Origin of the sequence: Nostoc sp., assembly GCF_036916575.1 — a bacterium.
Lineage (GTDB): Bacteria > Cyanobacteriota > Cyanobacteriia > Cyanobacteriales > Nostocaceae > Nostoc.
The window spans coordinates 230,686-288,356 of sequence record NZ_JBALGC010000004.1 but is presented as its reverse complement, the minus strand read 5'-3'; the positions used below and the strand labels follow the sequence as shown (position 1 = coordinate 288,356).

Below are 57,671 nucleotides of genomic sequence, written 5' to 3'. Positions count from 1 at the left end.
ACCTGGTAATCTTACCATTATATCCCCAGTTTTCTATCAGTACCAGTGGTTCCAGCTTCCGGCTTTTAGAAAAGCTTTGGCAAGAAGACCCAAAACTTCAACGCATTGATTACACCGTCATTCCTTCTTGGTACAAACAACCAGGCTACCTTCAAGCAATGGCTGAACTTGTAGCTCAAGAACTCGATCAGTTTCCTAATCCAGACGAAGTTCATATTTTTTTTAGCGCTCACGGCGTTCCTAAAAGCTACGTTGAAGAGGCTGGCGACCCCTACCAGCAAGAAATTGAGGAATGTACAGCCCTGATTATGGAGACCCTCAATCGGCCCAATGTCCACACCTTAGCTTATCAAAGTCGCGTCGGCCCAGTAGAATGGCTCCAACCCTATACTGAGGATGCCCTCAAAAAACTAGGTGCAGAAGGCGTGAAAGATTTGGTTGTCGTACCTATCAGTTTTGTCTCCGAGCATATTGAGACACTACAAGAAATTGATATTGAGTATCGCGAAGTAGCCGAAGAATCAGGAATTCATAATTTCCGTCGCGTTCCTGCTCCCAATACCCATCCGGTATTTATTAATGCACTGGCAGACCTAGTGATTGATGCGCTGAAAAACCCCAGTTTTAAGCTTTCGCAAGCTGCTCAAATGAAAAAAAGGGTGAAAATGTATCCCCAAGAGCGTTGGGAATGGGGTATGACTACTAGTGCTGAAGTATGGAATGGTCGGATTGCCATGTTGGGCTTCATTGCCTTAATCATCGAGCTGATTACTGGTCACGGCTTCTTGCATATGATTGGACTTTTGCAGTAAATGAAAGGAGTTAGGAGTTAAGAGTTAAAAGTTGGAGTTAAGCTGTTCCACAAAAACCAAAGTATATATTGGACGCTCGTGTCGCCCACCCCACAAGAAATGTACAATTTCAGATTATGCAAACTAGATGTGGTTTAGCTTAGGAGTTTTAAATTTTTTCCTTAACTCTTTACTCTTAACTTCTATCTTCATTCTTAACTTCTCACTTTTAACTCCTAACTTTTCTGCCAATACCAGTCATACCACTGCTTGGCGCTACCAACTGCAAACCAGAGCAGTATTAAAGCAATTAATCCTCCTTGCCAGGGAGCATCAAAGGCAAAAAGTACTAGAGCAATACATAAGGTATCTTGAAGAAAGACTGCCCACAACGGTAAGCCACGTAATCGATAGAACCAACCAACTTGAACTAGCTGGAGTACCAAAGCTAACAGACCGCCAATTAAGGCAATCAGCCAGTTTGGCGTTGCTGTTACGGTAGCTACTGCTAACCCCATAATTGCTCCCACGCCGGGAGACATTAATAACTGAACTAGTTGTAGCAATCTTTGCCCCCATAACTTTTTTGAGGCTAATAATTCAATTAACGACCAACAGATGAGGCAGCTTAATAATATTGGTGGAGAAATGTGAGATAAAATTGGAACTTGCGACCACAAGTCACTACCCTGCAACAATCCAATGATCAGCAGAGGTGTACCTATTCTTATTCCTGCTGCCGCAGAAGCTGAAAGTGTGGCTAGGATTTCAATCATCAAGGCACTCGAAACACTAATAAATAGGTAGAGATTTGTTATTTATACTACCCAGGGCTGGCAAAAATTCCAGCACCAAACTGACAGTCTTCAGCAATGCAATATTAAATATTTTTGGTATCTTTATATATTCTTTTTTGACAACATTTGCGTATTTGTTGAGTAACAGGTTAGTAGTAAGCGCTTGGGCGCTCACTACAAGCAAATTAATCCTAAATACCCAACCTTTGGTAAACCTCTTCTAAATGTTGGAGATGCTGCTGGGGGTCAAAACATACCTCTAGTTCTGCTGGAGACAACTTTTGGGTAACACGAGAGTCTTTGCTAATTAAGTCGTGAAAATTGCCTTCTGGCTTATTCCAAGCAGCATGAGCGTTTTCTTGAACGATCGCATAAGCCTCCTCGCGCTTGCTTCCCTTGTCTATTAAAGCAAGTAGCACTTTTTGGCTGAACACAACGCCGCCGTAACAGTTGAGATTTCGTTCCATGTTCTCAGGATAGACCAACAGGTTTTTCACCAAATCGGTTATTTCTACCAACATAAAATGCGTCAAAGTACAAGCATCTGGCAAAATTACCCGTTCTACAGAACTATGGGAAATGTCCCTTTCATGCCAAAGAGCAATGTTTTCTAAGGCTGCACCAGCATGACTTCTGACGAGTCGCGCCATTCCCGTCAGCCGTTCCGAACGGATGGGATTGCGCTTGTGTGGCATTGCCGAGGAACCTTTTTGACCTTTGGCGAAGAATTCTTCAACTTCCAGAACGTCTGTTTTTTGCAGATTGCGAATTTCTACAGCAAAACGTTCGATGGATGCCGCTACCAAAGCTAATTGTTGCACATAGTCGGCGTGGCGATCGCGGGAAATAACTTGCGTTGAGGCTGTATCGGGTTTGAGTCCGAGTTTTTGGCAAGCGATCGCTTCTACCCGCGGTTCAACATTCGCATAGGTTCCTACTGCACCAGAAATCTTACCCACGGCAATAGTTTGGTGGAGTATTCTCAAGCGTTCTTGGTGTCGCAACACCTCTGCTAACCAACCAGCTAGCTTGAAACCAAAAGTAATCGGTTCAGCGTGAATACCATGCGATCGACCAGCCATCACTGTATGACGATGTTCCTGTGCTTTTTGGCGAATTACCTGAATCAATTCTTCCAGACGTTGCAATAATATATCCAGGCTGGCAACCAATTGCAGTGCTAAAGCTGTATCCAAAACATCCGAACTAGTTAAACCCAGGTGAATGTAGCGTCCGGCATCACCTACATATTCGTTGACATTTGTCAAGAAAGCGATGACATCGTGGCGGACTACAGCCTCAATCTCTAGTACCCTATCGGGGTCAAAATCTGCCTTGGCCTTAATTTCCTCAACCGCCTGAGATGGAATATAACCCAATTCAGCTTGAGCTTCACAAACAGCAATTTCGACTTGCAGCCAAGTTTTTAGCTTATAGGCTTCACTCCAGAGATTAGCCATTTCGGGCAAAGTATAACGCTCAATCACAATTCGGCACAGAATACAACCGTCATATTTTACAGTCTAATTAATGTAGATCACTTTTTAGTGCTATTTTTTGCTCAGGGACGGAACTAGTTTTTGAATCAAAGGTGATGATACTAATCCTACCGTCAGCCTCTATATATGCAAACTTTACATTTGCTAAAAATTCCACACCTTGCTGACGTAACTTGCTCATCAACTCATCCTCTGTAATTAACTCTCGTTGCAAATGACGCTGAATCATCCGACCATTTTTTACCAATAGCAGCGGTGGCTGATTCATAAAACGTTGGAATTGGGGTATTTTGTAGCCTAACCAGTTCAGCAAGTAACTCCAAAAAATTACAGTTGCTACCAGGATAGCGCCTTCAGTAATCGATGTATAATTACTCGCCATAGCGTTTTGGGCAGCTTCAGCAAATAGCACAACTACGAGTAAATCAGTAATTCCTAAAGTTCCTAGTTGCCGACTAGGAAGGAAGCGTAGCACTGAGAACAGTGCCAAATAGACCAGCGATCCACGGATAATCAACTCAAAGACGCTAATGCTAGGAATAAAGATTGCCTGCCAATTGATAAAAAACCATTTTTCCATTAGCACTGATTTTCTCCCTTTTTCAATAGACATCTGGAAAAAATCCAGTCTAAGGTTATTTATAAACACAGAGTAATTATCTATAATTATATGTGATTTATTTCATGTCAGTGATTTTCATTAGAGGTTAAATACTTTAATCTGTATCATATTTAAAAATATAAACCTCCAACAAGTAGGGATTAAAATCGCTGATTTTTTCTTTTCTATTTTCAGCGCTTTGGCTTTTTAAAAGACTTGAATAAGCGATTAATAAAGCTAGAAGATGGCTTTTTCTTAGTGGATGATCGCCCCGTTGGATTTGTGCCATTATCTTTGGTGTTATCAGACAGAGGTATGGCATCCTTCGTTGGGACTATGCCGCTTCCATATCTTCTGGCATAAACTTGGGTAAACTCTGCACCGAAGAAAAGAATCTGTGCGGCATAGTTAACCCAAGCTAAAAGCACTACCAGTGAACCGGCAGCACCGTAGGTTGAACCAAAACTGCCATTACCTAGATATTGTCCTAATAAAAACCTACCGATAGAGAACAAAAATGAGGTAATAACAGATCCAATAAAAACATCATTCCAAGTAATTTTGACATCTGGTAGAACTTTGAAAATTAACCCAAATAGTGCTGTAGTGATCGAAAAAGATAAAACAAAGTTAACTATTCGCCAGAGGAAATCAACACCGGGTAGGATGTTGCCAAAGTATTTTACTAATGCTGCTAACCCCGTACTAATTACCAGAGAAACTAAAAGTAAAAAGCCAATCCCGATCACCATTGCAAAGGACAAAAAGCGTAGACGAATGATGTTATTTATGCCGCGTCCGGGTTTCGGTTTGACTTCCCAAATCGTGTTGAGGGAATCTTGCAACTCGGTAAATAAACCAGTCGCACCTAATAGCAGAACTACAACACTAATAATGGAAGCCATTACTCCTGTCTGTGGTTTGTTAGCGTTCTGAATGGCTGTTTGGATAAATTGTGCCCCATCTTTACCCACTAAACCTTGAATTTGTCCAACGATTTGACCCCTTGCCGCATCTTCTCCAAATACTGCCCCTGCGATCGCAATTACAATAATCAACAACGGTGCAATGGAAAAAATTGTGTAGTAAGCTAACGCTGCCGCTAACCGTGAAGCTTTATCATCACTCCATTCTTTGAATGTCTCTTGTAATAACTTCCAAATCGCCTGTAAATTCATCCAATCTGTCTCCTTAGGGAATGTTGCTTACTTCCTGATATATTGGATACTTATTTCTTAAGTAACGGCATCCACCTAAGGGAGTTTGTGCAGCGTCCTGGAGGAGGAATTTAGTAGAGTCGATAATTTTATTGACGGCAATATCTATAAATAATTTGCTTTTTGGTAGACAATAGGTAGTGCGATCGCTTTAGTATATAAAATACAGTGAAAGCGCTCACATAATTGCTTGATTGATTAGTCATTAGTAAGAGCGCTTTTGAAGTGTATACCCCCCTTTCATAGGGCAGAAAAACTTTCTTATATCAGACTAATTCAAACTACGTTCAAGAGTGGGCGTGGTATCTCAAAAACTAATGACCAAGGACTAAGCGCAAAGTCGAGCCAGTCGCTTGGGCGGGTTTCCCGACTTGGGCGTTAGCGTAGCGGTAGTGACGCTCCTGCGTCACTGGCGTTGAGCAGAGATTTCCTCCGCTCAGAACTTTGTAAGAATGACTAATGACCCCGTGCAACGGTTTGATTCCCCTAATATCGTTTCGCTAAAATTCGGGATTTCTTCATCGGTTAGCTATTTATTACATCGGATTGAAAATTTATACTTACTCATATAACGGTTCTGATTCAGTAATCGATTCTCCTGCCTGTTCTAAATTATGTAAGGTGTTTAATGATAAAAAACCAAACCCAACTTTAGAGGCAATATCTAGTAGCGTATAACCCATTGTTTCCCCACCTTGACCAAGAGCGTTAAACCCTTCTGGACTAAGAATCCATACAATTGGATAGAGTGTCCACAGTACCAGATGCACAGTCACCAGCTTACGAAATGAAATAGCGATAGGTGTCATTGCATCTACTTTTGCAATGACATCCACATCCAGTGTTAAACAGACCAATGCTAATCCGGCAATACTCGCACCAGTTGCTCTATGTGCTGGAACCGCAGGAGTAGGTTGCGTCTTGGTCGGAGTTGCTGTCATCGGCGGAATCAGTTATTACATTTGGGAATCTTCTAATAACGGGAAACGTATATTTTCTAAAAAAGATGGTTCTATACTTAAAATTGAGGAACCAGAAGATTTTGAAAATGAGGTAATAGTAAATATTTATGGCTCATCAATAACAGCAGTACAGGCAGAAGAAAGATGCAGAAGAGATGTAAGTCTGCATGGGCTTGAATTTGCTTACGTTCGCAAAAAATCAAACGGGACTTTTGAATGTGTAGGTAAATAAGGAGAAAACATAAAATGAGTGAACAACAACTCTTTTCTCACCCCGGCACGCATTTTGTAGAAATGCCATGTCTTGATACTGATTCTCAAGCTAATCTTCGTAGCGAAGTGATAATAATAAGTCCGTTAACTGCACAAGAAGCAGTTAGTAAGTTTTTGAAAAATGAAAAGTACATTGCTCATTATGAACTTGCAACTACTTACACGCTAGGGTATGAAGGACAAGAAAAACATATTTGGGATTTTAGCCATTATGAAGTGTATGAGCCAACAAATAATAGATTACCTTCGATAGTCATTTTAAGGTACCGTCGTAGGCATTTTAAAGAAATATCAGAGCAAGATACAGAGACAGCACTAGCAGTCTGATTTACACAAAATGCCCAGATGCTGCGAACATCCTGGGCGCATCCAAATACTCAATTTGCTTTCCTCTGCGTATTAGAATCAGCTACATCTTCAGCAGCATCCAATTCTTGACGATATTTTTGAATATACTGCCCAACTGCGTCAAAGTCTGGATCATCTTTGAATACCCCGGCAAATTTCATCCAAGGTCTTTGAGATTGCTCAGGCTGGGGTAATTTGATTTCCATTGGCATTACTTCAACTTTCTGGATACGCTCAACCAAAAGCTGCTCTAGCATCAAGAGTGCTTGTTCGCGATTTGCTGCTTCAATATGATACTGTGGAAGTTCCAAAATAGATGCGATCGCACTACCATCTTCTTTAGTCTCCAGCAAAATATTGACTTTCAAATTTGCAGTCTGTGATTCTGCTAAACTATTGATTTCCATAAAGATTGAACTATCACTTATCTATTAAAATCATAGCTTTAGCTTTGCTGACTATTACTGCATTCTATCGATTGTGCGATATTGAATTGCTTCTGCTACATGATTGGTTTTTAGTTCATCTTCTCCTGCTAAATCTGCAATAGTCCGCCCTACTTTGAGAATGCGATCGCTTGCTCTTGCCGATAAACCTAATTTTCTAATTGCTACTTCTAATAAACTGCGACTAGCATCATCTAGCTTGCACCATTTCTGGAGATGACGACTCTGCATATGGGCATTGCAACGCAGATTTGCTTCTCCTTGGAAGCGAGTAATTGCGCGATCGCTTGCTTGTTGAACCCGTTCGCGCACTGATGTTGATGCTTCTCCGGTAGGTTGTTGGGTAATTTCTTCTGGTTTTAAGCGATTCACCGCAACCTGTAAATCAATTCGATCCATCAACGGCCCAGAAAGCTTTGCCCAATATTGCTCGCGTTGGCGGGGAGAACAAGTACATTGTTGGATGGTATCGCCATAATAACCGCAAGGACAGGGATTGGTACTCGCTACTAAAGTAAACTGCGCGGGAAACATTACCGATAGTTTGGTGCGGGAAATTGTGACGTAGCCATCTTCCAAAGGTTGACGCAAAAATTCCAATACCTCTCGCTTAAATTCTGTCAACTCGTCAAGAAAAAGTACACCTCTGTGAGATAATGAGATTTCCCCAGGACGAGGAAAGCTACCGCCACCCACAAGAGAAGGCCCGGATGCTGAGTGGTGGGGGCTGCGAAAAGGGCGATCGCGTACCAACGAACCGCGATTTTTTAATAAACCAGCCACCGAATGGATGCGAGTCACTTCTAAAGATTCGGCAAAACTCAGGGGCGGCAAAATTCCTGGTAAGCGTCGTGCTAACATAGTTTTCCCACTACCAGGCGGCCCGACAAAAATTAAATTATGCCCACCAGCAGCAGCAATTTCTAAAGCACGACGCGCATGAGCTTGTCCTTTAACATCATGCAAATCTGCGCCAGGGTATGATACTGTTGCTATCTCCGTTGTGCTATCGATCTGCACAGGTTTGTAACGCCCCGGATTATTTAAAAAATCCACCACATCAGACAGATGTTTGCAGCCGTAAACAGCCAAGTCTTCAACTACTGCCGCTTCTTGGGCATTATCAGCAGGGATAACTAAACCTGCAATTCCCATTTTTTGGGCAGCTGCTGCGATCGGCAAGACACCAGCCACCGGACGCAAACTGCCATCTAAAGAGACTTCGCCCAAGAATAGATAATCTCCCAATAAATCAGCGCTAACTTGCTCAGAAGCCACCAAAATTCCCACACTAATAGGCAAATCGAAACAGGGGCCTTCTTTTCGTAAATCTGCCGGAGTTAAATTGATTACAATTTTTCGCATGGGAAAGGCAAAACCTGCATTCTTCAGCGTTGCTTTGACTCTTTCTCTGGATTCTTGAATCGCTGAATCTGGCAGTCCCAAAACAACAATTCCCGGTAATCCCCCTGACACATCGACTTCCACGCCTACTTTGACGGCATCGATGCCCACAATTGATGCACTCCAGACTCTGGCAAGCATTTATTATATAACAGTAAACCTTTCAAATCTCTAGCAGATAAGTCGGTAGATTGGCATTAGTGAAACCACAGAGACTGCTATCTGTCTTGCCAACAGATATTTTCCTTATGTTACTGTAAGCGATCGCTCTCACTAAGAGCATCCATCTTCGCTTGGACACTTAAGTATCCAATAAAGTAGGCAGAGCCAAGAACGATGCCTACGGCTGGCTACGCCTACACTCCTACCCAAGAGCATCTATTTTTGCAGTCCTTGAAAAATATTTATTTTACCTGAGTTCGAGGTTAGAAAAAGTTTGAAAACTAGACATAGTAAAGTTTATAGCAACATACGTCCATCTAATTTGATGTCAAGAAGCTTTGATAAATGAGAATATATCTATTGATGCATATTTAGGCTCAGTGGTTCCTTCATCCATTGAGATGTATTGTGTTTTCGTCTGCGATACGTGCAGCGTCAAGCCAGAGGCTTATCGCCCCCCTGCTCGGATATGATTGAGTTGTGGTTGTGTACACCCACAAATCCAAAACTTTGAAAAGAATTTGCAGAATATGAATTCACTCGAACCAAGCATAAGTACTGATGTCCCTGCATCTGATGTTATGCTCCAGATGATTTCTGGCTTTTGGGTGTCACGGGCAATCCACGCTGCTGCTAAACTTGGTATTGCTGACTACCTCAAGGAACAGCCAAAGACAGTAGAGGAACTAGCTGCAATCACTGATACTCACGTGCCATCTTTGTACAGATTACTGCGTGCGCTTGCCAGTGTAGGTATATTTGCTGAAGATGACTATCATCGATTTGGCTTAACACCCTTGGCTGCTACGTTACAAACGGATGTTCCTGGTTCAATGCGTTTTTTTGCCATTTCTGAACTGGGACAAGCGCACTACTTAGGCTGGGATAACCTCCTACATAGCATCAAAACTGGTGAGATTGCGTTTGACCACATCGCTGGAATGAGTGTTTGGGATCATTACCTTAAAAACTCCGAAGCTGGCAAGTTGTTTAATTGTGCCATGACAAGTCTAACAGCTTTTGTTTTGGAAGCAATTATTTGCAGTTATGACTTCTCAGCATTCAACACTGTTGTTGATGTGGGAGGAGGTCAGGGTAGTTTAGTGACTAGCATCCTTAAAACTTATCCGACTGTTAAAGGCATTGTCTTTGATATACCAACGGTGATAGAAGAAGCAAAATCTTGCCTGCAAGCACAAGGTTTTGCAGACCGCTGCACGGTAGTGTCGGGAAACTTCTTTGAGTCAGTAACAGCAGGTGGTGATGCTTACCTTCTCAAGCACATCATTCATGACTGGGATGAGGAAAAAGCGATCGCTATTCTCAAAAACTGTCATCAGGCAATGTCACAGCATGGTACACTCCTGCTGTTTGAGACGATAATTCCTCCTGGGAATGCATCTTCTTTTAGTAAGTTGTTTGACCTGAATATGCTAGTTATGACTGGTGACGCGAACGCACAGAGGAGGAATATCAAGTGCTACTGCTTCATGCTGGCTTCCAACTTACCCAAGTTATTCCAACCCCGTCACCAATTAGCGTTATTGAGGCGCTAAAAATTTAGAGGACAAAGTTTAGCCCAACTTACCCTGGCAGATTTAATCATTCCTAACTAACTGCAACAACAGCACGGTCATTTACTAACTTCCCATCTTCCATGTAGACGATGCGATCAGCAATATCTAGAATGCGATTGTCATGAGTAACTAAGAGAATGGTACAATCCTGTTCTTTAGCTAGTGTTTGCATCAAGTTGACCACATCTCGTCCCGATTTACTGTCTAGGGCGGCGGTGGGTTCATCCGCTAAGACAATTTTAGGATGACTAACTAAAGCACGAGCGATCGCAACTCTTTGTTTTTGTCCCCCAGATAAATCATCAGGATAATAATTGAGGCGCTCTCCTAATCCTACCTCCTCTAACATTAGGGCTGACTGGATTTTCATTTCTGTCGGCGAAATATTATTATGCACTTCCAAGCCCATTCTGACGTTCTGGAGTGCTGTCAGGCTACCGTGCAAATTGTGCGCTTGGAAAATATAACCGTTATTGCGTCGTGCTTGGGTAAGTTGTGCTTTGTTAGCGCCACACAGTTCTTGTTCCAATATCTGCAAACTGCCAGATTGGGCAGAACGCAAGCCGCCGACTAAGGTGAGAAGTGTAGTTTTACCAGAACCAGAAGGCCCAGTCATGATAATAATTTCGCCGGCGTTAATATCCAGGTTGATATCAAAGAGAACTTGCTTGCGGAGTTGACCATGACCGAAGTAGTGATCGAGATTTTTAACAGAGATTAAGGTTTGACTAGTCATAAATAGCTTAATTACTGGTAATATTTGTCATTTTTTCTTTGCAAATGACCAATGACAAATGACAAATTTAAAACATATCTGCGGGGTCGGCGGACTGTAATTTACGGGTGGCGATCGCACCAGAAATTATACACATAATCATCGTCAATGTTAATACCGTCAAAGCCCGTGCTACGGTCATATAAACTGGCAAATTGGTGGCATTACGAGTTAAATGATAAAGTCCTAAAGGTGCGATCGCTCCTGGGATAAACCCCAAGACTGCCAAAATTATCGCCTCTTCAAACACCACACCTAATAAGTAGAGATTGTTATACCCCATTGCTTTGAATGTGGCGTATTCTTTCATGTGGGAATTCACATCTGTAGAAAGAACTTGATAGACGATAATCACGCCCACCAAAAACCCCATTGCTACACCCAGGCTGAAGATAAACCCGATGGCCGTATTTGTTTTCCAGTAATTTATTTCAAATTCGAGAAATTCTGCTTTGGTTAAAACTTTAACATCATTATCTAAATGAGATTGTAAAGCTGCTTTCATCTGTTGTGGGTCATAGCCTGGTTGCAGTTGTACTAAACCAAGACTGACACTGCTTGCTTCTTGTCTGGGAAATAGCCGCAGAAAGTTCTCGTCGCTGGTGATCAAAGTACCATCTGCTATGAAGGAAGCCCCGACTGAAAATAAGCCGCTAATAGTAATTGTCCGCCGTTCTATTTCGGTTGTGACAGTTTTACCTTGTTCAATTTTGGCGATCGCTTCGTTGTAATCTCCTCTGGAGGCGCGATCGAACAGAACGGTATCTGGTAGCTTAATAGCATTTATCTGGCGATTCACATCCGCTAAGTTCAACACTTGCCGATCAGGATTGAACCCCATAACTAATATTGTCGTTTTCTGATGTGTTTGGGGATTTTTCCAATCAACAATGTTGACATACATTCCTTCTGCCGACTTGACACCTGGTACATCCATTGCTTGATACAGCCGCCGCCGCGTAAAGCTAGACATATATGCCAGGTTACGTGCTTGGGGGCTGATGACAAACATATCAGCCTGCATACTGCTATGCAGCATTGTGTTACTTTCAAACAAGGCAGTCTGAAACCCTAGCTGCATGAACATCAGAACATCGGCAAAGGCAATACCTGACAATGCCACCAAAAGACGGCCTTTTTCATGACTCAGTTGCAGCCATCCTAGAGGCGTTCGCCGCCGCAGTTGCTGGATAAATCCAATCACAGTTCAATCACCGCCTTGACTTGCAAATTAGTAAAGTTAGAAGCATTTTGGCTGGATAGTTTATTCAGTTGCACATGGACTTCCACTACTCTGGCATCAATATTGCTAGAGGGGTCTGCGTTGATTAGATTTTGCCGCTTTACCTGCATACCAATCCAATCCACTCTTCCCTCTAATTCATTGCGGAGAGAATCACTACTTACCCGCACATCCTGTCCCGGACGCACTCTCTTGATATCACTTTGGTAGACTTCTACTACTGCATACATCTGGTCGGTTTGACCTAAAGCCACAATTCCTTCATTGCCTACAGTTTCTCCAGCTCGTGTATTAATCTCCAAAATTCGACCGGCTTTAGGAGCCACAACGTATGCTTGTGCCAGTTCTGCTTTAATTTTCTCCACAGTGGCTTGAGCACTGTCTATCTCTGCTTGTGCATTTGCTATGTCTGTGGGACGAACTTCAGTGGTTTGATTTAGGTTAGCTTTTGCTTCGTTAATCTGCTGTTGCAAGCTAGCGAGGGTTTGATTTTGGTTGGCTTTTGCTTCGTTAAGCTGCTGTTGTAGGGTCGCTACAGTTCTTGTCTGAGTGGCTTGACTTTCAATTAAGGCTTGAGTAGAAGTTTCGGCGCTTAGGCGTCTTTTATCAACTTCTTGGCTAGAAATTGCTCCTGCTTTGTATAAAGTCTCGTAGCGCTGCACGTCAGCTTGGGCATTACCTTTCTCGGCTGCGACGCGAGCCACTGTTGCTTGCAAGCTGCGTTGTTGCCCTTGCAGTTCTGCTTCTAGACGATTAATTGTGGCTTGCTGAGTTTTAATGTTTCCTTGTAGTTCTACTTGTACACGATTTACCGTAGCTTGACGCGCTCCAATTTCTCCCTGTTTGGCTCCAGCTTTTACCTGGTTAAGGCGGGATTTGGCAACTTGAACTTGTTTTTGTGCTTCACCCAAAGTAGCTTGTAAGCGATCGCGGTTGTCCATAATCGCAATTACCTGCCCAGCTTTGACGCGATCGCCTTCTTTCACCAATAGTTGCTCCACCCGATTTCCTTCACCATTTGAAGAAGGCGCTGACAGTTTTATTACCTCTCCCTTTGGTTCTAACCGCCCTAATGCTGTTACTGTTTTTACCACAGGCTGAACTGCTACTGGTGCTTTTTGCTTTTCATTAGCCGTCGCCTGAAACTTCATCACTGTATAAACACTGATTCCGCCTATTGCTAGAGATGTAATGATTGCAAGTAGAAGAGGCGATTGCAAAAGATTCTGAGAAGACCTTAAACCCTCTGAATTCCTGTATTGCTCCATACTATTTTCCCCTGACCACCAGTAGCAACTTGTACTAAACTGTACAGTTCAATTTATGCTAAACTAAACGGACTAGTTTAGTCAACATGATATAACTAAACTTGTCAATTAATTTGCAAAGGCATTATGCATCTGAATGTTATTCCCAATTGGGATTGAAAGAAAGTAGAACAGAGGAAAGCGACAATAGAGGCTTTTGGGCTTTATCAAAGGGTAAGTAAGTTGGCACAATTAAACTAAACTATGTGAAGAAAGGTAAACTACACTAAAATCCTCTTTCCTCCTACCTCCTGCCTTATTACAATGACAAATTTTTTCGCCTACCTACTTATGTTTATTTTCGCCATTTTGTACTGGGCATTTTGCAGCATCTATTAATATTGTTTATAAGAAAGGATGATTAATAAATGGTACGCATCAAAGCTGACGAAGTTGATCGAGACAATTCCGTTGATAAAGTTGAGCAAATTCTGCAAGGGGCAATGCAAGAGTTCCTCCAACATGGCTATGCTGGTACAAGTATGGATCGGGTAGCAGTAGCAGCAGGTGTCTCTAAAGCGACAGTCTATAGCCACTTTCAAGATAAAGAAGGACTTTTTAAAGTACTGTTAGAGCAACTGGCAAGTAAAAAGAACAACTCGATTTTTGGCACAGAACCTATTGAGGGAGAATCAGTCACCATACTGCGCCAGTTAGAAACCAAAGCATTAGAGCAGATGGTTAACGACAAAGAACATAGTGCATTTATACGAGTTTTAATCGGGGAATCTGCCCGTTTTCCTGAGTTAGCTCAAATTTGTGTTCGGGCGATGTTTAAGCCAATAGCGGAAACTCTCACTCACTACTTGTCGGCTCCTGAACTAAATATACCTGACCCAGAGGCAACAGCGAGAATTCTCTTGGGAGCATTGGTGCATTTTCATATTACTCAGGATGTGATGCATGGAAAGGACATTGTACCAATGGAAAGCGATCGCTTGATTGATGCCTTGACACACCTAATAACTAAATGCGCCGATTGATTGGTTATATCCCAGTGCTTGTTCGGTGGGAAGGTGAAATTCACCTTGAGTAACAGTTGACCGTTTTTTCCATAGAAGCTACAGTGTTGCCTCCGGTCTTTTTCGTTCCTTGCCGTTGAGTCGAAAATCCCACGGCTTTATGTGAAAACGAGCAATAGCCATGTTTTCACCGCCGTGGGAGTTGTCAAAAGCTGGCACAAATACATCCTCCAGCGATCGCAAGATTAACTAGGCAGGAATGACTTGAACAATTAGTGAGCGTTTATCCAGCGACTGGACTTTACCTACTTGACTGAGATCGTTTGCAATTCGGTCTAGCATCTCTCCTGCTTTGTCACGATATTGATGTTCTCGGCCTCGTAAACGAATGGCGAACTTGACAGAATCGCCTTTACTCAACCACTCACCTGCTTGTTGGATGCGTAAATTGTAATCAGCCACACCCACGTTTAGACCAAACCGAACTTCCTTTACCGTCGGTCTAGCACTCTGGCTCTGACGTTTTTTCTTTTGATACAGAAGTTTGCCATAGTTGAGAATCTTGGCGATTGGAGCGTCTTTGCCTTCGGAGACTACAACTAAGTCAAGCTCTAAGCTTTCGGCTAGCTGTAGCGCCTCATTGGTGTCGATCAGACCACGATTGTTATTCTCATGGTCAATCAAGAAGACGCTAGGTGACTTGATTTGTGAATTAATCAGTTGCTTTTGGATTGCGATAATGAATTTCTCCCAATTGTTCAACACTTTACTTTGTAAACAAGCAAGTAATGCTAATTTAACACAACACTGAATCAGAGCAACTTTAACGACACAATCGACTGCAATCTGTTATAATGCAGAACTGCGGCACTCGCTCTGAGTCTTTGCGCTATTGCCCATCCAGCCTTTCAATGATTTTTTATCCGTCCGCCTAAGACTGACACCGCCATTGGCGACAGTCTAATACACTGTCTTGAAACTTAATAGCAATACCTGAGTCCGACGAAAAAAAAGACTAAAAACTAGACGGATATGTTTATAAAATTTATACCTTAATAGTCATTGTCAGCTACACAAATCCCTTTACATTTAATACCGTTCGTAGCGGTGCGCTGACAATGAGAACATAGAACTTTTTCGTTTTTTGTTTCTTGATTTATCTTTATACTAGTTGAAGGCGTCAGAAAGTCGTTTTCGGTCTGGAGTTTTACAGTCATAAGAATAGAATAATTTCTTGCGGTTTACCATCGAAAAGTAAAAGTTTTCCAATCGTACCAAATCTACCAATATATCAATCATCGCATAAGTGTAACTTCGACCGATTATGATCACATTTTATCGAGTATTAGCTACAACAACTCGGTGATGGAAAATAACCGTTGTCGATCTATTTTCTGAAGCTTGATTTTTTCGGCGTAGAAAGCCTGATAATAAGATTGATAGCGCTCTGGTTCAGTTTGTGGATCGGTTTGTTGCCATAATTCTAAAAAGTGGCGATAGCGTTTTTCAAGCATCACTAGATCCATGCAAGCGATCGCAGCTTGAACCACTTGCGAAGTCCGAAGTATTTCTTTTTGGTTTTTTTCATCCACATGAAACAAATGGGAAATTAACGCCATCTCGCTGCCAAATTCTAAAAACTGGTCTTGCAAGCGGGAAATTAAATCTGGTGGAGACACAAAATTTCTCGTTTCTGCATCACCAGATAAAATTTCCAAAATCTGTTGCCATAAAAATCGGTGGTGGGAAAGACTAAATTGCAAATCTCGCTCCTCTAGTTCGTCAATAATCGCTTGACGCTGTTCAGGACAATGCAAGTAAATCCGCAGTAATAACGCCTCTGCGTGTTCTAAAAGGCTGCGTTCTGTAGGAAGTGGAGAGTGGGAAACTTTGTCACCTCCCCATGCTTTCCTCGCTGACACGGGCTTAGAGTATGTAGCCGCAGGGGGAGCAATTTGAGTTAACAGATTTTCGACTCGTAGGGGGATAAGTCTGGTATCTCCCAAGCTGAGTATTTCTGCACAGTAGGAAACGTAATAATTTCGTGTATCGCTGTTAGCTATATTTTTAAGTAATTTGACTAATTGTTGAGTTACTTGTTGAAAATCAGTAGCCTGTTTTAAGTCGCGGTCTTGAATAATTTGCTGAATCTGCCAGTCTAGCCAAAGTGGTGCATTTGCTAACAGTTCTTGATAATTTTCTGGTGTTTGCTTACGCAAGTATTCATCAGCATCTTTACCATCGGGTAAATTGAGAATTTTTAGCTGAACTTCGCCTTTGTATGCTAGTTCAGCTATTTCACCGATCGCCCGTTCGGCGGCATTAGTTCCGGCTTTATCAGCATCAAAGTTGAGTACTAATTGTTTCGATTCGGTGTAGCGTAATATTAACCGGACTTGTTCTAAGCTTAAGGCAGTACCGAGTGAGGCGACGGCGTTATCAATTCCAGCAGCGTGGAGAGCGATCGCATCAAAATATCCCTCTACCACCACCGCTTGATCGAGTTGAGAAATCCCACCTTTGGCTTGATCGAGGGCAAATAATGTTTTACTTTTATTAAAAAGTTCGGTTTCTGGTGAATTCAGATATTTAGGTTGTACCCCTTCCGGGGAAGCCGCCTTCTGGGCGTCTACATCAGTCAGGGTTCTACCACCAAAGGCAATGACGCGCCCTTGGACATCACGGATGGGAATCATCAAGCGATCGCGAAATACATCATAATAACCGCCCCCGGAAGAGCGTGGCTTAATCAATCCTGCTTTTTCTAGTATTTGTGCGGGCAAACGTTTATCTTCCACTAGATAGCGATGGAGGGTTTCCCAACCTGCGGGGGCATAACCTAAACCAAATTGCTGTATTGTTTCTTCTTTGAGTTGGCGGTTAGATTGCAAATATTGAAGTGCTTTTTGCCCTTGGGATTGTCTCAAGGCATGTTGATAAAACTGGGCGGACGTTGCCAGAACTTCATACAACTGCTCACGCAAAGATAGCTGACGCTGTAATTCTTGGCGTTGTTGGGGTTCCAGGGTTTGCACAGGAACTTGGTAACGCCGTGCTAAATCCAGCACCACATCAGCAAAAGAGCGCTTCCCCAAGTCCATCACAAACTTAATCGCATTTCCCCCTGCTTGACAGCCGAAGCAATAGTACATTTGCTTGGTTTGGCTGACGGTGAAGCTAGGAGATTTCTCATCATGGAAAGGGCACAAACCGACAAAATCCTTTCCTCTTTTGCGTAAAACTACGTATTCCGAGACTACATCTACAATATCAGCCCGTAGTTTAACTTCCTCAATTGTGTCTGGGTGCAAGCGGGGGATTTGCATGGCTTTGTCATTAATCATTGGTCATCTCTTACAAAGTTCTGAGCGGAGGAAACCTCCGCTCAACGCCAGTTCGCACAAGTCGGGAAACCCGCCCAAGCGACTGGCTCGACTTTGCGCTTAATCATTGGTCATGAACTTTAAAAAAAGGACAAAGGACAAATGACAAAGGGCTTCTGATGGCTATTATATTCTTGTTGCTAGACCAAGAATGATATATAGAATTACTTACACTTAATTTTATCAGAGGAAATACTGAAAATGGGACGTATTTTTATATCAGCGGCTCATGGAGGCAAAGAAGCTAGAGGAATTGATCCAGGTGCGATCGCAGGTGGTACAACTGAAGCCAAAGAAATGATTCTACTGCGGGATTTGATTGTCACGGAACTGAGGGCGCGGAATTTGGAAATTTTGGCGGTTCCTGATGACTTGAGTGCCGCCCAAACTATCACCTGGATCAATTCCCGCGGCCGTCGGGGTGATATTGCCCTAGAAATTGAATCTGATGCGGCTAACAGCCCTTCTGTGCGTGGGGCTAGCGTCTTCTATATTGTTAATAATAGCGATCGCAAGAGTAATGCTGAACAGTTGCTAATAGGGTTGTTGCGCCGCGTACCCCAATTACCGAATCGGGGAGTCAAGCCTGATACCGATAGTGGATTGGGTCGTTTAGTATTCTGTCGCCAGACAACGCTTCCAGCTTTGGTGATGCAAGTGGGGTTTCTCAGCAATCCAGAGGATCGGGCTTTGCTGCAAACTCGTCGTCGCGATTTTGCTTTGGGAATTGCCGATGGACTAGTAACTTGGAGTCGTATAATTGACCCCACTCCTGGAATTCCGGCAGAACCAAATTATCCAGCAATTAATATTAATATTAATGGGCAAAATTACTCAGAGCAAGGAGTTTTAGTTAATGGGAATGCTTACATCCCCATTGATTTAGTAGACCTTTTGCGGATTGACCTTTCAACAGCAGCTAATGTCAATCGGATTACCTATCACAAAGTAGTTTATGTTAAAGCGATCGAACTGCGAGATTTTAATGTTGCAGTCACTTGGGATGCTGCAACGCGTACTGTTAGCTTGCGCTCAAATTTGGTGGTTTGCCCTGGTCAATTTTCGCGGGTAATGTCAAACGGTAATACTTCCGAAGTACAGTTACAATTATTCCTCAGAAATAATAATGAAAATGCTTTAGTAAAGTTTCCTGACATCCCCAAACTTTATCGAGAAGAAGCAGGTATAGAGGGAGTAAACTATGATATTGCCTTTTGCCAAATGTGTGTAGAAACGGGATTTTTACGGTTTGGTGGTGATATTAAACCTGAGCAAAATAACTTTGCTGGCTTAGGTGCGATCGGTGGTGGTTCGGAGGCTGCATCTTTTCCAAGTGCCAGAATTGGAGTGAGGGCGCACATCCAACATTTGAAAGCTTACGCTAGTTTAGAACCTTTGGTACAGGAAGTAGTAGATCCAAGGTTTCGCTTTGTCACACGTGGGATTGCGCCATTAATTGATCAGTTATCAGGGCGGTGGTCAGCAGATTTAGATTATGGTGCAAAGATTTCAGCAATGCTCAAACGATTATATGAATCAGCAGGACTTCTTTGAGTAAGGAAAAGAAAATTACTAAAGTTTTGCACAGTGCAATCAAAAAACGCTTGGCTCCTCAAGGAATAGGTGTTACTTGGTCTCAATTTGTGTCTGGGCCTCCGCTAAAGGCTTAACCTTTGAATCAGCAAGCTTGCTACAAAAGCGGACGCGATGCCTACGGCGGTAAACTACGCGATTATCCTATAATTATTAGCTAATCTAAATATTGGTTAGCCTAATATTTCGTAGAACATAATAGAACTCTCCTGATGAAAATTTGGAATAGACAACTAGGCGATCGCGTAAGTAATATCATTTACCAGTATTTACCCGCCTTTCGCTGGCGTAACTTTCGGCTGTTTTTTGGGGGACAGTTACTATCAATGTCTGGGACATTTATGACCCAGCAGTTAACTATTCCTTGGCTGGTATACGATTTGACTAAATCGGCTTGGTTGTTGGGAGTTGCGGGCTTTGTGCAATTTTTACCAACGTTATTACTGATTCCCTTTTCGGGCGTATTGTCCGATCGCTGGAGTCGTCGTGACTTGTTAATGCTAGTGCAGATATTGGGAATTAGCGTTTCCCTGGCATTAACGATTCTTACCTTTAGGAATTCGATGACGTTTCCCATCCTATTGGTACTGAGTGTTCTCAATGGTTTGCTCAAGGGATTAGATATGCCCGTGCGTCATACAATCGTCACCGAAACCGTAGACGATCGCGCCGATTGGAGTAATGCGATCGCCTTGAATTCAGTGATGTTAAGTTCCTCACTGGTATTGGGGCCCGCTATGGGCGGGATTTTGATTGCGACGCTAGGGGTGAAATATTGTTTTCTCTACGATACCCTCAGCTATATCCCTGCCATCTTTACCCTGCTAGCAATGCGGCTGAAAGTCAGATCCATGCAAACTCTTACGAGCCTTAGCGATACTTTGCAGAAATTGCGAGAGGGCTTTGAATATGTCTCCAAATTCCAGCCGATTAGAGCAATTTTATTAATACTGGCGTTACAAGGTTTAGTCGGGATGTCTCATGTCGCGCTCATGCCCGTCTTCGCGGCTAAGATTTTAAATGGGGATGCAACTACGATGGCTCACCTCAGCACCTCAGCGCCGATTGGCTCGTTGTTTGCTTGTTTGTATCTGAGTGTTAGGCGAGGGATTGCGGGCTTAGAGCGTTTGATTGTAGTCGCTCAAGTCTTGATCGGGATGAGTCTGATTTCCTTCTCACTATCGCGTCAAGTTGGATTATCCATAATCATACTGGTGTTTACAGGCTGCTTTTCCATCCTCCTGATTACCAGTAGTAATATGATTATCCAAACCCTAGTTGCCGAGGATAAGCGCGGACGGGTCATGAGTTTTTATGCACTAGCAATGGTGGGTATGATACCCTTTGGGAATCTGTTAGCTGGAACTTTGGCACATAATTTTGGTGCGACTAATGCCTTGATTGTCTGTGGCAGTCTGAGTATTTTAGGTGCGCTATGGTTCTCTGCACAACTGCCAGCAGTGAGTCGTTGGATTAATCGCTAAACAAGTCGATAAAGCTCAAAAAACAGACCTGACTCCAACTGTTTGCTTTTCTCGCCGTGCGACTTCTGCACGTACTAAAGGAATGACATCACGCCCATAAGTGATCGCATCCTCTAAGGGATCAAAGCCCCGGATCAACAAGGTAGTTACACCTGCATCATAATAATCAACCAAAGCCTCTGCTACTTGTTCTGGTGTACCCACTAGAGCTGTAGTATTACCTGCTGCACCAGTAGCTGCTGCGATCGGTGTCCATAGACGCTTATCATAAATCTCATTTTTGGCTGCAAAATCCAGCAGACGTTGTGACCCTACCGCCTGGGGTCTAGCTGGGGAAGGTAATTTAGCTCCTCCTCGCAACTCTTGAATTCGCGCTAAAATGCTATGTGCTTTCTCCCAAGCCTGTTGTTCTGTAGCGCCAAGAATAGGTCGCACAGAGACGCTGAAACGAATGGAACGACCGAGTGGTAAGGCAGCACGTACCTCTGCGATTCGTTCTTTAACTGCGGCAATTGGCTCACCCCACAAAGCGTAGACATTACTGTGTTTGGCTCCTACTTGTACGGCTGGCCCAGATGCACCACCAAAGTAAAGTGGGATGTGGGGCTTTTGCAGCGGCTTGATCGCAGAGAAAGCATCCTTGACGCGGTAAAATTCACCTTCGTAATCAAAGGGAATGCCGTTTGTCCAGACGCGACGAACAATTTCTAAATATTCATCGGTGCGACGGTAGCGGCTGTCATGATCCAGCCAGTCGCCATCTTTTTGCTGGTCAGCATCGCTGCCACCGGTAATGATATGTATTGCTATCCGACCGTTGGTAAAATGGTCAAGGGTAGCTGCCTTGCGAGCTGCCAGAGTTGGTGCTACAAAACCCGGACGATGAGCAATTAAAAAGCCCAATCGCTCTGTTGCTGAAGCCGCGAAACTAGCAACAGTGAAACCATCAGGGCTACTAGAACTATAGCCAATCAATACTTTGTCAAAGCCTCCTTCTTCATGGGCTTTGGCAAATTCACGAACATAAGCTGGATCAATGATGTCATCGCCCAGACTGCCTGATGCACTATTTAATTCCGAAGTTGGTTTTGTCCGAATCAATCCAATAAATTCAATTGGCATAATAAATTCTCCTGAAAATGTTGGGGAGCAGAGGGAGCAGGGGAGACAAGGAGGAATTATTGAAAATCTCTCCCTCGTCTCCCCTTTCTTTCTTGTCTCCTTTGTCTCTTCTCCATGCCCAATGCCTAATCCCTAATCAATCAAACAAGTCTGGTTGGTTGTGGGAAATTTCATCCCACAAATATTGGAATCCACCCCAGCCTGCTTGGTGAGTACCACCGCGTTGTTGGATCTTTAAGGCGATGTCGTGCTCAATCAAGATGGGTTTTCCTACGGCTTCTGCTAGCAATTGCGCCTTAGCAGTATCTTCTAACCTGATGTACCACCAAGCGGCTTCATCCACACTGTGTCCCACGGTCAATATTCCGTGGTTGCGTAAAATCGCAGCTTTGCTCCTGCCTAGTGCCTGAGCAATGCGTTTTCCTTCACTTGTTTCCAAGACTATGCCTGTAAAATCATCAAATAGAGCATGATCTTGGTAAAAAGCACAGGAATCTTGAGTAATCGGGTCGAGCAACCGACCCAAAGATGACCAAGTTTTGCCGTAGAAGGAATGGGCATGAGCCGCTGCTATGACATCGGGGCGGGCTTCGTGGATTTGAGAGTGAATGGCAAACGCTGCTTGACTAACTTTGCCTTCACCTTGGACTACCTGACCTTCACTATTCACCAGTATCAGGTCTGATACGCGAATGCGACTGAAATGTATCCCAAAGGGATTGACCCAAAAGTGATCGGTAAGTTCGGGATCACGGGCAGTGATGTGTCCTGCCAATCCTTGAGCAAAACCCAAACGTGCAAATACCCGAAAGGCTGCTGCCAAGCGTTCTTGGCGATGGCGACGCTCTGATTCAATAGAGATGAACGTCGGTGGTTGGAAGGGATTGCTAGGACGGACGAGAGAAGTTTGCACCATGATTTTCAACTCCTACGTATGGATTGGGTAGACGCACAGTGCTGCCTCACTGCTGGTGAGAGGGTCAAGGTTTGTCGATACACATCATTTCACCATTAAACTAGCAAGACAACAAATGATTTATGGTTATGGCTCGGTAGGCGATGCCTACGGCGGTAAACTACGCAGTTTTTATCGCTGCAAATACGTATTGTTCAATCATGTCCAGTGGACAATGCTACAAATAACTTTTAGCTGATAACCGTAAATACGTTACTAATTACCTGATATCAGATTTTAAACTACCTAGTGACAACAAATTTTTTAACTAGAGTAGTGATACTATCAAAAAACTACGGTAAGTCAATCTGTTTACAGTTGTTTAAACTACAATGAATTTACCACAGTTCATTTAAATAAGCAAGCTCAATATGGAGTTATGCTGGAAAATATACTTGAGGAGAGTGTTATGTCTGTTGTCTGGAGACTGTTGCGATTCGTTAAGCTGTGAAGCGATCACTAAAATTTGCGATGCCTACGGCGGTAAACTACGTACGGTTTTTTCGGTTATTACTTAGGACTAACCCTTTCAAGATGACTCGTAAAATCTCTTGTTTTTTCTCAGCGCTATGGGCAGTTTGCTCAAGTCGAGAAACCCGCCGATGCAACTAACTGCCCTCCTCTGTACCTCTGCGGTTTAAAAAAATTACTTGTTTACATATCTCCCTTATATTCTTCTAACAATTGCGGAATGTGATCATATCCATCTACACCAATAACTGCAATGATTTTAGGGCGATGTTGCTGTAAGAACTTTTGGAAAGCTTCTGCCCCGATTTGTCCTTGTAAAATTGTCAATAACCCTGCCGGTTGACGCCACTCAATAGAAGCAATTTGCTCCAAAAGATACATTCCCAAGCAACCTGTGTAAACAGTTTTTTCGGAATTTTGCAGATGATAATAAGCTTCTGCTAAATAAGCTAAGTTCCGCCCTTGGAGATACAAATCACCGGAAACTTGCGCTGTTTTAAAGCCATCTTCAAGATATTTAATTGCCGTTTGGTGTTGTCCAATCACCAGATAGGCAATTCCTAAGCTGCTGACACATAAGGCTTTACTTTGAATATCACCTAATTTTTCTGATAATTTTAAACCTTGTTCCAAATAATTAATTGCGGCTTCATAAGTTTCTGGTTCTAGGTTTTCCAATTCCTGAGCTTGCATGACTTCGCTGTAACCTAAATTTACCAGTGCGTTTGCTTCTCCTGTCCTATCGCCTGCTTGCCGACTTAATATTAATGCCCGTTGACTGTAGTTAATTGCCTCAGCATAATTTTGCTGTTGCACGTAGGTGCGGCTGAGGTGGTTGAGATTGGCAATTTCACAAGGGCGATCGCCTGCATTCCTGGCTATCTCTAGCGCCTGCTGATGAAAATCAATGGAGCGTTGGTATTGTCCCAAAGCACGCTGAGAATAGCCTAAAAGAGTCAAAATTCGCGCCTTTTCCTGGGTTCCCTCACCTTGTCGTAGCGGTTCATCCAAATAATCGAGTGCATCTCGCAAATAAGTGCCAGTAAAAGAGGCAAAAATCCCGCCGTAAAAGGGAAAATACGGACGCTGGGCAAAGGTTCGTAAAATCTGAAGCATAATTTGAGAACAGGCATCGCCGTACACTGTCCCAATGCTGCCAAAACCACTCGCTAACTGACTCCAAATCACTGCAAAGGTCAAGAAAGTGGAAATGGACAATTTTGGCCCGGCTTTAACATCGTAAGCTTGTTGGTCAAACCAGTTAATTAGTCCCCGTTGCAAGTACTGTAAAATCAATGCCATTTCCACCCAATCTCTAAGGGTGATTCCTCGTTGTCGCTGGGCAAACTCAATTACCGATTCTTCCATAGCCAAGGTGCGAAGCAGTGCTTGGGGTAACTCACTATTGAGTTGTTTCGCCCAACTTGCCCAAGGGCCACGTTCTCCGGGTACGCCGCCAAATCCCAAGGATTCTTTTTGCTCGTACATCCAACTGAGCAAGTTATCTTGCAATCGCTGCCAAGAAGCTAAACCACGGGTAATACCTTCAGAAAATTGTTCTAAATCAGCATCTGCCTGGGCAAATTGCTGTAATGCTTTTGACAATTGTTGTAGCTGTTGCAAATTTAGCGGATACTTCTGATTCGGGTCAGTAACCCGTAAAAATGCCGCCAGACGCTCGTCTGCCGCAGATGTGGTAATTTCTGTAACTGCGGAGGCGAGCGCTTCTGTGGCTTTGTTTTGCTCTGAAGAGCGTTGCCATTGACTTTGAATAGTCTTAATGGCTCTCAAACTCCTAGTCGCCTTGGCTTTCTTGAATTCGTCTTTTTCACTATCTACTTGGCTTTGGAGAGCATTCAGGCGATCGCTCAAAGCCAACTCAAAGACTTCCCCTGTGCCGGAAGTTATCCCTTTAAGCAGCATTTGATACACCATCTCAACAGAGCTAATTTTGCCCTTGAGGGTGGTTTCGACAATTTCATCGATTAAGGCAAGATAGCGATCGCGCAATGGCAGAGATTCTGACACTTTGGCTATTAGAGAACGTCACGTCAATTCTAATTCTAGTCTTGACAGAGCTGGAAGAGTGGGAAAAATCGGGAATTTCAGTAGTTCAAAAATTTTCCAGAAGTTTTATCAGTCCTTCATTTTAACTAAGAAACGCAATCCACCGAAATCAGCTGATGATTTCTTGCTCATTTACCTCGGTTCTGGATGGACTTTCCTGTGAGCGCGACTACTCACGAGATCCAGCCTCAAAAACATTGGCTGAAACCCTTATTTTTCCAGCTAATTTTTCGAGATACTGAAGTTTTTAAGTAGTTTTTCACTCTTCCACAAACGAGAGTTCGCAGCGTCGGTAAAAGTAGGGAAAACCATCATATGGTAATGTAAAAAAAATCCGCAGTGAAATTTAAGCCAAGGGCGAATGAACCGACTGAGTAAAGAAGATCTCACGCAAATGAACCCGCTACACAGCCAATGTTCATACTAGCTAAAATAAATCTCAGGTGAGCAATAAAAATTAATAAACATCAAAAATGCTTGAGAAAGAAGTTAATGTCAAAGATAGTTTTCACTCAAAACAGCCTGGGGGCGGCAGCGATCCGAATAGTTTTGATTGTAAAGAAACATGGTATCCCATCCATTATCTGGAGGACTTAGACAAATCAAAACCAACGCCTTTTACAGTGCTGGGAAGAGATATTGTAATTTGGTGGGATAAACTTGCCCAATCTTGGAGAAGCTTTGAAGACCAGTGTCCTCATCGTTTAGCACCGTTGTCTGAAGGCAGGATTAGTGACGATGGGCTTTTGGAATGTCCCTATCACGGTTGGGCTTTTTCTGGCGATGGAAATTGTCAAAGGATTCCTCAGCAAGTCAAAGGTGGAACAGCAGAGATATCTTTACGAGCTTGTGTGGCATCATTACCAACTATTGAAAAGCAAGGGCTGCTGTTTGTATACGTTGGTGAATATGAAAATGCTGCCAAAACCGAAGTTCCAATAATTGAACCATTAGAAGAATCACCCGAAGGATGGGTTGTAATTAATACATTTAGAGACGTGCCTTATGATGCATTAACACTGCTAGAAAATATACTTGATCCTAGCCACATATCCTTTACACACCATAAAACGGTAGGAAATAGGGCAAATGCAGCACCTTTGGAACTTGAAGTCATTGAATCTGGGAAACATGGATTCAAAGGGATTTGGAAACAAGGTTTGAAACCAGGGCAATCAAGAGAGTTATCTACAACCTTTGTCGCTCCTTGTTTAATGTGGCATGACATCAACTCCCAGCGCGGCAGAATTCTAACCGTTGTTTATGCTACACCCATACGTAAAGGAGAATGTCGTATATTTGCACGTTTTCCTTTCAAGTTTTCTGATAAACTTCCAGGTTGGTTTATTAAGCTCAGACCGCGTTGGTATTACCACATTGGACAAAATGGTGTTTTAGAAGACGATCAAATTTTTCTTCACTATCAGGAAAGGTATCTTGAAGCTAAAGGAGGTAGCCCTAACTTTACTAAAGCCTTTTACCTTCCAACCAAAGCAGATAGTTTTGTATTTGAGTTGCGTCAGTGGGTAAATCAATATAACGCTGAACCGTTTGGCAAAGAGACTTTTTCTCCCCCATTGGGAAAGTCCGTGCTGTTGGAGAGGTATCATTCTCATACAGAAAAATGTGCCAGTTGTAGCTCGGCGCTTTCGATTATTGAGCGATTGAGATTTGGGAGTGGAGTTGCAACAGTACTTACTTTGGCTTGGACTCCAATGCTTTTTCTATTTTTGAAAACAACATCAGTTGTAGTAGTTGTGATTGAAACTGTAGTTCCCTTAATCTTTGCACTAGCATGGATCGGACTTAGTAAGTTGGTTATTCAGTTTTATGATGGACGAACCGTACCTCCACGAAACCGACCGGAAAAAAACTGAAATATAATAATAGCAAAAAAATATGACTAAGCTGATTTTAATTACAGGCATAAGTAAAAGTTTAAGTTACGCGATCGCCAAAGTTTTATTCAATTTACTGAATTTTAAATAAGCGAATTCTAGAATAAATTTTTTAAATTTTCAATTAATTTTCTTGAGGATATAAGTCATCATTTCACCTTTCCCTTTAACTTGAATTAAACCTCGTTTCTCCAATATGTATTTATCCTTTAAAAGCTGATAACTTGTTTCACAAACCTGAATACTACCTGCTATTCCATGTGATTCCATTCTACTAGCTGTATTGACTGTATCTCCCCAAAGGTCGTAGGCAAACTTTTTCAGCCCAATCACCCCTGCTACTACTGGCCCTGTACTAATGCCAATACGGATGCGAAAGGATTGGTTATTTTCTTGGTTAAACGTAGTTATAACATTTTGCATATCCAAAGCCATGTTAGCTATTGCTGGAGCATGGTCATTAGACTGATTTGGTAAGCCAGCAACAGCCATATATGCATCACCAATGGTCTTGATTTTCTCTACCCCATGACGTTCTGCCAATTGGTCGAACAAACAGAATATTGTATTTAATAACTCGACTAATTCCGCAGGAGATGTACGAGTTGAAAGCTCTGTAAAGCCAACAATATCGGCAAATAGCACCGTAACTTCCAGAAAGCTATCGGCAATAGTTGTCGGCTGTTGTTTTAATTGTTCTGCAATCATCTCTGGGAAAATATTTAGTAGCAGCATTTCTGATTTTTGCTGCGCTAGTTCCATTGCCTTACGGGCATAAAATTCTTTTTTTCGCAAGCGTTCGTATAAATAGACAGAAAAGACACAAATTATGCAAGTCCAAAATAAATATAAACCCTGCTCGATATAAAAAACTGATGGATTTTTTAATATGGGATTATCTAAGATATATAAAATTAAATAGCAAACAATTGTCCCAATCTGTGCTATTAAATGTATCCACCATTGCACTGGAACGATTGTAGCCTGAGTCAGAAACATCAGATTCCAGATATTGCTTTTAGGTTCTAGATTATTAAATAGCAAAGCTATATTAATTTGAACAGCACAAGTTACAGACCAGCATAAACTCAAAAAAATTAAGTTTGGGTAATGACGACCTATAGAAGTTTTACATAAACTCCAACCAATGAGGGTGAATATTTCTACTAGAAGACCGATTTTAAAGGCGTATATCTTGCCTTCTAATTGCGAATTTGCCCAAAGAAAAAAAGCGCTCAAAGTCAAGCCAGCTACCAGAATAATCTGCGCCTGCAATTGCAGCCGTTTCAAGAAAAAGCTCTGTCGCTGCTCTTTGTAGGATTCGGCAAGGTTATTGTTGATTTGCCGATGGGACATTCCGTGACTAATGAGCGCATCTAGTTGGGTTTTGTCTGAATTATTTGGATGAATCATGCACTTTTTGAGTTATTAGTAATCAAAGGACTGGGGAGTAGGGAGTGGAGGCTAGGAACTTGGGGACTAGTTTTCCTAATACCTAATTTTCAATATCTGATCCCCAATACCCAATCCCCAGTACCCAGTACCCAATCCCTAAAATGGCTCGTACCCCTAGATTAAATTTTGATCGTGGCACATTAATTTTGCATCCACCACCACGCGGCAAAGGTTGGATGGACTACGCCACATGGGATGATAGAGTTGAAAAATTCCGCATTCCAGCAATTAGATACCGATCGCTAGTGGAAGCACTACAAGCCGAAGATGTTAATTTTATCGATGAGGCAAAGGAATTTTATCCTGTAGATTTGGTTCCCAGTCTGGAAATGGAACCCTATCCCCACCAGACTGAGGCGCTAGCGGCTTGGAAACTGGCGGGTAGACAAGGGGTTGTTGTGCTTCCCACGGCGGCGGGAAAGACTTATTTAGCGCAAATGGCGATGCAGTCAACACCGCGCACGACGCTGATTGTGGTGCCAACTTTGGATTTAATGCATCAGTGGTATGCACACTTAGTAGCGGCTTTCCCCGATGCTGAGGTGGGATTGCTGGGAGGTGGTTCGCGGGATAGAACAGCTATCCTAGTTGCAACTTATGATAGTGCAGCAATTCACGCTGAAACGTTGGGAAATCAATATGCTTTGATTGTTTTTGACGAATGTCATCATTTACCGACAGATTTTAATCGGGTGATTGCTGAATATGCGATCGCACCTTATCGCCTGGGACTCTCCGCTACACCGGAACGCACCGATGGTAAACATGCTGACTTAAATATCCTCATTGGCCAAGAAGTATATCGCAAACGCGCTGAAGATTTAGCGGGGAAGGCGTTAGCAGAACATGAAATTGTTCAAATTAAGGTTAAGTTATCGCAACTTGAGCGGGAAAGATACAATCAACTAATTCAAACTCGCAATGACTTTTTGAAGCAATCAAAGATTTCTTTGGGGAATTTACAAGGTTGGCAAATGTTCGTGCAAATGAGTGCTAGATCGCAATCTGGACGTAGGGCGATGTTAGCGCACCGGGAAGCGAAAGATATCGCTTTGGGTACTGATGGGAAGTTGCGAATTCTGATTGATTTATTGGCAGAACATTATCCATCACGAATTTTGATTTTTACTGCGGATAATGCGACTGTTTACCGCATTTCTCAAGAGTTGCTAATTCCGGCAATTACTCATCAAACTCCTGTGAAGGAACGGCATGAGATATTAACAAAGTTTCGAGAGGGTAAATATAATACTTTGGTTGCTTCTCATGTGTTGAATGAGGGGGTTGATGTGCCGGCGGCTTCTGTGGCGATTATTTTATCGGGAACGGGTTCGGCTAGGGAGTATACTCAGCGCTTGGGTAGGGTTTTACGCAAGGGGAATATTGAGAATAAGCAGGCGATTTTATATGAGGTGGTGGCGGAGGATACGAGTGAGGAGGGGACTTCGGCTAGGCGAAGAGGGGAGAGGAATAACGAACCGCAAAGGCGCGTTCACGAAGTGTCTCGAAGAGAAGGACACGAAGGGAAGAAAGAAAATAAAGGGAATTTACGTGTTGTGTATGGGAGTGGGAAGGAAAGAAGTTTGAAGGCGGCGGAACAGTTAGAAATTAATTATTCAACTGGAAGTTCAAAATCTAAAATCAAAAATTCAGATGTTACCGACAGAGTTACTGATGCATCGCCAAAATGGGGAGGAGATTATTCCGAAGAGACTGAAGATTGATCAGAAAACTTCGGAGTTGGCGATTGAGTTAATTAATTATTTTCAATCAGCGGTGGGGAAGACTCAGGGTGTGCTTGAGCGACAACTGACTGATTTTGAAGGAGATTCTACAGATTATCGTGTGAAGCGGGGATTAGCTTATATTCTCAAAAGCAGTTTTTGCACTTTTGAGGTGATTAGTCCTTTGGAACCACAAATGTTAAGAGAACGGGTGTTTTCACTAGCTGCAAAGTTTGTTTCTAGTCGGGAGTCAACACAAGTTACTTTAAGCAAAGTTGCTGATGAGTTAACTCAAGAACTTGAACGGGAAGTTTTACTAGAACAGGTTCGCAATGGACTATATGCTGATTTATCTGAAAATAAAATTTTGACTGTTTTTGATGCCCCAACAGCGCCAGATTTGTTAAATCGATATAACTTATCTCAGGTGCAGGGTGTATTTTATAAAGCCAGTCAACTTGTATTAAATGCTCACCGAAATGTTCCGGGAGAATATAAGCTGTTGTTTCGCTATCTGAAGTTGTTTCAATTGATGGCTTATATTGAAGGCGATGCTGACCACGGGTTTACAATTACCATTGACGGGCCGACGAGTTTGTTTAATCCTAGTACGCGATATGGATTAGCGATCGCTAAACTTATTCCCGCTTTACTTCACGTTACTAAATGGAGTCTTTCTTCCATTCTCCAAACTCGTGACGCTTATACAAATACTTGGAAAACTGGACGTTTCACCCTCAATTCTGAATCTGGTTTGGTATCCCACTATCCACCAGGAAAGCCCTACGATAGTATGCTAGAAGCATCCTTTGCTGATAAGTGGGATGCTTTGAAAAGTAGTTGGGCATTAGAGCGAGAAGTTGATTTGATACCAATTCCCGGTAGCGTGATGATTCCCGATTTTCGCTTGGTGCATCCTGATGGACGCACCTTCTTATTAGAAATTGTTGGTTATTGGCGACCAGAATATTTACAAAAGAAGTTTTCTCAGGTGCGACGGGCTGGACGTGATGACTTAATTTTGGCAATTTCCGAGCGACTTAATTTAGAAAAGGCGGGAGTAAAATTAAATGATGTTCCCGCGAGAATTGTTTGGTTTAAAGATAAGTTGTTGCCAAAAGCTGTGTTAGCTGTGATGGATTAATTAAGGAAAAATCAGATGAAAACTATAGAAACAATTGCCACAGTTACTAAAGATGGTAAGATTATAGCGCAATTACCATTGGATATTCCAGAGGGTGAGCATCAGGTGGTAATAGTAATTGATGAAAAGCCTTTGGTAGAGAAAGCAGAGAGCAAAGAAAAACGTCCTCCCCTAAACTTTCCTGTAGATAATTATGGTTATTGGCCTGAGAATCTTTCTTTAAGACGTGAGGATATGTATGGTGATTGGGGTCGCTAACTCTGTATTTCTGGACACAAACATTTTAGTGTATGCAAATGTGTCCGAATCTCCTTTTCACCAAGCAGCACTACAGGCTATTGAAAATCTTTATGACGCAGGAATTAAATTATGGATTAGTCGCCAGGTGTTACGGGAATTCTTAATGACTCTCAGTCGTTCACAAGCATTGATGAATCCCCGACCTGTTGCGATCATAATTGAGCGTACCCGATTTTTTCAAGCTCAATTTCGAGTAGCTGACGAAACCGCCCAAGTGACAGAAAGACTTTTATCTCTAATGGAGCAAATTGCTATTGGTGGTAAGCAAGTTCATGATGCAAATATTGTTGCCACGATGCTAGTTTATGGCATTCCTCAATTACTCACTCACAACATAGGCGATTTTGCAAGATTTTCTAGGTTAATTACTGTCTTACCATTACAAGGTTAGATTGCTTGTTATTACTACTCGTGAAAATTTACTTCACCTTATGAAATACAGTCTTTTGGTAATTGTCCAATCCTACTGATTAACCCCAAACACTTCTACGTTCCCAAAACTGGACGACTTTTTTTTCCCACTGCTCCCAGTAATCTTTGATGACTGCTGATTCAAACCAAAATACTTCAGCTGGCATTTCTGGAATCGCTACTACCAACAGAGCGTGCTTTAGCTGAATGCCATAATCTCGATAATACTCGTTAGCTGCTCCTATGTACGCCGTAAGTTGCAGTGGATGTTCATATAAATGCTCAATTGAGCCTTTGGGTTTGTCTGCTGTTTTCCACTCGCAAATACAGGGAATACCTTGATAGCTGGCAATACAATCAACTTTGCCAGAATAACCTAAATCATGATGAAAAACAGAGCCTTCCACCAGTCTAACTGTGTCGATTTGTTCTAAAACTGGCTTGATACTCTCCCAATAAGGGCGACTTGCTTCGGGACAAACAGGGTTTTGACCAAGGAGGTAGCGCTCAATTTGTTTGTGTGTTTGGGTTCCCCGACGACTAGCAGATGTAGTAATGTGGGTAGCTTCTTCTGTACCAACACGCGCCTTCCAGTTTAATAATCTGTCTCGGTCTGCTTGTGATTTAGTGGCATTAAGTATTGTAGTCACGCTGGGAAAACGATTTCCCTTGGCATCTACATAATATTGTTTACCATTTTCTCTTTTGGATGTGGCATTAATACGTGGTAGCAGTTGGGTATCAAATTGCATCAGTTGGTGTGTTGAGTTTGAGATTCCCTCAAGAAGGAAAGTGAATAAAACCCTATTCCATTGTAAGGAATGGGGCTGAAGGTAAGGGTTTGTTACAGTGGAAAATGTCACTTTTACCGATTATTCTTTCAAATCATCCGCCTCTATCTCCTGTGGTTCCAGCAATTTTTTGCACAGGCGTAGCCTAACTCACCGAAAAGTCGGAGCGACGGCTTCCGCCGTTAGCGCAGCGGTAGCGAGTCCGCGAGCGTCTCTGAACTTTTCAAGACAGGCATTGCTTCACCTCAAAGTAGTAAAATTCAAGTTCTCAGTCCCCACCCTTCTTAAAAACGATTCTCACATAACAAAAATGAGTGGATAATCGTGATATAAACCACAACTATCCACTCAAAGTTTACTAAATGCGAGTTACTAAGAAAAACCCAATTAGATTATTTAAACTTAGGAAAGCTCAAACCAATTAACGTGACTCAGTTCCCTGATTGGGGCTACCTGCTACAGAATCGTTTTCTGGTGATTCTGGTGTAGCAGTGGGTTTAGCATCACTCTTTTCAGCCTCACCAGTTTTGCGGGTACTTTCGTCAGTGGTGGTTTGGTAACCACCAGAAGCAGTAGGCGTAGTTTCTTGATTATTAGATTTTGGTTCTTCAGCCATGATTACATTCCTAATCATTTATTCTTGGCATTATCTTAAGAAAATTCGGGGTTTGAATACATCTATCTAGAATCTAGTTATGGCTGATTCCCACCTCTATCGGAAGTATTGTTTAGTACTACTCATGTCTGCTGACAAAAATCCAGAAATGTAGAATTTGTTAGCTTTAGAACGCTTACTGTCGTTAAAGAATAACTTGGAACGAGTTTGATGTCCAAGAGGCTTTTGAAATTACTTTTTTGATAGTTGACAGTAAAGGACAAATAAGCTTAGTGAATAATATGGTGTGATGATTGTGATAAACTAAACCACATCTAGTTTGCATAATCTGAAATTGTACATTTCTTGTGGGGTGGGCGACACAAGCGCCAAATATATACTTTGGTTTTTGTGGAACAGCTTACAAACTATCAAAGTGTCATTAATGAACCAGAGCAATCTATCGTTACCGTCTGGATGTGTCCTTCGCAAGGCAACCTCTGCGGATAAATGGTCGATTCGATTGCTGGTATTCTCAGCAAAACTCGACCCAACCCAATTAAATTGGCAGCAATTTTGGGTAATTGAATGCGATGAGAGTCTCGTAGCTTGCGGACAGCTACGTAGTTTTTCAGGGGCACAAGAACTTGGTAGTTTGGTTATTGTATCAGCTTGGAGAGGTCGCGGTTTGGGTACTTTGCTAACGCAGCATTTGATTAATACCGCAACACAACCACTTTATCTTGAATGTTTAGGTCAGCGACTGGCCCAGTTTTACAGTCGCTTTGACTTTGTGCCAATATCTTTTGAAGACTTGCCACAATTTCCCAGGACAAGAGGTTTATCTGCGCTCAAGGGGAAATATAGATTCTCCCAATTAGCTAAAAGGCTGCTCAGAATTCCTGTGGTGTTTATGGAATATCGAGGTCGTACTAATTCGTAATTCGTAATACTTGCCTCCGGCGAGAAGCAAGCTACGTAATTTGTAATTAAGTTACACAAAACAAGGCTTGACCCAAGCTGTTTCCAACTCTTTACTCTCCCCCATTCCCTATTTTCAAATCGGAGGTTTAGCAAAAATCGTTAGTAAGACAGCCCCTAGTAAATAATGGTGATTCAAACACAATAACCCAGCAGAGGAGCCAAGAAGTTGACGTTGATTAGGGCTGTAGAGTCTAATTCCACGGGGAGAGACTGGCAATAATTGAGGTTCTGTCTCTTTTTTAGAAGTAATGTCAACTAAGTAAAAACGTCCACCTGGAGAAAGTACCCGTGCTATCTCATTAACCACCTGTTTAGGTTCCAAATAGTGCAAAAAGCTGATAGTGCTGAAAACAGCATCAAATTGACCATCAGCAAAGGGAAGAGACTCAGCTTTCCCCTCGATATAAATTAAACGTGGACGGTGGCGGTTGCTCTGTCTTGCTACCCGCAACATATTAGCAGATAAATCCAATCCAGTGGCTTGCAGGTCAGGAAACTGAGTAGCAAGGCGCTCAAGTAAGCGTCCAGTACCGCAGCCGATATCAAGTGCATTTGCTGGCTCTGGTAAATCGACGTACTCCAGCAATCGTTTGTGAACGGCTCGATAAAACACTGAAGGAAAGAGCCAGTCGTAACTTGATGCCCATAGGTCAAAAAGTAGCTTTTTGTTACTAAAAAAGTCATAAGTCATTAGTTTTCGCAGCTTCCCTGAAGCTTGATATTTTTTTAGGGTAAGTTTAGCTGCGCCTCCAAAAAGTTGGTTAACAATACAAGTTAACTATAACGATTCTAAATTGGTTGTAATACCGGGCTTTTGCAGGGTTAGTTAAGATAGTCGGTGCGTTAGCCTACGGCGTAATACAACGCCAGTTGCTTCTCCCTACAGCCCTTTGGGCATCCTACGCAGGCGCTAGCCTAGAGACTTATTCTACAGCGTATTTCAGGTAAATGAAGTACACGGGTAGGGGCACAGCCATGTTCCCTACGATTATCTGTACCTCACCTTGGCGTAGCCCAAAGTAGAGAAGTTGCAATCTGCTGTATCTCTGTAGAGAACCAAAGAACAAGCAATCACTGCATAAAACTATAGAACCTAACCGTATGTATTTATAGAGGTTCAAATACAACAAACTCAATCTAGTTTAAAATTCTCAAGGTGAATAATTATGACAAGCTTTATTCAAGTCCGGTTACACAATTATCTACTGCACCCAGTCCGCGAGTGGTTGGAAACGATAGAAATTCATAACTCTAAATTGGCTCATTTCCTGTGCAAAGCTGTTCCTGCTCAGTGTCCCTTTGAGCGAGACATCATGCTATTTGGTCGGAAGCTATTTCACATTCCTCCGATGTGTAAATTAAATCCCCTATACGAGGAAGTGGTTGGTTTGCGTTTTAGAGCGCTCTGTTATCTTGCCGATGAATGCGGTGAAGATGTCACAGCCTATTGCTAATAGCCAGTTGGATCGTTGTTTGATCAAGCAGCCATCAGTATTTGCAGACTTACGGTTGTTACTTACTCAGGTTTATACTAAGCTAACGTACACCTAATTAGATGTTTGGCTATTAAGTAGCTGGCATCTCGAAGACAGTGTTTCCAGACCGTATTATTGCTTACCGTACCCTGCTGAAATCATTAACATGATCATGACGCACATCTTACTGGTTGAAGATGAAGTCAAACTGGCACGATTTATCGAATTGGAATTGAATTATGAAGGTTATCAAGTCAGTGTTGCCTACGATGGATTAACTGCACTCACCGCAGCGCGTAAGTTACAACATTTAAATTTAGTAATTTTAGACTCGATGTTACCTGGTTTATCGGGGTTAGAAATTTGCCGCCGCCTGCGAAGTATTGTTGATCAAGTGCCGATAATCTTATTAACCGTCAAAGATGAGGTGAGCGATCGCATTGCAGGCTTAGATGCTGGTGCTGATGATTACCTCGTTAAACCCTTCAGCGTTGATGAATTATTAGCCAGAGTCCGCACCCACCTGCGAACAAACCAGCAAGCAGACAAAGCAGATGTTTTAGAATTTGAAGACCTGAGTTTAAATCGTCGCACGCGCCAAGTGTACCGAGATCAGCGGTTAATTGAGTTAACTGCTAAGGAATTTGATTTACTAGAATATTTACTGGCCCATCCGCGACAGATAATTACATGCGATCGTATTTTAGAAGAAGTCTGGGGTTACCATTTCATGGGCGATGCCAACATCATCGAAGCTTACATTCGTTACCTGCGTCTGAAACTTGAAGCCAATAACGAAAAGTGCCTCATTCAAACTGTGAGTGGTGTCGGCTACACATTACGTGATTGAATTGGGGATTGGGGAGCCAGTGCGTTGCGGAGGTTCCCTCCGTTGAAGCAACTGGCATCATGGGGCATTAGTTCTTCTCCCTTGTTCCTCCGAAATTCTAATCGCCGGAAGCAGGCGCACCCTGCGGGAAGCCGCAGAAGCGTCTACAGACTTCTCTTTTTGTCTGCCTCATCTCCCCAGGATTAATTTTAGGCAAGCTGGCTTCATCCCTGCCTTCTTGAGTGAGGATGAAATCAATATCGTTTGGGTTAGCAAGCTATAATCTCATCACACTTTACGCTTGAGAGTGTTATCGCCAAAAAAGTCTGTTACCAAAATTGTTACGAGTGCGTTGTTGTTAGGCAGTTACTTTATGATGATATTTAGTTAAGCTCCTCACACCACACTGAAGCCATGAAACACTTGTTTCACGGCTTTTTCTTTTTTCATGTATAGTGACACATGATTCTTCATTGGCGATAAATCGTTGTTATGATGACAAGTTGTTGTCGTTTAAAATCAAATTTGTATTTTGAGAGTGCCAATGACAAATTCGTGTCATTTACAAAAAATAAGCTTATTGAGCAGCTTACAACTCTATAAGGCTAATATAACCTTATTTACCCTAAAAAGCTTGTTTACAAAAGCTTTGAATATGGTCTAACAAGCCTCTTTCAACCCTCTCATTTTTTAAGACTTTTACAAATCTAAAAGCACAAAATTATCCTACTGAAACTGGTTTTTACAGGTCAATAGATTGAAAACTTTTGTAAGTTGAGGAAATAATTAGGGTTTCAACCGACGTTTTTGGGCTAATGATCACGATGTCTGCGACGGGCTGTGCCTACGCTTGCACTGCACTTTAACCCAACGACAAAGCCCGTTCCTTGAAAAGTAGATTATGAGAGGATTTCGGCAGATTGTGTTTCTTTTTCTCAAATGAACGTTTGGTAGCGGTTCTGGAAACCTTTTCGATTTACTGACGTTATATCAATACCCGAAGAAACGCTTTGACCAATCGATAACGGTCGTGAATAAAGCTGTGGCATTGCGGTGCAAGTTAAGATCGTGGCCTACATTTTTCAGTACCTTAACCTCAACTTTGGGGCTGGATTGATAGTAAGTCGGCTCAGCTTGTGCCTCCGGGCACTGAGCTTGACAAAAAATTTTATCAAACTGACCCATAACGATGAGGACTGGCACACGAATGTTCCGCGCGTTATTAGAGTCTGCGACAAGCAGTGGGAATTCTTGAGCCTCAGGTAGTGTTATTGTCTCTTTCGTTAACTCGTCCAGTGCGATAACTTCGGGATCGGTATTAGGTGTCGAGTAAAAGATAGATCGCTTACCAGGAAAGGTAGTTAGATAAACGCCTGGAAGATTTTGATCGGCGAAGTGAAGATCCTGCTGTGCCGGATAAACAGATGCACCGACATCACCAAAGCCTGGACCCTTGTTATGAAGAAAACCTGTAAGCACGATCCCATTCACATCTCCATATTGAGCTGCTTCTAGCACTGCAATCCCTGAGCCGAGTGAATGACCGACAAGAATCACCTGAGAAAATTTCCCCAATCGACCATCACGAAGTGCTTGGACAATTTGGTGAGCCACATAGGCATTTGCTTGTAGGGTAACTTTGTCTGCCGATGAGTGGTCGCTCTCACCAATTCCAATACGCTCTATATTGAATGTTGCGTAGCCTGCGTTTGTCAACGCTCGAACATAAGAATATTGCTCCGGGTGCAAAGGAAAGTTCCAGTAAAGGTGTGAATATGTTGCACCGGAAAGAAGCAGCTGAACCACGTTTTTGTGATTAGGTTTGTAGCAGAGTTCGCCAACTACTTTATAGGTAGCTGGTTGCCCCTTTTGAAGTGAAACGGTCTGCTTTACTTGCTCGCAAATCGTGTGCGAGGCAGAGGCGGGTGTGGGAGTTGTCGCGTTCACAGGTGAGACAGCAACTACTGATTGAATCAGGGGTGTGACTAAAGCGATCGCTGTAACGGCAATCTTAGAGTACCAGTTATTGTCATGGAAGTTAAGGCAGATAATAGTTTTCATTTCAGTTGTTCCTCGTTGACCGTTGCTCTGAAAATTAATTTGTTAATTTCTCAATTAAATTAAGTCTTTGACAAGATAATTACAATACAAAAAAGTCTGAAATAGTTAGGAGTTTCAAAACAATATTTCAAGAGTTTGGTAATATTTAGGCAGAAAAAGTCATACAAAATTGTTGTGGATACTCAGTTTATTAGAGCGTTAGCGCGATGTCTAAGGGCGGGCTATTCGGCGTCGCAGTTTTCCCTCAAACATAGCTCTGTATCCACCCTCTTGCGCTAAAGTTGCAAATGAACATGCATCTAAAGCCAGGAGGAAAGAATTGTGAAAGCAGTTTTGATGACAGCAGTTGGCAGTCCGGAAGTTCTGCAAGTACAAGAAGTACCAAACCCTGCTGTTCCTGTAGGTAATACTGAACTTTTAATACGTTTGGTGGCGGCTGGTATTAACCCCATTGACACTAAACTTCGTAGCCGAGGCACTTTCTACCCCGATCGCCTGCCGACAATTTTAGGATGTGATGGTGCTGGTATAGTCGAGGCGGTAGGTGCTAGTGTTCAGCGTTTTCGCTCAGGCGACGAGGTATATTTTTGCTATGGCGGTTTGGGCGCACACCAAGGAAATTATACTGAATATACTGTTGTGGATCAGCGGTTTGTGGCACGTAAACCTGCGTCTATCTCCTTTGCAGAAGCAGCAGCAGCGCCTTTGGTGTTAATCACCGTCTGGGAAGCTTTATACGAACGGGGACGATTGGAACCTGGGGAACGGGTTTTGATTCATGCAGGTGCTGGTGGTGTCGGTCATGTAGCAATTCAATTGGCGAAACTGAAAGGTGCTACTGTTGCCACCACAGTCAGTTCTCAAGAAAAGGCTAATTTCGTTAAACAACTCGGTGCAGATAATGTAATTTTTTACAAACAAACAGACTTTGTGCAAGCGGTATTAGATTGGACTGGCGGCGAAGGCGTAGACTTAGCTTTTGATACCGTAGGCGGTGAAACCTTTCACAAAACATTTCCCGCAGTGCGAGTATATGGTGATATTGTGACGATTCTCGAACCAGATGCCAAGACTGTTTGGAAAACTGCTAGACTGCGTAATCTCCGCATTGGCTTAGAATTAATGCTGACACCAGCATTGCTAGGATTAGAAGAGAGCCTCCAGCACCATGCAGAAATTCTCGAACAATGTGCCACCTGGATCGATCAAGATAAGTTAAAAATCCATGTTAGTCACAAGTTTCCTTTGAGAGAAGCGGCTAAGGCGCACCAACTGATTGAAAGCGGGTCTGTGGCGGGTAAAATTGTTCTGCTGATTAGCGACGAATGATCGAACAATTTGCATACTACAGAAGCTTGTTTAAATATACCTGGTTTAACTTTTAACTCATTAGTCAGTTTTAGCGTTTTAGAATTTTTTAGCTTACTAGCTATCTTTCGCAATGCTGAACAACCTTGGCTGACATTGGGGTGTCTTTTAATTATTATTGTCCCCATCCCAATGGCTTTATTTGATCCGACTTTACTAACAAGGTCGTTATCACGATTTAATGGACGTTTCTGACTTCACAGAAGACGGCACATTTGGCCAGTTACGATTGTTGATTGGACGTTTGCCAGTGATACCAAGGAATCAGACATTTCGGGAACGATATATGCCCCTCCAAAGCGATCGCCGCTGGAACTGGCTCAACTACTATAATTTTAGCCTCAACAACCTACTGAAATTAGGATTTAACGACATCCGCCTGCGAGACGAACACTTACCAGATATCATCTCTGCACTTGCTTGGTATCAATGAAGTTTGGGTGTAATTTACATCACCCTAGTTTTGTGGACACTTTCCCGCACAATTCCAGGATTGAATTTGCTGATTTATCTGAAGTAGCCGATAAACCAAGTTCTGCACGAACTTCAAGGCAAGCTGCGATCGCATCCTTAATATTTTCCAGGGCTTCTTCTCTTGTTTGACCTTGACTAACACAACCAGGAATACTGGGGCACTCGACAATCCAAACCCCATCTTCATCACGATCAAGTGTTACATTGAACTTCATACACTGTTGTTGGCAAGAGAGTTTTAATTATTTATTATTGTAACCTGCGACCATTTCACTCCGGACACAGATAACCTCTACAACTCAATCGACCATCTGGGTATCCTGCGCTTGTTTTTTCACTCCTGTCTCTCTGCTCTAATCTGTTTATCTGATTGTTGTCTTAAACTCATAACACCTGCTTGGCTTAAAGTCATTGCAGTGATATTGCCTGTGTCATCCCTTTCAAAGGAAATACTCGTATTTACTGCTTTAGCAAAGAACTCTAGCTCTGATGTGGGGAAGAACTGTAACGGCGGTTGCTGCCCACATTGTAGGAACAAATTCTCATCTTGGCTCACTACTTTGAACTGCAATCCAGATTTTGTTAAGTATAACCCTGAGTAGCTCTCAGCTTGCGATAGGGTGATAATTGGTTTTTCTTTCTCAAACACGTCAGGCCAGTCATACTCAAGCGCAAGAGCTCGCATTACTTCCGGTATCAGTTCAACTTCGTTCGAGTTGAGCATGACAACAGCACCTTTTCCAATATGCGCGTAAACACGCATCAATGCTACAAATCCTTCATTTTTACCACTATGAAAAAAGTAGAAACCATCACCAATTCCACCATCTGCGAAGAATCCTAATCCCACAAATAATCCATTTCCTAATCCCACAAATGATTCATTCGCTCCTTGTGTTTGCTCTATCTGTTGGGGACGCAACATTTCTTTGATAGTCTCTTGACTCCACACGGCAGGAGGTTTGCCATGCAATACTCGCAAGAGTTCAACTCCAACTTTGGCTAAATCTGATGCTGTTGTCCACAAACCTGCTGCTGCCATCTCAGGATAAACGTGGTGCTTGCCTTCAAGTGGGACACCAGAGAACGGGTGAGCCGTTGCTGCTTTTGCTAACCAATCATTCTGAAGCGGCTGTTGGTAAGTACTATTTGTCATGTCCAAGGGGTCGAGTACCAATTCACGCATGATTTCTGGAAAAGGTTGCTTGAGCAAATCAACTAATACTTGTTGGGCAACTATTGTGCCGCCACCCGAATAGCGGTAATGCAAACCAGGAATGATATTTACCTCCACTTTATCGGTATTGGCTGGGGGTTTGCCATTGAGAACTTGAACCGTGGTTGGCAATGGATCTGAGTTGGGATAGCCAGGAAAGCCATGCACAGTCAAGCCAGCAGTATGACTCAACAACTGGCGCAGCGTTATTCGGGGTTGCCAAGGAGCGATCACAGGCACACGCCATGAGGTGAGATAATTATTGACATCTTCATCAAGACTGAGACGACCTTCTTGTGCAAGACGCATGACCGCTAAGGCAAAAACTGGTTTGCTGATTGAGGCTGCTTGAAACAACGTATTTGGTGTAACTTTAGAAGTTGTTCTGGCCTCACACACCCCAAATCCACGCGCCCATTCAATTTCAAAATCATTAATAACTGCAATACTGATACCTGGGGTATGGTAATGCGTCAATTGCTCATTCAATGTTTTTGGTAAACCAAATTTTCCTTCTAACGCTGTTACTGGCAGAAGATTATTGATGACACGCTTAATGCGTTGTTCAATGGATTGCAGCATTGGTGTACGCCACTTTTCCGTTCTGGGTTTTTCAGTACTATCCAATTCTACTGAAACTTTGCGATCGCCCTTCTAATGTCCCTGTACGGGTTGTCTTATAGCAGTAATTAGCAAAAATCGATGCTGTCTACGTCAAGCGATTCTCATGGAGACGGTTTGCGATGTCTACGACGGGCTACGCCTACGCACTACAAAGTTAAGTTAATGCATCGGCTTGCATTGTGAATGCGGCGGCCGCCTTGTTAATACATCGGCTTGCATTGTGAATGCAGCGGCCGCCTTGTTAATACATCGGCTTGCATTGTGAATGCAGCGGCCGCCTTGTTAATACATCGGCTTGCATTGTGAATGCATCGGCCGCTTTGTCAATGCGTTAGCTTGCATAAGCTAACCGACTTTATCTCTAACTTTGTTTTAAACTGTCGCGTTTACAATTTGCATTTTTTTTAATTTTGGGAAAAGCTTTAAATCTTCTCCCCCGTCCCTCCATCTATTCAAGGGGGAGAATTAAGAACTTTACAGTTTATCTAAAAACTTCACCTGATTGTTATTTTGTGCCTTGGATTGGGCAGATTAAATATATAGCTTATCACCTATGCATGTATGCCTAACCAAGATACAACACGTCGTTTACGTCTTCAAATCATTAGTCAAGATATTACCTCATTCCACGGTTTACAAACCGTCGGCACCTACAATACAAACCGTTCTAATGCCTCTGTTGCAAACATCCAGCAAGCTTATCAGACTATGTTGACACAGCAACAAGCTGAAACCGAGAAACTAGCTTTATACCGTGCTGCTGTCGATGCTGCTCGATTAGCAGAATGGGAATTTCACAATGCTGTATTAGCCATGAAAGAAGTTGTGCGCGGACAATATGGCTCAGATAGCGATCAAGCCCAAGCGGTTGGGCTGAAGAAAAAATCAAACCGCAAGCGTCCCACTCGCAAAAACTTGGTTGCAGTTGCAAGTCAATCAATTTAACTATATCAACCAGACCAATAAAGACGATGGGAGCAATGCGATTTTGTTAGATGACCCAAAAAAAAATGCGATCGCCTTGCGCGAATATATTCCGATTCTTTGGAGGAGACAGTCAAAAATCTGTTGCAATCTTGGGGAAGCTGAATCGTCCTTATTTGACCGTGCCAATTTTAGATTTTAGATTTTAAATTTTAGATTTTTTTGGTTCATGCCCCGTCCAAGCGTGGGCAAAATAAGTCTTGTTAGAGGAAATCCTTGCATCCTTACTTAAGCCCCGTACCCGTACTTCGTCCTGCTGTTCGCTTTCGTGGTCTGTTTCAATCCAAAATTCAAAATCGTTCGACTGAGCGTAGCCGTACTCCTTCTCTACGAGACGCTCCACGAACGGAGAAGCAAGCTACACGTAGCGTTCCGCAGGAAAGTCCAAAATTCAAAATTGATTGACCGTTGTTTAGCTGTCTGTGGCCAGTAATCGGGAACGCTAGATTTATGCGCTATTTATAAAGTTAGTCTCTTGCATCAATTAATTCAAAAAATTGCGAAATCTGTTTAGTCGAACGGATGTGATAAACACTTTTGATGTTTTGAGCCTGCTCGATATATTTACGATATTTTGCAGTCAAATACTTGTGACATAACCAAAGCGCACGGTAGCTATTAACCGAACTTCTCAATATTGGACTGTTAGAGGGCCAGCCTTCTGGCGGTTTAAAGTAACCTGTGATTAGTCGTTTAGTGACCCACCATCCATGCACATATAGTGGTAGATCGACAAAAATCAGAGTATCCGCCTTGTCTAGTCGTGGCCAGAGGGTTTCCATACAACCAAACCCGTCAATAATCCATTGATCAGTAGCTAAAATTTTCTGATGGGCGCTTAAAAAGTCTTCATGTAGAACTTCAGTTCCCCCTGATTGATATTTAATTTTGTCCAAGACGTGAAGTGGCAAACCAGTGATTTGGGATAATCTCTTGCTTAAAGTTGATTTACCGCCTCCAGCATTGCCAAACACTGCTACTTTTTTCATCACCGCTCTCCTTATAATCTGAGCAAGTAAAAGCTGGCACAAGTTTGTCAGGAAAGAATAAGAGTTTTACTCATATTACCTTTATACTACAATAAGTGTTGCCGGAAAATTTGTACTACTTTACTTTGGTATTGTTTATCCTATGCCTACGCTCTATCAACTAGGCAAAGTGTGTCAAATTCTAGCCAAAGACAACCCAAAACTGAGGGGCAAGGGTGGTATTGGGCGATTGTCAGCGCAGTGAATTATAACTTTTTCTCATTTAACCACATTTAGAGACTATCATCGTCTCCTAGTGCGATCGCATTTGTTGATCAGATACAATCTAGTCAAAAAAGAAGTATATAATGTCAACCGAACAAAACAAAGCTATTGTTCTTCAGTTTTATAAAGCTTTTGACAATCGGAATATTGAGCAAGCATTAGCACTTCTGGCTCCCAATTTTGTCGCTCATTTGGCTGGCGAATCTGAACCCCTCAATAGCGATGGTTTCAAACAGTTTGGTATGGCATTTTATTTAGCTTTTACTAATGGTCAACATAAATTTGACGAAGTAATTGTTGAAGGCGATAAAGTAGCCACCTGTGGAACGTTTACAGCTACACATTTTGGTAATTTTCAAGGTCTTCCTCCAACAGGTAAGCAAATCAAGTTATCAATCATGCACATTGATCGCGTTGACAATGGCAAAATCATTGAACATTGGGGCCAAGGCGACGCACTAGGATTAATGCAACAGTTGGGTATTATCTTTTTACCAGGCCCCGCACTTTTGCCGCATATTTTTAAAAGCTTTTTATCTAAGCCGTTTAAGAAGCCTGCAATAAAGGCACAAAAGCTAAGATAACTCTCGATAAATGAAACACCATCAGCCATTTGACCTAGAGTAGCAGCAACGTTGGATGCAACAGAGGTTAAGGGCGCACAGATGTGCGCCCCCACAAGTTGATTATTTACAAAGCCTTTATTTAAGTTCCTAACTAAACTTTTGCTTCCAAAGACTTGAGTAACTCGGTATTCACACCCGACTCACGAGTCAGAGCAATTTTGCCAGTGCGGGCGATTTCTCTCAAACCAAACTTTTGCAACACCTGGACGATCGCTACCATTTTACCTGGATCTCCCACAACTTCTAAGGTAAGAGAATCTTCCGCCACATCCACGACTCGCGCCCGGAAAATCTGAGACAGTTCGATCACTTCTGAGCGATTGGTGCTACTAGCATTCACCTTCAAAAGCATTAATTCCCGCTCGACGCAAGGAGTTTCGGTAATGTCCTGTACCTTAAGGACATTGACTAACTTGTACAATTGCTTGGTGAGTTGCTCGATAATGCGATCGTCACCAGGTATAACCATCGTAATTCGCGAGACTCCTCCTTGTTCAGCAGGGCCAACAGCAAGGCTTTCAATATTAAAGCCGCGACGCGCAAATAAACTAGAAATGCGGGAAAGAACACCCGCCTCATCTTCTACCAGAACTGAAAGGGTATGTTTCATCTTCGCCAACAGAGGCTAGAGCAGGAATTGAGTAATGCAGACACTAGTTAACGCCTACGCTAGACGTACTACCGCACTAAAAAAGTCAGTGCGACCTTCTATTTTAAACTTAATAGTTACACTCATTGCATTCCTAGAGATAAATTGAGCAGAAATCATACTGCAAGCAGGAATTTGATTGAGTGCATATCTTTTCATTGGCAGATGCGGCTTTTTTGTAAAGCCTTTATACTCAGGTTTGATAAGCCTCTAATAGGAGAAAAGTTTTTATGGGTTGGTTACAAAGATTATTTGGTATGGAAAAACCTCAAAATGCAGAAGTAAATCCGACTGCACAAGCAATACCGGAAGCTGCGACTAGTAACGTTGCATCTACTTCTACTCAATCAATACCGCCAGAACGTGTAGGATTAAACGGAGAATACGACCAAAGTGGTTTAGCAAAGCGGGTAGCGTTGGCATTTGATGAAGACCCCCAACTCGACGATGTTAATACCCTTTGGGTGGCTCAGACTGGTAGCACTGTGGTGTTGAAAGGTAAAGTCCCCAGTCAAGAAATTCTCAACAAAATGATTTCTGTAGCCAATTCTGTGAATGGTGCGACAGATGTTGACACTAACCAAGCCACGATTGGCTAGGTGTAAGAGGGCAGAAGCCAGAAGGAGATCAGGGGGATGAGGGAGCAGAGGAAACAGAGAAAAAATTTTAACTCCAAACTCCTAACTCCTAACTTTAAACTCCTAACTCTTAACTCCTAACCCTTCTCTCAATCCAATCTAAAATAGCTTGGTTAACTTGTTCAGGACATTCATCATGGGGACAATGCCCTACATCTTCCAAATTCAGCACTTCCAATTTCTCGTTATACTGGGCAAATTGGTTAGCCAAGGCTGGGGGAACAAACCGATCTTTTTCTCCCCAAATTAACAACATCGGAATTGTTAAGGTTGGTAATACTTTCTTGACACTGGGACTAAAGTTAATTCCGATCGCAGCTTTGAACAAAGCACTAAAAGCTCTAGTGGAACCCCGGTCTTGGGGAGGCTCAGCTAAAATTTCTATCAGTTCATCGCTAATCGCCTCTGGGTTAGCGTAGGCGAAACTAGCCCAGCGACGCAGCACCCCAGGACGGCGCACGAAATTAAACACAGGTTTAAGTATCAACGGCGAAGCGACAATATTTTTAATTGCTCTGACAAGCGGTTGCAGCACAGTCGGAATTGCTTCTTGCTCTAATGACGGGTCGGGTAAACTCATCATCACCATACCCCGCACCATATCAGGATGAGCAGCGGCGGCGGCCATAGAAATCAGTGAACCATTGGAATTACCTACTAATATCGCTGGTTGACGGATAAATGTTTTCCAGAAATCGTAAACCTGCTCTACCCAAAGTTCAATGCTGTAATTAGCTGCGGCTTTTTCAGAAGCGCCAAAACCCAACATATCTATAGCGTAGACTGTGTGATATTCACCCAACACCTCTAAATTATGTCGCCAATGACCAATAGAAGCGCCAAAGCCATGTAGTAATATCAGAGGTGTTGTTTTGTGGTGATTTTGGCTAGGGCGAATGTAGGTGTAGCGGGTTTGCCAGCCACGCCAAACCCAATCCCTTTGATTACCAACCCGTTCCTGCCAGTGTAGTGTAGTGATCGCAGTCTCCTTTAATTTATCAGCGTTGAAATACTATTATAAAACTTTGATTTTTCACGTTATGTGGAAAAACCAACGCCAAACCTAACTCCCAGCGCCAACGTTATCAGGGCTTGTCATTACCCAAATCTGACAATCCCCCCTTCGTTGCTATTCCGCCTTGGAATAGAATTCCAAGGCTAATAGCTAAAGTCCTTTCCAGAGGACTAAACAACAAATTTCAGTCCACTTGAGTGGACTTGAGCTATTAGCCCAGAACTTTAGTTCTGGCGGGATGTGCATCAGTGCAATACTTTAACTGTTACAAAAATGTGGGTAATGACAAGCCCTACAAGGGACAATACTGCGTAGGTTTTGCCTAAAAAATAAAAATGTGTAGGTTGGGTTGAGGAACAAAACTCAACATTTTGCGGGGTAGGTTGGGTTGAACTAAGTAAAACCCAACCTACAAATATAGCGCTTTTCGTTTATATGCAATACACTTTGACCTCTCTCCTAAAAGGCGACGATTAACTTACCCTCAATGTCCCACACCCGCGCGGTTTTGTCTGCTGAGGCAGTGACAATGTGTTTGCCATCCGGACTAAAACTGGCGCTGTTGACATGTTGGATATGCTTTTTGAGTTTATTTTGCTCGTGAATGTTGTCAACTCTCTGGTTGATAGCTACCGCATCTATCTAAGTAAATTAATCAGTGGTTTTTGACTATGAATACTACTAAACTTACTGTATGTAAGATAATATGTTACATTAGTTTTGCGAGATATCCAGCATTTGTGAACTTGACGTTCTGGAGAGATGATATTGTTCAATGCGATCGCTTACGGTGGGCGGTCACACCATCGCAAAAAGTATTGCTAAATAATTGTAATAATATTTAACATCAGTCTAAGTTGTGTAATTTAGATTAACTATTGCAAAGAAATTCTCTTAGAGTGAGTAGAATGACAAATACAACGACGCAACTAGTTTATGGATTAGCTACCCTAGAAGTGTAGACTATTTTTTCAGTCCTGAGTTATTTGAGTATTTTGCCTCTGAGGCATAGCAATCTAGACCACACTAAATCCTTCATTAAGAGCTCCCACAAATCATAATGCCTGTGATTGAGAAGAAAAGAACTCGCGATCTGCCCCAAATTAACGAACGAATTCGCTTCCCGAAAATTCGAGTCATTGACACTGACGGTGCCCAACTGGGAATTATGCTCCCACAGGAAGCACTACAACTAGCAGAAGAAAAAGAGCTAGATTTGGTGCTACTCAGTGACAAAGCTGACCCGCCAGTTTGTCGGATTATGGACTACGGGAAATACAAGTTTGAGCAGGAGAAAAAGGCGCGGGAAGCCCGGAAAAAGCAGCACACGGCTGATGTCAAAGAAGTTAAGATGCGCTACAAAATAGAAGAACACGACTACAACGTGCGTGTTAAGCAAGCAGAGCGCTTTTTGAAAGATGGTGATAAAGTCAAAGCTACTGTAATGTTCCGGGGTCGAGAAATTCAACACAGCGATCTAGCAGAAGATTTGCTCAAACGAATGGCAACGGATTTGGAGCCATTTGGTGAGGTTCAGCAAGCGCCAAAAAAAGAAGGGCGAAATATGATGATGCTCATCTCGCCCAAAAAATAATTCTCTAACTGTTTAATAGACTAAGTTTGAAAATCCCCTAACTTATAGCTAGGGGATTTTTTCATTTTTCGTTTGGATGCGCCCAAAGCTTTGAGTTCGTTTAAATTTATCTAAAATCGATAGTCCTGAAGGCTAAGTGGGAAACATAATACTCAGTTGCTTAGGACTTTTGCTATTTCCAGGAGATGAGGGACAAGGAAGACAAGAGGACAAGGAGGATAAGGAAAACAAGAAAGTATTTTCTTCCCCTGCTTTCCCTGCTCCCCCTGCTCCATTACGCGGTGATACTACCAGAAAATAAAAACTGCATGGAACTGAAAAATCACTGGTTGGTTGCAAATAAAGTCGCTTTACCACGACTACTACAGTGGGTGAATCTCCGACCAGAGGAGAGCGAACGAACTCAGATAATGTTTATTTTTTATACAACTGTATCTGTAGGATTGCGGTGGGCAGAGGACAGTACGGTGGCGCTGTTTTTGGACGAATATGGGACTCACCTACTGCCGTGGATGTATATTGCCAGTGCTGTGATGAGTGCAGGACTGGTTTTTTTATACTCTTGGCTGCAAAAAATTTTTCCCTTACGCCGGGTGATTGTAGCGATCGCACCTTGCATGTTAATGCCATTAGTTTTATTAGTTGTATTACGTTGGGGAGCGCACTTTTCCTACCTAGTAGTAATTTCGGTATTTCTGCTGCGGCTGTGGGTAGATGCACTTTATGTGGTCAATGACCTCAACACCTCCATCGTCGCCAACCAAATATTTAACATTCGGGAGATTAAGCGGACTTACCCACTGGTGAGTAGTGGCCTTTTAGTAGCAGATGTAATCAGTGGCTTTAGTTTGCCTTGGCTAGTGCAATACGCCACGCTGAATAAGATCATTCTCATCGCCTGTGTAGTGATTTTATTCGGATCAGGGATTTTATTCTATTTAACTCATCACTATCGAGCAGCTTTTCCTGAAACCCCACAAAGACTAATTCCTGAAGACCAAGCCTCACGAGCGCGTTTCCTCAAAAGTCCGCTGAAGCGCTATGTCTGGCAGTTGTTTGCTTTTGTAGGTCTGTTGCAAGTTATTGGGTTGTTAATAGATTTTCAGTATCTGCGCGAACTCCAATCTAATTTGAACGACCGAGAACTTGCTAGCTTCTTGGGTCTTTTTGGTGGGATGTTGGGACTGTGTGAGTTGTTGTTGCAATGGTTTATTTCCAGCCGACTCATCGAACGGATGGGGGTATTTTTCACAGCCACGCTTTTACCAATTACTGTAGGCTTTTCATTACCAGGAGTGCTGATATTTCTGCATTTAATTCCAGCCATACAATCGCAAAGCTTTTTCTGGGGTTTGGTGATTGTCAAATTCTGCGATGAACTTCTGCGCTACACCTTTGTCATGAGTAGCGGCCCCATCCTGTACCAACCGATTCCAGAGGGAATTCGCAGCCGGATGCAGACTTTATCTGGCGGAACCGCCGAAGCGATCGCTACAGGTTTGACAGGAGCACTAATTTTTGTAACTCTATTGTTTTGTGGGCGGTTTGTACCCGTACCACTGCAAAAGTGGGTGTTGGTAGCAGAAACAATGCTGATAGCTGGCACCTGTTTAAAAGTAGTTTGGGAATTGCGATCGCGCTATGTTGAACTGTTAGTCTTGAGTGTGGCACGGGGTCACTTGAGTGCAACCAATATGGGCTTACGATTCTTTAAGCAGGAGGTAGTCAAAGCTTTAGCAGAAAAAGGCAGTGAATCTGATAAACGCTCTTGCATTGAACTTTTAGCGCAAATTGACTCTCAAGGATCTGCGGAAGTTTTAGCACCTTTACTAATCAAATTAACCCCAGATTTGCAGCGCCAAAGTTTGGAAGTGATGCTAGTGGCAGGTGCAAATCCTGCTTATCTATCCGCCATCCGTCCTTTGTTAGAACAATCCCAAGAAACTAACCCCGAAGTTTTTGCTCTAGCACTGCGCTATGTTTGGCTGGCTGAACAAAATCCCAATTTAAGCCTCCTAGAAGGATACCTGAACCCTCGCCAAAACTCACTCATCCGCGCCACTGCCGCCGCTTTAGTCTTACGCCAAGGAACGCCCATGCAAAAGGTAGCAGCCACCCAAACCATGCGCCGGATGTTGACTCATAAGCAAGAACGGGAACGGGTGAATGGAGTCAGAGCGCTTAGAGAAGCAGTTTATTTGCAGGCGCTGCGGATTCACATCCCGAATTTATTACAAGATGAGTCGTTACGAGTGCGCTGTGCCGTATTGGAAATGATTGCAGCAACGCATTTAGAAGAGTACTATTCGGCACTGATTGCAGCACTTTATTACAAATCAACCCGCATTACAGCAATGTCAGCCCTAGTGCGATTGGAGAATGAAGCTTTAGAAATGCTGTTGCGGTTGGCTACGAATATTTACAAACCGGAAGTAGTGCGGATGTACGCTTGGCGAACCATTGCTCAAGTCGGCACCCAGGAAGCATTAGAGATTTTATGGGAAAACTTGGAAACATCTTGGGGCACTACTAGGGATCATATTCTTCGCAGCTTACTAAAAATACATAAACAACCAGGAATTACAGGTTTAGTGGATCGGTTTTATGAAAGTCGGGTAGAAAATTTAATCAAGCAGGAATTAAAGTTTTTAGGTGAGATTTACGCCGCATACATAGACTTTAAAACATTATACGAAAAAGAAAATCATCAATCAAGCCAGAGGATTGTGATTGTCTCGGGATTACTACAACGCGCCCTTCTAGAATTGGAATTGGATGTCAAAGAGCGGGTGCTACTGCTACTAAAACTGCTTTACTCGCCAGAAAAGATGCAGGCAGCAGCATTCAATCTGCGATCGCTCTCAGTGGTAAACTTAGCGCGGGGGTTGGAAATCTTAGAGCATACCGTAACTTTGTCTTCAAAGTCTTTATTGCTGAATATTTTAGATAACCGACCACAGTCAGAAAAATTGCAACATCTTGTAGAAGCTAAGATTGCAGAATATGAAAATATGGTAGTTAGCGATCGCCTCCACAGATTGCTGATGTTGGGTAACTTCCTTTCTGACTGGTGTTTAGCTTGCTGTTTTCATTATGCTCAAGTGACACGCATCCGACTGACCAGTTCTGAGATATTAGTGAGTTTGCGTCATCCAACTGGCTTTGTCAGAGAAGCTGCGATCGCATACTTGCATCTGGTTTCACATCGCGTTCTACTCCAAATTCTACCCCAGTTACAAAAAGATCCACATCCTCTGGTGGCTGCTCAAGTTAAAGAGTTGCTCGAAAAATACCAGTTTAAAAATTACAATTGAAAAAAACTGAATATAGAGAAAATAACAAATGAAAATTAACTTATGCTCTTGCAGCATTTACATGATTGAAATTGAAGCAAGCTATTCATTAGAGGTTGTTTGAAAAGTCATAATTGATGTATCAAATATTTTTTACCCTACCCTAACCCTCCCCTTGTAAAGGGAAGCCACTGCGTTGTCTGATTTCGTTCAAATTCGTGGTGTCCAGATCCCCGACTTCTCTAATAAGTCGGGGATCTAACTTTTCACGAATAATTTAGGATTGCTATAGTAAAATAATTTTTATATTACCAAAGCTAATTCAAAAAGGCTACATCTCGCGACGCTAAGAGCATTCAGCACTCAGTAACCAGCAGTTTCTCAAGCTACATCTTCATTTCCTTGTTAGCCTATAGAGTGGAACAAGAAGTTACAGAGCATCAAGAACAGCCATGTACGTACTCATAGGTGGAGCAGGCTTAGTGGGGCTAAGTTTAGCGCAAAAACTGGTAGAACTAGGGCATACTGTTGCCGTAATTGACATTGATCCTATCGCTTGCCGCTATGCCCGTGAACAAGTGGGAGCAATGGCTTTTGAAGGCAGTGCTGTGAGTACAGAAGTATTGTTAGAAGCTGGGATTCGCAAAGCCGGCTCCTTGGCAGCTGTTCTAAGAAGTGATGCCTTAAACTTGGCAATGGTAACTCTTGCTAAACACTACGGTGTTCCCCACCTTTTAAGTCGGATGCGCCACTCCGATTTTGCTGAACCACTGCGGATAGCTGGAGCCAACCATATCATCAGTACTGTGGAACTAGCGGTTTCAACAATGGTGAATGCCATCGAGTATCCCCAAGTAGAATCAATGATGCATTTTGAGCAGGGACAGATTGAGGTTCTGAAACTTTCTATCCCAAACAATTGCTATGTTGCTGGTCGTAGCGTTGCCGAAATTGCTCAGGATTCCCAATTCCCTACTGGTTCGCTAATTATTGGCTATCAACCCCATCCCCATGAAGATTTGATGATTCCTAACGGCAGTACAATACTGGAACCTCATTCAACTGTGCTGATTGTGACTAAACCAGGATCTTTACATCAAGTCATTGATTTTATTGAACAAAAATGTTGAGCGCAGTCCTTACCTAAACTGTTTATTAGGGAACTCCAAAAATTAAATTATCCAAATTCTTGTATCCAATACAACTATCAGATTCATCTTCCCCTGCTCAATAACAGCTTTACAGCGATTAGATATTTTTTATTTTGAAGTCCCTTAAGTGGGGTTAGCTACACATGTATAAAAAATTAGTATAAATAAATTTTGATGAAGCTGTATCCACATATTTATTTAGCGATCGCTATTATTTTTCTTGCATCTTGTAAATCAACAAATATTCCACCCAAGTCACAACCCGATGCCACTCAAGCAACCCCATTGCAAAAAACCGTGACACTGGATAATAATTTTAAGATAGCAAGCGGTCAAACTGTTTATGTTCCTGTCTATTCTCATATCTATCATCACAATCGGCAGGAAATTTTCGAGTTAGCAGTTACGCTCAGTATTCGGAATACAGATTTGACCAATCCGATGATCATTACTTCCGTGCGCTACTATAACTCAGATGGGAAATTAGTTAAGCAGTATTTGGAGCGCCCTATTCAACTTGATGCGCTAGCTTCTACAGATTTTTTTATAAATAGAAATGACACCAGTGGAGGTTTAGGCGCAAACTTTATTGTAGAGTGGGTAGCCCAAACAGAAATATCCGAACCTATAGTGGAGGCAGTCATGATTGGTACTGACTTTCAACAAGGAATTTCTTTTATCAGTCCGGGTAGGGTAATTAAAGATCAAAATAACTATAAGCGATCGCCTTCAAAATAATTCATAATTCGTAATTAAGTTTCCTCGTTCCCATGCTCCGCACGGGAATGCATTATACGTCTTGCAAAAGTCGCTCAGGAAGATTTGATTTTGGGGAGACAAAGCCAGGGCTATTTCGTTCTATTTTTAGGGCAGTTTTGACGAATCTTTTTGGGAAAAACAAGAATTTAGCAACGAACCTACCCCTGAAAAATGCCCATTTTGTGGGAATTAACTCGTAAGCATAAAAACGTGACATTTTAGAATGAAATAGCCCTGAGACAAAGCTCGTAATTGTAGAGGGTAGCAATCAGATTAAACCTTAAACCAAATCTTTTTCGGCGATTTCTATAAGTAAGGGACAAAATTTTAAACACCTTCAGCCTGCGATTTACATGCTCACCTAAAATTCTAATTTTGGCTAATTCTTGATTACTCTTTTTATCTTCATAACTTAATTTACCGCCTCTGGTTTTTTTCGCACTATTTCTAGTATCTGCTTGAAAGTCTCTGAGCGTATACCACACAAGCGTTTAAAGTCTTCTGGCTAATGGTTCTTTACTTGTTCGTAGGTCATCAATGCTACCCAACTCTAAACTACTTCTCCCACACATCTAGGACTTTTGCAAGAGGTATATTGAACAATCGAATGAATGGAAAGTACTTAAAATAGAACCTCCCATTCCGTACCTAAAGTGATAGAAGAACACTAATCACGATTAAACAATCACAAAGTTGTTTTCAGTTAGCGTTACACTACCCAAAAGTTGTGCAAATTTTACCTGAGTAAATTCAGCTGCACTGCCATCTGCGTCAAAGTACAATGCACCCGTAATATTGTCATAGATAAATCGTTGATTACTTGTCGTTGCAGATGTTCCGATTGTAAACTGATTAGCGAAGAGTGAACCTATTGATAACCTTGCAGATGTTCCGATTGTAAACTTATTAGCTGCTAATGATAACTCCTCATCAAAACCAGCAGCCGATACCTGAATTAGGTCATTGGTAGCGTTGAAGTCATAAATAGTATCAACACTTCCATAATAACTATTGAAAACAAAGGTATCAGTACCAGTTCCTCCATAGAGACTATCATTACCCCGGCCACCTGTGAGGATATCATTACCATCATCCCCAGAGAGTAGATTATTGCCCGAATAGCTAGCACTCAAGCTATCATTACCTGCACCGCCAATAATTGTATCATTGCCAACATTACCATAGAGCGTATCGTTGCCATTGCTCCCCACAATGTTGTCATCGTACTCTGTACCTGAGATATTTAATCGTTCGATATTCTTGTAGCTAACCCCATCCGTGCCCGCCGTAATTGAGCCAATGTTAGTAATAGCATTGAATGTCGTTATGATTCCTCCAGTAGCATAGTTAAGATTGACGGAGTACAAATCGTCACCCTTACCCCCATCTATCGTATCATTGCCACTCCTACCACCATTGTAATTATCATTGTTTCCGGAGAGCGTATCGTTGCCATCGTTCCCCACAATGTTGTCATCGTACTGTGAACCTGAGATATTTAATCGTTCAATATTCTTATAGCTAACGCTATTCGTGCCCGCTGTAATTGAGCCAATGTTAGTAGTGGCATTGAATGTGGTTGTGATTCCTCTGCTAGCAAACCTATAATTGCCGGACAACACATCGTCACCCTTGCCCCCATCTATCGTATCATTGCCACTACCGCCTGTGGAGAGCGTATCGTTGCCATCGTTCCCCACAATAAAATCATTGTACTCTGTACCTGAAATATTTAATCGTTCGATATTCTTGTAGCTAACGCTATTCGTGCCCGCCGTAATTGAGCCAATGTTAGTAGTGGCATTGAATGTCGTTGTGATCCCCCCTGTATAATAATATGTGTAATCGACGGACAATAAATCGTCACCCTTACCCCCATCTATCGTATCTTTGCCACCATCGCCTGTGGAGAATGTATCGTTGCCATCGTTCCCCACAATAAAATCATCGAACTTTGTACCTGAGATATTTAATCGTTCTATATTCTTGTAGCTAACGCTATAACTGCCCGCCGTAATTGATGCAATGTTAGTAGTGGCATTGAATGTTGTTGTGATTCCTCTGGTAGGATTGCCAAAATTGACTCACAACACATCGTCACCCTTACCCCCATCTACTGTTTGTGTCAGTAAATCAGAATCAGAGGAGGCATAATATTTGGATAAGAAGCTTAGATAGAAGGAATCATCACCATCGCCCCCAGAGAGTAGGTTATCGCCTGTCGAACCGCTAGCATCCAAGGTATCATCACCAGCGCCACCGTTAAGGGTATTATTGCCAGACGAGCTATAGTCGTAGTAGAAGTCGCTAGCTTGATTCTGATCGTCGCCAGAGATGTTAAGAAAATCATTGCCATCGCCCCCAGAGAGCAGGTTATCGCCTCTTGAACCGCTAGCACCCAAGGTATCGTCACCAGCGCCACCGTTGAGGGTGTTATTGCCAGACGAGACAGAGTTGGTGGAGGAAAAGAAGTAGTATCCGCTACCTCCATACTCATAGCCAGAGATGTCAAGAGAATCATTGCCATCGCCTCCAGAAAGCAAGTTATCGCCCTTTGAACCCCTAGCACTCAAGGTATCGTTACCTGCACCACCATTGAGGGTATTATTGCCTAACAAGAAAAGGTCATATTTTTGTGGACCGTAGAAGGAGCCGGAGTCATACTGGTAGCCAGAGGCAAAGAGAAAATCATTGCCATCGCCCCCAGAGAGCAAATTATCGCCTAGTAAAAAGTCAACATTCAAGGTATCGTTACCAGCACCACCGTTGAGAGTATTATTGCCCGGACCACCCCTCAAAAGGTCGTTACCACTCTTGCCGTCAATGATGTCATCACCTCCCTGACCATTGATGACATCATCTGAGTTGTCAAAGCCGTTAACATTATTGGAGAGGTCGTTAAGAAAGGTAACAGTGTTCTT

The 57,671-nt window shown here is 42.5% G+C and carries 55 protein-coding genes and 1 pseudogene (2 of these 56 only partly in view); 24 read left to right on the top strand and 32 right to left on the bottom strand.

The features are described 5' to 3' along the window. Positions 1-812, top strand: partial view of a ferrochelatase gene (hemH, locus tag V7L29_RS02445; protein WP_334691355.1) — the 3' portion only. It extends 355 nt beyond the left edge of the window; only the last 812 of its 1,167 coding nucleotides appear in the window; the start codon falls outside the window, past its left edge; it ends in the stop codon at positions 810-812. 215 nt (positions 813-1,027) lie between these two features. Here the strand turns inward: hemH and V7L29_RS02440 are convergent, their stop codons facing one another. The 5 genes from V7L29_RS02440 to V7L29_RS02420 form a co-directional block, all read right to left on the bottom strand. Continuing rightward, complete coding sequence (locus tag V7L29_RS02440; protein ID WP_334734414.1) at positions 1,028-1,567, bottom strand: DUF4126 domain-containing protein; 540 nt, start codon at positions 1,565-1,567, stop codon at positions 1,028-1,030. Between the two features lie 212 nt (positions 1,568-1,779). Beyond that, positions 1,780-3,075 (bottom strand): adenylosuccinate lyase, encoded by a 1,296-nt coding sequence (gene purB, locus V7L29_RS02435; protein ID WP_334692272.1) that lies wholly within the window; start codon positions 3,073-3,075, stop codon positions 1,780-1,782. A gap of 40 nt (positions 3,076-3,115) precedes the next feature. Then, the gene (locus tag V7L29_RS02430) at positions 3,116-3,667 is read right to left on the bottom strand and encodes a DUF421 domain-containing protein (protein ID WP_334692317.1); all 552 of its coding nucleotides are present in this window, start codon (positions 3,665-3,667) and stop codon (positions 3,116-3,118) included. Positions 3,668-3,879: 212 nt separating this feature from the next. Continuing rightward, a complete protein-coding gene (locus V7L29_RS02425; protein WP_334734413.1) occupies positions 3,880-4,866 on the bottom strand; it encodes a YihY/virulence factor BrkB family protein in 987 nt (328 codons plus the stop codon). A 599-nt stretch (positions 4,867-5,465) separates the two neighbouring features. Then, positions 5,466-5,846 (bottom strand): bacteriorhodopsin, encoded by a 381-nt coding sequence (locus tag V7L29_RS02420; RefSeq protein WP_334734412.1) that lies wholly within the window; start codon positions 5,844-5,846, stop codon positions 5,466-5,468. Here V7L29_RS02420 and V7L29_RS02415 point away from each other — a divergent pair. Then, entirely contained in the window at positions 5,827-6,099 is a 273-nt protein-coding gene (locus V7L29_RS02415) for a hypothetical protein (protein ID WP_334734411.1), read from the top strand. The genes V7L29_RS02420 and V7L29_RS02415 overlap by 20 nt on opposite strands. A 14-nt stretch (positions 6,100-6,113) precedes the next feature. Continuing rightward, positions 6,114-6,467: a hypothetical protein gene (locus V7L29_RS02410; protein ID WP_334734410.1), complete on the top strand. Its 354-nt coding sequence runs from the start codon at positions 6,114-6,116 to the stop codon at positions 6,465-6,467. 50 nt (positions 6,468-6,517) lie between these two features. On the opposite strand, the gene V7L29_RS02405 is transcribed toward V7L29_RS02410, so the two are convergent. Genes V7L29_RS02405 through V7L29_RS02395 form a run of 3 tightly spaced genes read right to left on the bottom strand, consistent with a single transcriptional unit; the run spans position 6,518 to position 8,639 of the window. After that, positions 6,518-6,895, bottom strand: coding sequence for a hypothetical protein (locus V7L29_RS02405; RefSeq protein WP_334734409.1), 378 nt, complete (start codon positions 6,893-6,895; stop codon positions 6,518-6,520). Positions 6,896-6,949: 54 nt separating this feature from the next. Then, positions 6,950-8,479, bottom strand: a complete 1,530-nt coding sequence (locus V7L29_RS02400) for a YifB family Mg chelatase-like AAA ATPase (protein ID WP_334734408.1) — start codon at positions 8,477-8,479, stop codon at positions 6,950-6,952. 22 nt (positions 8,480-8,501) lie between these two features. Then, positions 8,502-8,639: a hypothetical protein gene (locus tag V7L29_RS02395; RefSeq protein ID WP_334734407.1), complete on the bottom strand. Its 138-nt coding sequence runs from the start codon at positions 8,637-8,639 to the stop codon at positions 8,502-8,504. Positions 8,640-9,030: 391 nt separating this feature from the next. Between V7L29_RS02395 and V7L29_RS02390 the strand changes: the two genes are divergently transcribed. Beyond that, entirely contained in the window at positions 9,031-10,056 is a 1,026-nt protein-coding gene (locus V7L29_RS02390) for a methyltransferase (RefSeq protein ID WP_334734406.1), read from the top strand. A gap of 52 nt (positions 10,057-10,108) precedes the next feature. On the opposite strand, the gene V7L29_RS02385 is transcribed toward V7L29_RS02390, so the two are convergent. The 3 genes from V7L29_RS02385 to V7L29_RS02375 form a co-directional block, all read right to left on the bottom strand. Beyond that, the gene (locus V7L29_RS02385; protein ID WP_334734405.1) at positions 10,109-10,813 is read right to left on the bottom strand and encodes a DevA family ABC transporter ATP-binding protein; all 705 of its coding nucleotides are present in this window, start codon (positions 10,811-10,813) and stop codon (positions 10,109-10,111) included. A 67-nt stretch (positions 10,814-10,880) separates the two neighbouring features. Continuing rightward, a complete protein-coding gene (gene devC / locus V7L29_RS02380; protein ID WP_334692281.1) occupies positions 10,881-12,056 on the bottom strand; it encodes an ABC transporter permease DevC in 1,176 nt (391 codons plus the stop codon). Then, the gene (locus V7L29_RS02375) at positions 12,053-13,363 is read right to left on the bottom strand and encodes an HlyD family efflux transporter periplasmic adaptor subunit (RefSeq protein WP_334692282.1); all 1,311 of its coding nucleotides are present in this window, start codon (positions 13,361-13,363) and stop codon (positions 12,053-12,055) included. Before V7L29_RS02375 ends, devC begins: the two co-directional genes overlap by 4 nt. 407 nt (positions 13,364-13,770) lie before the next feature. On the opposite strand from V7L29_RS02375, the gene V7L29_RS02370 reads away from it, so the two are divergent. Continuing rightward, positions 13,771-14,385 carry a TetR/AcrR family transcriptional regulator gene (locus V7L29_RS02370; protein WP_334734404.1) on the top strand — a complete coding sequence of 205 codons (615 nt, stop codon included), beginning with the start codon at positions 13,771-13,773 and terminating at the stop codon, positions 14,383-14,385. Between the two features lie 78 nt (positions 14,386-14,463). Here the strand turns inward: V7L29_RS02370 and V7L29_RS02365 are convergent, their stop codons facing one another. The 3 genes from V7L29_RS02365 to dnaG all read right to left on the bottom strand — a co-directional run bounded on the left by V7L29_RS02365 (position 14,464) and on the right by dnaG (position 17,690). Next, a complete protein-coding gene (locus V7L29_RS02365) occupies positions 14,464-14,607 on the bottom strand; it encodes a hypothetical protein (RefSeq protein ID WP_334734403.1) in 144 nt (47 codons plus the stop codon). A gap of 6 nt (positions 14,608-14,613) precedes the next feature. Continuing rightward, positions 14,614-15,129 (bottom strand): translation initiation factor IF-3, encoded by a 516-nt coding sequence (gene infC, locus V7L29_RS02360; protein WP_334692284.1) that lies wholly within the window; start codon positions 15,127-15,129, stop codon positions 14,614-14,616. Positions 15,130-15,713: 584 nt separating this feature from the next. After that, positions 15,714-17,690: a DNA primase gene (gene dnaG / locus V7L29_RS02355; protein WP_334734483.1), complete on the bottom strand. Its 1,977-nt coding sequence runs from the start codon at positions 17,688-17,690 to the stop codon at positions 15,714-15,716. A gap of 258 nt (positions 17,691-17,948) precedes the next feature. On the opposite strand from dnaG, the gene tftA reads away from it, so the two are divergent. Beyond that, a complete protein-coding gene (gene tftA, locus V7L29_RS02350; RefSeq protein ID WP_334692285.1) occupies positions 17,949-19,301 on the top strand; it encodes a hormogonium tapered terminus morphoprotein TftA in 1,353 nt (450 codons plus the stop codon). 251 nt (positions 19,302-19,552) lie between these two features. Beyond that, positions 19,553-20,824 carry an MFS transporter gene (locus V7L29_RS02345; RefSeq protein ID WP_334734402.1) on the top strand — a complete coding sequence of 424 codons (1,272 nt, stop codon included), beginning with the start codon at positions 19,553-19,555 and terminating at the stop codon, positions 20,822-20,824. A gap of 15 nt (positions 20,825-20,839) precedes the next feature. Here V7L29_RS02345 and V7L29_RS02340 read toward each other — a convergent pair whose 3' ends face one another. From V7L29_RS02340 to V7L29_RS02330, 3 genes are all read right to left on the bottom strand, one after another. Continuing rightward, on the bottom strand, positions 20,840-21,946 hold the full coding sequence (locus V7L29_RS02340; RefSeq protein ID WP_334734401.1) for an LLM class flavin-dependent oxidoreductase: 1,107 nt from the start codon (positions 21,944-21,946) through the stop codon (positions 20,840-20,842). Between the two features lie 136 nt (positions 21,947-22,082). Next, on the bottom strand, positions 22,083-22,862 hold the full coding sequence (locus tag V7L29_RS02335; RefSeq protein ID WP_334734400.1) for a class II aldolase/adducin family protein: 780 nt from the start codon (positions 22,860-22,862) through the stop codon (positions 22,083-22,085). A gap of 693 nt (positions 22,863-23,555) precedes the next feature. Next, entirely contained in the window at positions 23,556-25,400 is a 1,845-nt protein-coding gene (locus V7L29_RS02330; protein ID WP_334734399.1) for a tetratricopeptide repeat protein, read from the bottom strand. Between the two features lie 512 nt (positions 25,401-25,912). Here V7L29_RS02330 and V7L29_RS02325 point away from each other — a divergent pair. After that, positions 25,913-27,316 (top strand): aromatic ring-hydroxylating dioxygenase subunit alpha, encoded by a 1,404-nt coding sequence (locus V7L29_RS02325; protein WP_334734398.1) that lies wholly within the window; start codon positions 25,913-25,915, stop codon positions 27,314-27,316. A 141-nt stretch (positions 27,317-27,457) separates the two neighbouring features. Here the strand turns inward: V7L29_RS02325 and V7L29_RS02320 are convergent, their stop codons facing one another. Beyond that, complete coding sequence (locus V7L29_RS02320) at positions 27,458-28,750, bottom strand: adenylate/guanylate cyclase domain-containing protein (RefSeq protein ID WP_334734397.1); 1,293 nt, start codon at positions 28,748-28,750, stop codon at positions 27,458-27,460. 143 nt (positions 28,751-28,893) lie between these two features. On the opposite strand from V7L29_RS02320, the gene V7L29_RS02315 reads away from it, so the two are divergent. The 4 genes from V7L29_RS02315 to V7L29_RS02300 are packed head-to-tail and all read left to right on the top strand — an operon-like array spanning position 28,894 to position 32,351. Then, the gene (locus V7L29_RS02315; RefSeq protein WP_334734396.1) at positions 28,894-30,516 is read left to right on the top strand and encodes a DEAD/DEAH box helicase; all 1,623 of its coding nucleotides are present in this window, start codon (positions 28,894-28,896) and stop codon (positions 30,514-30,516) included. After that, positions 30,446-31,660, top strand: coding sequence for a DUF790 family protein (locus V7L29_RS02310; protein WP_334734395.1), 1,215 nt, complete (start codon positions 30,446-30,448; stop codon positions 31,658-31,660). Before V7L29_RS02315 ends, V7L29_RS02310 begins: the two co-directional genes overlap by 71 nt. A 15-nt stretch (positions 31,661-31,675) precedes the next feature. Beyond that, positions 31,676-31,918, top strand: coding sequence for a hypothetical protein (locus V7L29_RS02305; protein ID WP_334734394.1), 243 nt, complete (start codon positions 31,676-31,678; stop codon positions 31,916-31,918). After that, the gene (locus tag V7L29_RS02300; protein WP_334734393.1) at positions 31,899-32,351 is read left to right on the top strand and encodes a type II toxin-antitoxin system VapC family toxin; all 453 of its coding nucleotides are present in this window, start codon (positions 31,899-31,901) and stop codon (positions 32,349-32,351) included. The genes V7L29_RS02305 and V7L29_RS02300 overlap by 20 nt, the downstream gene beginning before the upstream one ends. 79 nt (positions 32,352-32,430) lie before the next feature. On the opposite strand, the gene V7L29_RS02295 is transcribed toward V7L29_RS02300, so the two are convergent. Further along, positions 32,431-33,123 (bottom strand): PD-(D/E)XK nuclease family protein, encoded by a 693-nt coding sequence (locus V7L29_RS02295; protein ID WP_334692294.1) that lies wholly within the window; start codon positions 33,121-33,123, stop codon positions 32,431-32,433. Between the two features lie 460 nt (positions 33,124-33,583). Further along, positions 33,584-33,778 carry a hypothetical protein gene (locus V7L29_RS02290; RefSeq protein WP_334734392.1) on the bottom strand — a complete coding sequence of 65 codons (195 nt, stop codon included), beginning with the start codon at positions 33,776-33,778 and terminating at the stop codon, positions 33,584-33,586. Positions 33,779-34,202: 424 nt separating this feature from the next. On the opposite strand from V7L29_RS02290, the gene V7L29_RS02285 reads away from it, so the two are divergent. Beyond that, positions 34,203-34,700: a GNAT family N-acetyltransferase gene (locus tag V7L29_RS02285; protein ID WP_334734391.1), complete on the top strand. Its 498-nt coding sequence runs from the start codon at positions 34,203-34,205 to the stop codon at positions 34,698-34,700. Between the two features lie 114 nt (positions 34,701-34,814). Here V7L29_RS02285 and V7L29_RS02280 read toward each other — a convergent pair whose 3' ends face one another. Continuing rightward, entirely contained in the window at positions 34,815-35,432 is a 618-nt protein-coding gene (locus V7L29_RS02280) for a class I SAM-dependent methyltransferase (RefSeq protein ID WP_334734390.1), read from the bottom strand. Between the two features lie 475 nt (positions 35,433-35,907). On the opposite strand from V7L29_RS02280, the gene V7L29_RS02275 reads away from it, so the two are divergent. Continuing rightward, positions 35,908-36,195, top strand: coding sequence for a Mo-dependent nitrogenase C-terminal domain-containing protein (locus tag V7L29_RS02275; protein ID WP_334692298.1), 288 nt, complete (start codon positions 35,908-35,910; stop codon positions 36,193-36,195). 193 nt (positions 36,196-36,388) lie between these two features. Continuing rightward, positions 36,389-37,066, top strand: a complete 678-nt coding sequence (locus tag V7L29_RS02270; RefSeq protein WP_334734389.1) for a response regulator transcription factor — start codon at positions 36,389-36,391, stop codon at positions 37,064-37,066. Positions 37,067-38,035: 969 nt separating this feature from the next. Here the strand turns inward: V7L29_RS02270 and V7L29_RS02265 are convergent. After that, on the bottom strand, positions 38,036-39,106 hold the full coding sequence (locus V7L29_RS02265; protein WP_334734388.1) for an alpha/beta hydrolase: 1,071 nt from the start codon (positions 39,104-39,106) through the stop codon (positions 38,036-38,038). A 321-nt stretch (positions 39,107-39,427) separates the two neighbouring features. On the opposite strand from V7L29_RS02265, the gene V7L29_RS02260 reads away from it, so the two are divergent. Both V7L29_RS02260 and V7L29_RS02255 read left to right on the top strand, forming a co-directional pair. Next, positions 39,428-40,435 (top strand): zinc-dependent alcohol dehydrogenase family protein, encoded by a 1,008-nt coding sequence (locus tag V7L29_RS02260; RefSeq protein ID WP_334692301.1) that lies wholly within the window; start codon positions 39,428-39,430, stop codon positions 40,433-40,435. 60 nt (positions 40,436-40,495) lie between these two features. Then, positions 40,496-40,994 (top strand): annotated as a pseudogene (locus V7L29_RS02255) (pentapeptide repeat-containing protein); the annotation flags it as partial. Here the strand turns inward: V7L29_RS02255 and V7L29_RS02250 are convergent. Next, a complete protein-coding gene (locus tag V7L29_RS02250; protein WP_334692302.1) occupies positions 40,927-41,163 on the bottom strand; it encodes a type II toxin-antitoxin system HicB family antitoxin in 237 nt (78 codons plus the stop codon). The pseudogene V7L29_RS02255 and the gene V7L29_RS02250 overlap by 68 nt on opposite strands. A gap of 119 nt (positions 41,164-41,282) precedes the next feature. Beyond that, a complete protein-coding gene (locus V7L29_RS02245) occupies positions 41,283-42,746 on the bottom strand; it encodes a serine hydrolase (RefSeq protein WP_334734387.1) in 1,464 nt (487 codons plus the stop codon). Between the two features lie 603 nt (positions 42,747-43,349). Here V7L29_RS02245 and V7L29_RS02240 point away from each other — a divergent pair. Next, the gene (locus tag V7L29_RS02240; protein WP_334734386.1) at positions 43,350-43,733 is read left to right on the top strand and encodes a hypothetical protein; all 384 of its coding nucleotides are present in this window, start codon (positions 43,350-43,352) and stop codon (positions 43,731-43,733) included. A 184-nt stretch (positions 43,734-43,917) separates the two neighbouring features. On the opposite strand, the gene V7L29_RS02235 is transcribed toward V7L29_RS02240, so the two are convergent. Further along, a complete protein-coding gene (locus V7L29_RS02235) occupies positions 43,918-44,115 on the bottom strand; it encodes a hypothetical protein (RefSeq protein WP_334734385.1) in 198 nt (65 codons plus the stop codon). 124 nt (positions 44,116-44,239) lie between these two features. Further along, positions 44,240-44,761 (bottom strand): adenylate kinase, encoded by a 522-nt coding sequence (locus V7L29_RS02230; RefSeq protein WP_334692305.1) that lies wholly within the window; start codon positions 44,759-44,761, stop codon positions 44,240-44,242. A 347-nt stretch (positions 44,762-45,108) separates the two neighbouring features. On the opposite strand from V7L29_RS02230, the gene V7L29_RS02225 reads away from it, so the two are divergent. After that, positions 45,109-45,609, top strand: a complete 501-nt coding sequence (locus V7L29_RS02225; protein WP_334692306.1) for an ester cyclase — start codon at positions 45,109-45,111, stop codon at positions 45,607-45,609. Positions 45,610-45,742: 133 nt separating this feature from the next. Here V7L29_RS02225 and ilvN read toward each other — a convergent pair whose 3' ends face one another. Next, positions 45,743-46,261, bottom strand: a complete 519-nt coding sequence (ilvN, locus tag V7L29_RS02220) for an acetolactate synthase small subunit (RefSeq protein WP_334692307.1) — start codon at positions 46,259-46,261, stop codon at positions 45,743-45,745. A 269-nt stretch (positions 46,262-46,530) separates the two neighbouring features. On the opposite strand from ilvN, the gene V7L29_RS02215 reads away from it, so the two are divergent. Next, a complete protein-coding gene (locus tag V7L29_RS02215; protein WP_334692308.1) occupies positions 46,531-46,899 on the top strand; it encodes a BON domain-containing protein in 369 nt (122 codons plus the stop codon). A 109-nt stretch (positions 46,900-47,008) separates the two neighbouring features. Here V7L29_RS02215 and V7L29_RS02210 read toward each other — a convergent pair whose 3' ends face one another. Then, positions 47,009-47,917, bottom strand: coding sequence for an alpha/beta fold hydrolase (locus tag V7L29_RS02210; protein WP_334734482.1), 909 nt, complete (start codon positions 47,915-47,917; stop codon positions 47,009-47,011). A gap of 495 nt (positions 47,918-48,412) precedes the next feature. After that, the gene (locus V7L29_RS02205; protein WP_334734481.1) at positions 48,413-48,559 is read right to left on the bottom strand and encodes a WD40 repeat domain-containing protein; all 147 of its coding nucleotides are present in this window, start codon (positions 48,557-48,559) and stop codon (positions 48,413-48,415) included. Positions 48,560-49,013: 454 nt separating this feature from the next. Here V7L29_RS02205 and infC (V7L29_RS02200) point away from each other — a divergent pair, with 454 nt between their 5' ends. The 4 genes from infC (V7L29_RS02200) to V7L29_RS02185 all read left to right on the top strand — a co-directional run bounded on the left by infC (V7L29_RS02200) (position 49,014) and on the right by V7L29_RS02185 (position 54,729). Continuing rightward, entirely contained in the window at positions 49,014-49,547 is a 534-nt protein-coding gene (gene infC, locus V7L29_RS02200; RefSeq protein ID WP_334692309.1) for a translation initiation factor IF-3, read from the top strand. A 308-nt stretch (positions 49,548-49,855) separates the two neighbouring features. Beyond that, complete coding sequence (locus V7L29_RS02195) at positions 49,856-52,861, top strand: MFS transporter (protein WP_334734384.1); 3,006 nt, start codon at positions 49,856-49,858, stop codon at positions 52,859-52,861. Between the two features lie 431 nt (positions 52,862-53,292). Next, positions 53,293-53,970 (top strand): potassium channel family protein, encoded by a 678-nt coding sequence (locus tag V7L29_RS02190; protein WP_334692311.1) that lies wholly within the window; start codon positions 53,293-53,295, stop codon positions 53,968-53,970. A 195-nt stretch (positions 53,971-54,165) separates the two neighbouring features. Continuing rightward, complete coding sequence (locus V7L29_RS02185; protein ID WP_334734383.1) at positions 54,166-54,729, top strand: DUF3124 domain-containing protein; 564 nt, start codon at positions 54,166-54,168, stop codon at positions 54,727-54,729. Between the two features lie 239 nt (positions 54,730-54,968). On the opposite strand, the gene V7L29_RS02180 is transcribed toward V7L29_RS02185, so the two are convergent. The 3 genes from V7L29_RS02180 to V7L29_RS02170 form a co-directional block, all read right to left on the bottom strand. Then, positions 54,969-55,235, bottom strand: a complete 267-nt coding sequence (locus V7L29_RS02180; RefSeq protein WP_334692312.1) for a transposase family protein — start codon at positions 55,233-55,235, stop codon at positions 54,969-54,971. Between the two features lie 192 nt (positions 55,236-55,427). Further along, positions 55,428-56,717, bottom strand: a complete 1,290-nt coding sequence (locus tag V7L29_RS02175; RefSeq protein WP_334734480.1) for a calcium-binding protein — start codon at positions 56,715-56,717, stop codon at positions 55,428-55,430. 117 nt (positions 56,718-56,834) lie between these two features. Continuing rightward, a protein-coding gene (locus tag V7L29_RS02170) for a calcium-binding protein (protein WP_334734382.1) crosses the window boundary here: on the bottom strand, positions 56,835-57,671 show its 3' portion. Its footprint extends 759 nt past the window's final position; 837 of the gene's 1,596 nt are visible here — the last part of the coding sequence; its start codon lies beyond the right edge, outside the window; the stop codon is at positions 56,835-56,837.

What these genes read in the sequence shown, in the direction of transcription:
- V7L29_RS02440 (WP_334734414.1), bottom strand. Translation starts at nt 1,567, where the DNA reads ATGATTGAAATCCTAGCCACACTTTCAGCTTCTGCGGCAGCAGGAATA.
- V7L29_RS02430 (WP_334692317.1), bottom strand. Translation starts at nt 3,667, where the DNA reads ATGGAAAAATGGTTTTTTATCAATTGGCAGGCAATCTTTATTCCTAGC.
- V7L29_RS02425 (WP_334734413.1), bottom strand. Translation starts at nt 4,866, where the DNA reads ATGAATTTACAGGCGATTTGGAAGTTATTACAAGAGACATTCAAAGAA.
- V7L29_RS02420 (WP_334734412.1), bottom strand. Translation starts at nt 5,846, where the DNA reads ATGACAGCAACTCCGACCAAGACGCAACCTACTCCTGCGGTTCCAGCA.
- V7L29_RS02410 (WP_334734410.1), top strand. Translation starts at nt 6,114, where the DNA reads ATGAGTGAACAACAACTCTTTTCTCACCCCGGCACGCATTTTGTAGAA.
- V7L29_RS02405 (WP_334734409.1), bottom strand. Translation starts at nt 6,895, where the DNA reads ATGGAAATCAATAGTTTAGCAGAATCACAGACTGCAAATTTGAAAGTC.
- V7L29_RS02400 (WP_334734408.1), bottom strand. Translation starts at nt 8,479, where the DNA reads ATGCTTGCCAGAGTCTGGAGTGCATCAATTGTGGGCATCGATGCCGTC.
- V7L29_RS02390 (WP_334734406.1), top strand. Translation starts at nt 9,031, where the DNA reads ATGAATTCACTCGAACCAAGCATAAGTACTGATGTCCCTGCATCTGAT.
- V7L29_RS02385 (WP_334734405.1), bottom strand. Translation starts at nt 10,813, where the DNA reads ATGACTAGTCAAACCTTAATCTCTGTTAAAAATCTCGATCACTACTTC.
- V7L29_RS02375 (WP_334692282.1), bottom strand. Translation starts at nt 13,363, where the DNA reads ATGGAGCAATACAGGAATTCAGAGGGTTTAAGGTCTTCTCAGAATCTT.
- V7L29_RS02370 (WP_334734404.1), top strand. Translation starts at nt 13,771, where the DNA reads ATGGTACGCATCAAAGCTGACGAAGTTGATCGAGACAATTCCGTTGAT.
- dnaG (WP_334734483.1), bottom strand. Translation starts at nt 17,690, where the DNA reads ATGCAAATCCCCCGCTTGCACCCAGACACAATTGAGGAAGTTAAACTA.
- tftA (WP_334692285.1), top strand. Translation starts at nt 17,949, where the DNA reads ATGGGACGTATTTTTATATCAGCGGCTCATGGAGGCAAAGAAGCTAGA.
- V7L29_RS02345 (WP_334734402.1), top strand. Translation starts at nt 19,553, where the DNA reads ATGAAAATTTGGAATAGACAACTAGGCGATCGCGTAAGTAATATCATT.
- V7L29_RS02340 (WP_334734401.1), bottom strand. Translation starts at nt 21,946, where the DNA reads ATGCCAATTGAATTTATTGGATTGATTCGGACAAAACCAACTTCGGAA.
- V7L29_RS02335 (WP_334734400.1), bottom strand. Translation starts at nt 22,862, where the DNA reads ATGGTGCAAACTTCTCTCGTCCGTCCTAGCAATCCCTTCCAACCACCG.
- V7L29_RS02325 (WP_334734398.1), top strand. Translation starts at nt 25,913, where the DNA reads ATGCTTGAGAAAGAAGTTAATGTCAAAGATAGTTTTCACTCAAAACAG.
- V7L29_RS02320 (WP_334734397.1), bottom strand. Translation starts at nt 28,750, where the DNA reads ATGATTCATCCAAATAATTCAGACAAAACCCAACTAGATGCGCTCATT.
- V7L29_RS02315 (WP_334734396.1), top strand. Translation starts at nt 28,894, where the DNA reads ATGGCTCGTACCCCTAGATTAAATTTTGATCGTGGCACATTAATTTTG.
- V7L29_RS02310 (WP_334734395.1), top strand. Translation starts at nt 30,446, where the DNA reads ATGTTACCGACAGAGTTACTGATGCATCGCCAAAATGGGGAGGAGATT.
- V7L29_RS02305 (WP_334734394.1), top strand. Translation starts at nt 31,676, where the DNA reads ATGAAAACTATAGAAACAATTGCCACAGTTACTAAAGATGGTAAGATT.
- V7L29_RS02300 (WP_334734393.1), top strand. Translation starts at nt 31,899, where the DNA reads ATGGTGATTGGGGTCGCTAACTCTGTATTTCTGGACACAAACATTTTA.
- V7L29_RS02295 (WP_334692294.1), bottom strand. Translation starts at nt 33,123, where the DNA reads ATGCAATTTGATACCCAACTGCTACCACGTATTAATGCCACATCCAAA.
- V7L29_RS02290 (WP_334734392.1), bottom strand. Translation starts at nt 33,778, where the DNA reads ATGGCTGAAGAACCAAAATCTAATAATCAAGAAACTACGCCTACTGCT.
- V7L29_RS02285 (WP_334734391.1), top strand. Translation starts at nt 34,203, where the DNA reads ATGAACCAGAGCAATCTATCGTTACCGTCTGGATGTGTCCTTCGCAAG.
- V7L29_RS02280 (WP_334734390.1), bottom strand. Translation starts at nt 35,432, where the DNA reads ATGACTTATGACTTTTTTAGTAACAAAAAGCTACTTTTTGACCTATGG.
- V7L29_RS02275 (WP_334692298.1), top strand. Translation starts at nt 35,908, where the DNA reads ATGACAAGCTTTATTCAAGTCCGGTTACACAATTATCTACTGCACCCA.
- V7L29_RS02270 (WP_334734389.1), top strand. Translation starts at nt 36,389, where the DNA reads ATGACGCACATCTTACTGGTTGAAGATGAAGTCAAACTGGCACGATTT.
- V7L29_RS02265 (WP_334734388.1), bottom strand. Translation starts at nt 39,106, where the DNA reads ATGAAAACTATTATCTGCCTTAACTTCCATGACAATAACTGGTACTCT.
- V7L29_RS02250 (WP_334692302.1), bottom strand. Translation starts at nt 41,163, where the DNA reads ATGAAGTTCAATGTAACACTTGATCGTGATGAAGATGGGGTTTGGATT.
- V7L29_RS02245 (WP_334734387.1), bottom strand. Translation starts at nt 42,746, where the DNA reads ATGCTGCAATCCATTGAACAACGCATTAAGCGTGTCATCAATAATCTT.
- V7L29_RS02240 (WP_334734386.1), top strand. Translation starts at nt 43,350, where the DNA reads ATGCCTAACCAAGATACAACACGTCGTTTACGTCTTCAAATCATTAGT.
- V7L29_RS02230 (WP_334692305.1), bottom strand. Translation starts at nt 44,761, where the DNA reads ATGAAAAAAGTAGCAGTGTTTGGCAATGCTGGAGGCGGTAAATCAACT.
- V7L29_RS02225 (WP_334692306.1), top strand. Translation starts at nt 45,109, where the DNA reads ATGTCAACCGAACAAAACAAAGCTATTGTTCTTCAGTTTTATAAAGCT.
- ilvN (WP_334692307.1), bottom strand. Translation starts at nt 46,261, where the DNA reads ATGAAACATACCCTTTCAGTTCTGGTAGAAGATGAGGCGGGTGTTCTT.
- V7L29_RS02215 (WP_334692308.1), top strand. Translation starts at nt 46,531, where the DNA reads ATGGGTTGGTTACAAAGATTATTTGGTATGGAAAAACCTCAAAATGCA.
- infC (WP_334692309.1), top strand. Translation starts at nt 49,014, where the DNA reads ATGCCTGTGATTGAGAAGAAAAGAACTCGCGATCTGCCCCAAATTAAC.
- V7L29_RS02195 (WP_334734384.1), top strand. Translation starts at nt 49,856, where the DNA reads ATGGAACTGAAAAATCACTGGTTGGTTGCAAATAAAGTCGCTTTACCA.
- V7L29_RS02190 (WP_334692311.1), top strand. Translation starts at nt 53,293, where the DNA reads ATGTACGTACTCATAGGTGGAGCAGGCTTAGTGGGGCTAAGTTTAGCG.
- V7L29_RS02185 (WP_334734383.1), top strand. Translation starts at nt 54,166, where the DNA reads ATGAAGCTGTATCCACATATTTATTTAGCGATCGCTATTATTTTTCTT.